Here is a 41,281-nt window from a genome sequence, read left to right on the forward strand (position 1 = left end):
ACATCCAGGAGCTGTCGACGGCGATCCAGTACCGCCTGCCGGTGAAGGTGTTCATCCTCAACAACGAGTACATGGGCATGGTCCGCCAGTGGCAGGAGTTGCTGCACGGATCGCGCTACTCGCAGAGCTACTCGGAGAGCCTGCCGGATTTCGTGAAGCTCGCCGAGGCCTACGGGGCGAAGGGGATGCGCTGCGAGAAGCCCGGCGACCTCGACGCCGCCATCGCGGAGATGATCGACTACGACGGTCCGGTCCTGTTCGATTGCGTGGTCGACAAGACCGAGAACTGCTTCCCGATGATCCCCTCGGGCAAGGCGCACAACGAGATGCTCCTGTCCGATTACCTCGGTGAGACCGGCGTCGAGCTCGGCGACGTCATCTCCGAGGAAGGCAAGATGCTGGTCTGACGTGGATCCGCGGCCCAGCTGTAGCGCCGGGCCGCCGCCACTGCCGTACGACGACGAGGACTCCGCCCCGATGAACGCGATGAACACCCATTACCCCGACCCCGTCCGCGTCGAGCCGGTGAACCGGCACACCCTGGCGGTGATCGTGGACAACGAGCCGGGCGTGCTCGCGCGCATCTCGGGCATGTTCTCGGGTCGGGGCTACAACATCGAGAGCCTGACCGTGTCGGAGACGGAGGAGGCCCGCCACATCTCGCGCATCACCATCGTGACCACGGGCACGAACGCGGTGATCGACCAGATCAAGGCTCAGCTCGACCGTCTCGTCCCGGTGCACCGCGTGGTCGATCTCACCCTCCAGGGCGACGCCTTGGAGCGCGAGATCTGCCTCGTGAAGGTCCGGGGTGAAGGCGAGCACCGCAGCGAGGCCCTGCGCCTCGCCGCCGCCTTCGGCGCCAAGACCCTGGACGCGACGCTCAACTCCTTCGTCTTCGAGCTCACCGGCTCCACCGAGGAGATCGACCGGTTCGTGCGGCTCATGAGCGTCATCGGCCTCGTGGAGATCTGCCGCACCGGCATCGCCGCCATCAGCCGCGGGGCGGAGCCGCTCTAGCCTGGGCGTCAGGGCGAGCATCGCGAAGTCATCCAGGGTGGTGGGACCCTTCATCCTGTGGCGGATCCCAGGATTGCTTCGCGCCACTCGTGATGACGGAGTCCGTTTCTCTGGCGACCTGCTCGAGCCCGAACTGGAAATCGCATGAGCCCCCGCACGCTCTACTACGCACCCGGTGCCTGCTCGCTGGCCGCCCACATCATCCTCGAGGAATCGGGTCTCTCCTATGAGGGGGCCAAGCTCGATCTCGCGAAGGGGGACCAGCGTTCGGCCCAGTACCTCGCCATCAACGACCGCGGTCGGGTGCCGGCCCTGGTCGAGGATGGGTGGGTGCTGACGGAATGCGCCGCGATCATGCGGCACGTGGCCCGGCAGGTGCCGGAGAAGGACCTCTGGCCGACCGACCTGCGCGAGCAGGCCATGGCCGACGAGTGGCTCGGCTGGCTCGCCTGCAATCACCACGTCACCTATGCCCATATCCGCAGGGCCGAGCGCTACACCGACGACGAGGAGGCCCTCGACGGTATCCGCGCCAAGGCGGCCGACACCTATGGCGATCTCTGCACCATGACCGAGGTGCGCCTGTCCCACGGCGGGTGGGCGGTGGGCGAGTGCTTCACCGTGGCGGATGCCTACCTGCTCCTGTTCTGGATCTGGGGGAACGGTCCCACCCTCCGGTTCGACATGGCCGGGCGCTTCCCGGCCTGGACCGCGCACGCACGGCGTGTCGCCGCCCGCCCGGCGGTCCAGGCGGTGCTCGCCCGCGAGGGACTCGGCGTTCCCGCCGCCTGACGGTGGATCACCTCTGTACGGTTTGGCCTTCCGTTCAGGGGCTTGCGCGGCTAAAAGCCCGCGCATCGCACGGCCGCATACCCACGGAGCGCCCGCGCGCGCTCACTCGACAACAGACAAGGAAGAAGCCGCCATGCGGGTCTATTACGATCGCGACGCCGACCTGAACCTGATCAAGGGCAAGAAGGTCGCCATCGTCGGCTACGGCAGCCAGGGCCATGCCCACGCGCTGAACCTGCGCGATTCGGGCGTCAAGGACGTCGTGATCGCGCTCCGCGAGGGTTCCGCCACGGCCAAGAAGGCCGAGGCCGAGGGCTTCAAGGTCCTGTCGGTGGCCGAGGCCGCCAAGTGGGCCGACGTCGTGATGATGCTCACCCCCGACGAGCTGCAGGGCGAGATCTACCGCGATTCGCTCGAGGGCAACATGAAGCAGGGCGCCGCCCTCCTGTTCGCCCACGGCCTCAACGTCCACTTCAACCTGATCGAGCCGCGCAAGGACCTTGACGTCCTGATGGTCGCCCCGAAGGGCCCTGGCCACACCGTGCGCTCCGAGTACCTGCGCGGCGGCGGCGTGCCGACGCTCATCGCCATCGCCCAGGACGCGAGCGGAAACGCGCATGACCTCGGCCTCTCCTATGCCTCGGCCAATGGCGGCGGCCGCGCCGGCATCATCGAGACCACCTTCAAGGAAGAGTGCGAGACTGACCTGTTCGGTGAGCAGGCCGTGCTCTGCGGCGGCCTCTGCGAGCTGATCAAGGCCGGCTTCGAGACCCTGGTCGAGGCGGGCTACGCCCCCGAGATGGCCTATTTCGAGTGCCTGCACGAGGTGAAGCTGATCGTCGACCTCATCTACGAGGGCGGCATCGCCAACATGAACTACTCGATCTCGAACACGGCCGAGTACGGCGAGTACGTCACCGGCCCGCGGATCATCACGCCCGAGACCAAGGCGGAGATGAAGCGCGTGCTGAACGACATTCAGTCCGGCACCTTCACCCGCAACTGGATGCTGGAGAACAAGGTCAACCAGACCTCGTTCAAGGCGACCCGCGCCAAGCTCGCCGCCCACCCGATCGAGGAGGTCGGCACCAAGCTTCGCGGCATGATGCCGTGGATCTCCGAGAAGGCCCTGGTCGACAAGACCAAGAACTGATCGATCCGCGACGGCCGGCATCCCGGCCCGCGCGACATCCGGGCCGGTCTCCCCGCGGGGACCGGCCCTTTTCTTTGCGCTTCGTCTCTGGAAAAAGCGGCCTCAATCACAAAAAGGGAGAGGCGCTTGGATACGATCTACGGTGAGGCGCATCGGGCGCTGCAGGAGGATTTCGGGACGACGCGTCTCGCGGACTTCCTCGACAAGCACCACGTTCATCACGCCATCGACGATCAGGACCGCGCCTTCATTGAAACGCGGGACATGTTCTTCCTCTCGACGGTGGATGCGCAGGGCAACCCGACCGTCTCGTACAAGGGCGGCCCCATCGGCGTGGTGAAGGTGCTCGGCGAGTCCGCGCTCGCCTTCCCGGGCTACGACGGCAACGGCATGTTCCTGTCGATGGGCAACATCACCGGGCAGGGCAAGGTCGGCCTGCTCTTCATCGATTTCGAGACGCCGCACCGCCTGCGCGTTCAGGGCACCGCTCGCTTGCTGAAGGATGACCCGCTCCTCGCGGCCTTTCCCGAGGCGCAGTACATCGTCCGCGTCGAGGTCGAGTCGGTGTGGGTCAACTGCCCGCGCTACATCCATCGCTACACGAAGGTCGAGCAGAGCCGCTACGTCCCGAAGGACGGGGCCGAGACGCCGCTCGCCCAGTGGAAGCGGCTCGATTTCGTCCAGCCCGTCATCGCCGAGGATGATCGGGCGCGGGTCGCCGCGCAGGGGGAGCTCGATCTGGAGAGCTACGGTGCGCTCGTCGCCCGGGGAGAGGCGTAGGGCGGTCCGGCTCCGGCGCCCACCGTCATCGAAGGCCGAGAAGCGATCCCGGGACCCGCCACGTTCGGCGATATCCCTGGGTCGCGATGGCTTCGCCCTGCCCGCACCGACGGTTCGGCGTCAGAGAGCCCGACGCGCCACGATGAACACCCGAGGGAAGGCCAGCAGCCGTCGTCCATCCGCGCGGGGAGGGTAGGCGGCGTCGATGGCCGCCTCGTAGGCCGCGAGGAAGCCGCCGCGCTGGTCGTCGTTCAGCGGATCGAGGAAGGGCCGCAGGCCGGTGGCGCTGACCAATGAGACGATGGCGGCCGCGTCCGCCATCCGATGGTGGAAGGCGGTGCGCCACACGTCCACCTCCTCGGCCAACGCCGCCAGCACGTCGTAATAGCCCGTGGGGTCGAGCATCCGCCCAAGTCGCCCCGCTGCGGCGGGATCGCCGATGGCCGCCGCCCAGGGGCCGGAGCCCGCGACCTCCCTCATCAGGCGATGGCTCGGCTCGGCCAGATTGTCGGGCATCTGCACGGCGAGTACCCCGCCGGGGGCGAGAAGGCCGAAAAGGCGCGGCAGCAGGGTGGCGTGGTCCGGCAGCCATTGCAGCACGGCGTTGGCGTAGATCAGGTCGGGCGCGGTTTCCGGTACCCAGCTTCCGGCGTCGGCCTCCGCGAAGCGGAGATGCGGCAACCGTGCCCGCGCGCTCTCCAGCATCGCCGGGGAGGTGTCGAGCCCGATCACCTCCGCCTGCGGGTAGCGCGCGGCGATGAGCGCGGTGGAATTGCCCGGCCCGCAGCCGAGATCGACGGCGAGGCGCGGCGACTCCAGGGGAACCCGGGCCAGGAGTTCCGCCGCCGGACGCGTGCGTTCGTCCTCGAAGACGGTGTAGAGGGCTGGGTTCCAGTCTGCCGACACGCGATCTCCCCTTGGCTTCAGGGGCAACCGAGCCGGTCGGCAAGGTCGGACAGGTCCGAGGCGGTGTACGTCACCGGCACGCTGGGCGCAGTTTCTCCGCCCGCCGGGCCATGCTCGCGCGGCCGGGCGATGTGCGCGGTCGCGAGCCCGTGGCTCGCGGCGTGGCGGAGATCGTCCGAATGGGCGGCGACCATCATCGTCTCCGAGGCCGGGAAGCCGAAGGCGGCGACCGCGTCCCGGTAGAGGGCTGGCTTCGGCTTGTAGTCGCGGGAATAGCCCGCCCCGAGCACGGCGTCGAAGACGAGGCCGTTGCGGCGGGCGAGGTCCACCATCAGCCGGACCGGCCCGTTCGAGTTCGGCGCGAGCAGGAACCGGTTGCGCAGGCGGGCGAGGGCGGCGGGCACCTCCGGCCATGCGTCGAGCCGGTGCCACGCCAGGACGAGTTCCGCGCGGACGTCGTGCGGAACGTCATCGAGGCCGAACTCCGCCAGAACCCCCGGCAGCGATTCGGCGTGGAGCGTGTCGAGATCGACGTAGGCGCGCGCGCCCGAGCGCACGGTTTCCATCGACGGCTGGTAGCGGCCCCGCCAGGCGGAGGCGAAGGCCCCCGCGTCGAGGCCGGGCGCATAGGGCGCGAGGAGGCGGCTCGCCTCCCTCGCGACGCCGGACCGCCAGTCCATCAGCGTTCCGAAGACGTCGAAGACCAGCGCCCGCACGCCCATCGTGTCATCCCCGCCGCCGCCGCACGAAGCCGACGATATCCTTCGTCGCGTCCAGCGTCTCCTGCGCGATGGCCTCGGCGCGGGTGGCTCCGTCCGCCAGCACCGCCTCGATGTAAGCGGTGTCCGCCGACAGTCGCCGCATCTCCCCGGCGATGGGCGAGAGCTTGGAGACCGCGAGATCGGCGAGCGCGGGCTTGAAGGCGGAGAACTGGGCGCCGCCGAAATCCCGCAGGACGTCCTCGCGGCTCTGGTCGGCCAGCGCCGCGTAGAGACCCACGAGGTTGTCGGCCTCCGGGCGCTCCTTCAGCCCCGTGATCTCGGAGGGAAGCGGCTCCGGGTCGGTCTTCGCCCGCCGGATCTTCTGCGCGATCGTGTCGGCATCGTCGGTGAGATTGATGCGCGAATTGTCCGAGGGATCGGACTTCGACATCTTCTTGGTGCCGTCGCGGAGCGACATCACCCGCGCCGCAGGGCCGCCGATGATCGGCTCGGTCACGGGAAAGAAGCCGCCCTCGTGGCCCTGCGCCGCGATGGAGGCGGCGAAATCGGTGTTGAACTTCTGCGCGATGTCGCGGGTCAGTTCGAGGTGCTGCTTCTGATCCTCGCCCACGGGCACATGGGTCGCCCGGTAGGCCAGGATGTCGGCGGCCATGAGCACGGGGTAATCGTAGAGGCCGATGGAGGCGTTCTCCCGGTCCTTGCCCGCCTTCTCCTTGAACTGGGTCATGCGGTTTAGCCAACCGAGGCGGGCGACACAGTTGAAGATCCAGGCGAGTTCGGCGTGCTGCGGCACCTGGCTCTGGTTGAAGACGATGGAGCGCTTCGGATCGATTCCGGCGGCGAGGAACGCGGCCGTCACCTCGCGGATCTGGCTGCGCAAGGCCTCGGGGTCCTGCCAGACGGTGATGGCGTGGAGATCGACGACGCAGTACAGGCACTGCGCCTCGCGCGCCTGCATCTCCACGAAGCGGCGGATCGCGCCGAGGTAGTTGCCGAGGTGCAGGTTTCCGGTCGGCTGAACGCCGGAGAACACCAATTCCTTGAACGCGGCCATCGGCGCCGATCCTGAGCGAGAGGGGCCGGGGCGTCGCATCCTCACGTCTCGCCTGCCGGGCGGCGGTTGGTTGCACCGCCGCCGCCGGGGGGTCAAGCGGCGTGACGCGACTTCAGGGTTCGCGCACCTCGCCCACGGCGCTGGGACAGAGATCGACGAGCACGCAGCGTCCGCAGGCGGGACGCCGGTGGTGGCAGACCTGCTGGCCGTGCATCATCAGGATTTCGTGGTTGTCGTAGAGGTCCTGCGCCGTCCAGTCGGCCGGCAGCTGGGCGAGCAACACCGCGTGAGCCGGCCCGAGGCCGACACGGGGGCCGATCAGCCCCAGGCGCCGCGCCACGCGGTGGTGATGGCTGTCGACGGGCAGCGCCCGCATCCGCAGCGACGAGAAGGACAGGACGGCCGCACTCGTCTTCGGACCGATTCCGGGGAAGGCTTCGAGCCAGCGCCGCGCCTCCTCAGGCGGGTGGTCGGCCAGGAAGTCAAGGCTGAGGTTCCCACCGGAGCGGGCCTTGATCCCCGACAGCAGGGTGCGGATGCGCGGCGCCTTCATCTCGGGCCACGTCACGCCCTGGATCGCCGCTTGGATCTCGTCGGTCCCGGCCTCCATCACCTCTTCCCAGGTCGGGAAACGGTGGCGCAACGCCTTGAAGGCTTGGCCTGAGGCCGCGTTGCGGGTCCGGTGGGACAGGATCGCCGAGACAAGTTCGGAGAGGGGGTCGCGGTCGCTGAAATAGGCGATCGGGCATTTGAAGACGGTGCAGAGTCGCCCGTGCACCACCAGGGCGAGGCTGTCCCCCTCCCGCTCGCCCACGGGCGGTGGGCCTTCGACCACGGGGGGGTGCATGAGGTTGCGCGCCGCCAACATGCCCCGCAAATCTGACGAAGCTTCGCCGCGTTCCCGGACGGGACCGGCGGCGGCAAAATGTCTCCTGCCGCGCAGGGCGAGGCCGCGCAGGGCATTCCCGGGTCCGCCGTTCATCACTTCACCAGGGCGTAGATGTTCACGTCTAGGGCGTCGTCCGTGCCGTCCTTCAGGTCGGTCACATATTCCTCCATGAAGCGGTCCTGCACCACGATGTCCTTGGCATCGAGATAGGCCGTCAGGGTCTCGTAGGTGCCGTCGATCGACTCGTAGGACCCGTGGTGGGCGAAGCGCAGGGCCTTGCCCGCCGGAGTGGTGCCGAAGCGGAGCCCGTCGGCCGGGGCGGGCGGGGCGGGCGACGGCGCGGCGGCCACGGGGATCATCGCCTCGAACTCGAAACCGTCGTCCTCCGTCTTGGTGAAGACGGAGAGGGGCCGGCCGGCCGGCTTGATTCCGTCCTTGGCGAGGTCCGCCTCGATCTGCGCGAAGGCCTTGCGCAGGGCCGTTACGGCATCTTCCCATTTCGCCTTCCCCGGGAGGATCGCGGCGGGCTTGGCCGGCAGCGTCACCTCGTCCACGTCGCCCGGCTCGCCCGGCTTGTCGGCCAGCGTCGGACGGTCCGGGCTCGCGGCGCCGGCCTGTCCCGCCGGGGGCGGGTTCACCGCCTGCTGCGGGGCCGGTGCCGCGCTCTTGTCGGGGTCGGCGGGAGGATTCGGCGCCGTGGTCGTCGGGAGCGGATTCGTCTGCGCGGGGGAGGGGGCCGTGGAGGTCGGCGGCTGCTGCGCCGCGACCGGCCACGCCAGCGGTCCCGCCAGGATGGCGCCGACGGCGAGGCGGAGACCGAGGGAGCCGAGAGCGCGGCGACGAAGGGCGGTGCGACGGGTCACGACGGTGCTCCGGAGACCCCGGCGACTCGATTGTCCGGGGCCGGCGCGTACCGTAATCGCGTTCCGCGCCCCTCGCGAGGGCGTCCGCGATGACGGCCCGAGGTTGCGGCGAATTGGCAACGCACCGAGCCCCCTCGCGCCGGGCCGCGGGGTTTGCCATAAGCCCCCTTTCCCGAAGCCGACCCCGATCCCACCGGCTCATCCACGAGCGCAACCATGAGTGCACTCGCCCATCGGCGTTTTCTGAAGATGCACGGCGCCGGCAACGCCATCGTCGTGCTCGACCTGCGGGGCAGCGCGATCCGCGTCTCGTCCGAGGAGGCGCGGGCCATCGCGGGCGATCCGGCGTCCAGCTTCGACCAGCTGATGGTCGTGCACGATCCCGCGAGCGCGGGCACCGACGCCTTCATGCGCATCTACAACACGGACGGATCCGAGTCGGGCGCCTGCGGCAACGGCACCCGCTGCGTCGCCTACGCCATGATGGACGATCCGGTGATGGCCCGTCCGGCCGAGGGCGGGCGCCTTCTCTTGGAGACGAAGGCGGGCCGGGTCGGCGTGCGGCGGAACTCCGAGAAGTCCTTCACGGTGGATATGGGCCGCCCCCTCCTGAAGTGGGACGAGATCCCGCTAGCCGAGCCGTTCCCCGACACCCGCCGCATCGAACTGCAGGTCGGCCCCATCGATGCGCCGGTCCTGCACTCGCCCGGCGTCGTGAACATGGGCAATCCCCACGCGGTGTTCTTCGTGTCCGAGGATCCCGACACCTACGACCTCGCCCGGATCGGGCCGCTTCTGGAGAACCACCCGGTCTTTCCCGAGCGCGCGAACATCTCCGTGGCGCAGGTGCGCGGCCGGGAAGCGATCAAGCTCCGCGTCTGGGAGCGGGGCGCGGGCCTGACGTTGGCCTGCGGCACCGCCGCCTGCGCCACCGTGGTGGCCGCCTCGCGCCTGCGCATGATCGGCCGTCAGGCCACGGTGAGCCTGCCCGGCGGAAACCTCATCGTCGAGTGGCGCGCGGACGACCACGTCCTGATGACCGGTCCCGTCGCCCTCGTGGCCGAGGGCACGCTCTCGCCGGACCTGTTCGCCGGGCTCGGCGGATGAGCGTCGAGACCCTGACCTTCGGCTGCCGCCTCAACACCGTCGAGACGGAGGCGATGCGCCGCCTCGCGGCGGTCGACGGGCGGCGGCGGATCGTCGTGAACACCTGCGCGGTGACGGAGGAGGCCGGGCGGCAGGCCCGGAAGGCGATCCGCCGGGCTGCGAGGGCCGAGCCCGGCGCGGAGATCGTCGTCACCGGCTGCGGCGCCGAGGTGGAGACCGAAGCCTATCGCGCCATGCCGGAGGTCTCCCGCCTTCTCGGCAACGCCGAGAAGCTGAGGCCGGCGGCCTGGGCGGGCGAGGGCGAGGGGCCCGGCGCGGTCATGGCGGCCCGCACGGCGGAGGCCCCCTCCGTCGCCGCCATGGAGGGTCACACCCGCACCTTCGTGCCCGTGCAGAACGGCTGCGACCACCGCTGTACCTTCTGCGTCATTCCCTTTGGCCGGGGCAATTCCCGCTCGGTCGAGGCGGGCGCCGTCGTGGAGCAAGTCCGGCGGATCGTGGAGGCTGGCGGGCGCGAAGTGGTCCTGACGGGGGTCGATCTCACCGCCTACGGACGCGATCTCGACGGGAATGCGCGGCTCGGCACCCTCGTCCGCCGCATCCTGCGCGAGGTTCCCGGCCTCGCCCGGCTGCGCCTGTCCTCCATCGATTCGGTCGAAGTGGACGAGGCCCTGTTGGAGGCCATTGCCACCGAGGCGCGGCTGATGCCGCACCTGCACCTCTCCCTCCAGGCGGGCGACGACCTCATCCTCAAGCGGATGAAGCGGCGCCACTCCCGGGAGGATGCGATCCGCTTCTGCGCCCAGGCGCGGGCGGCCCGCCCCGGCTTGGTCTTCGGCGCCGACCTCATCGCCGGGTTTCCCACGGAGACCGAGGCGCAGTTCGCCAACTCCCTCGCCCTGGTCGAGGAATGCGGCCTGACTCATCTCCACGTCTTCCCCTATTCGCCCCGCCCCGGCACTCCGGCGGCGCGGATGCCCGCCGTCGCGCCGGACCGCATTCGCGAGCGCGCCGCACGGCTGCGGCAGGCGGGCGACGAGGCCCGCTCCCGACACCTCGCGGCCCAGGTCGGCAAGCGCGTGCGGGTTCTCGCGGAGCGCGGCGGGGTCGGTCGCGCGGAGGATTTCACGCCGGTGCGGCTGGCCGCCGGGGTCGAGGCGGGATCGATCCTCGACGTGGCGATCGCCGGTCACGACGGATCGCGGCTGCTGGCGGCGTGAGGGTCGATGGTCGGCGCGGCACGGCTTTCAGCGATACGCGGTCATTGCGAGCGCAGCGAAGCAATCCAGAGATGCGCATCGTTTGGAAGCGTCCCGCTGCCCTGGGTTGCTTCGCTGCGCTCGCAATGACGGGTTCGCTCGACGAGGGCCGTTCAGTGTTCGGCCAATCCGGTCTGTCGCAGCGCCTCCGCCATATGACCCGGCACCGGCGCCTCGACCGTGATGGCCTCGCGCTTCGGATAGAGGGGGATCGACAGGGAGCGGGCGTGCAGATGCAGCGCGCTGCCCCGGGGCGCGCCGCCGTAGATCGGATCGCCGAGGATCGGCCAGCCGGATTCGGCGCAGTGCACGCGCAACTGGTGCGTGCGCCCCGTGACCGGCTTCAGGGCGAGCCATGTCAACCCGTCGCCTCGACCGAGCACCTGCCAATGGGTGAGGGAGGGGTCGCCCGCCGGATCGGCCTTCATCCACCACGACCGGGGGTCGGGGGAGCGGCGGGCGAGGGCGAGGTCGATGGAGCCCTCCTCCTCCGCCGGCCCACCGGACACGACCGCCCAGTAGGTCTTGTCGATGGCATTGCCGGAAAACAGCTTTCCGAGCCGGGCGAGGGCCTTGGCATGGCGGCCCAGCGCGAGACATCCCGACGTGTCGCGGTCCAGGCGGTGAGCCGCCTCCGGCCGACGCGGCAGGCCGAAGCGGAGGCCGTCGAGGTGGTCGGTCAGCGTCTCCCCACCGCGGGGGCCCGGATGCACGGGCAATCCCGCCGGCTTGTCGATGACGAGCAGGAGGGCATCGCGGTAGAGCAGGCGCGCGCCTATGTCGTGGAGCGTAGACATCGGTCCCGGCACATGCGCCGGAATCGTCCGGAATGCGAGGGTTTATGACGAGCGAGGACAAGCCGGGCTGGTTCGGCCGCCTGTTCGGGCGGAAGGGCAAGGACGAGGCTCCGGCCGATGCGTCCGAGACGCCGGAGGCCGGAGCCGCCGCCTCTCCCTCCGAGGGCGATCCCGATTACGCCACCGGCTCCGAGGACGTCTCGCACGTGCCCCTGCCGGAGGACGATCCGGCGAGCGAGGTCACGGAGGGGGCCGACCTCCTGCCCATCGAGGGACAGGACGAGCGCCCGCCGGCCGGCACGGCGGGGGATGAGCCTGCCCATGGGGCCGATCCCGCCGACTCGGGTAGCCTCGACCGGGAGCCCGTGGTCGAGCCTCAGCCCGACATCCAGCCGACCGACGCGGCGGCGGCGCTCGCCCACGATGCCGGGGCGGGCCCGCAGCGCGAGCCGGAGGCGAAGGGCTGGTGGAACCGCCTCACCTCCGGGATGAAGCGCACCTCGACAGCCCTCTCCGACCGGGTGACCGGGCTGTTCACCAAGCGCAAGCTCGACGCGACCACCCTGGAGGATCTGGAGGACGCCCTGATCCAGGCCGATTTCGGCCTGGAGACCGCGATGCGGATCTCGGAAGCCGTCGGCAAGGGGCGCTACGAGAAGGGCATCTCGCCCGACGAGGTGCGCGCCATCCTCGCCACGGAGGTGGAGCGGGCGCTGGAGCCGGTGGCGAAGCCCCTCGACCTCGATCCCGCGCGCAAGCCCTTCGTAATCCTCACGGTGGGGGTCAACGGCGCGGGCAAGACGACGACATTGGGCAAGCTCGCCTCCAAGTACCGGGCGGAGGGCCGCTCGGTGATGCTGGCGGCGGGCGACACGTTCCGCGCCGCGGCCATCGACCAGCTCAAGGTCTGGGGTGCGCGCACCGGTACCCCCGTAGTGAGCGGCGCGCAGGGGGCGGATGCGGCGGGCCTCGCCTTCGACGCTCTCAAGCAGGCGCAGGCGGCGGGCACCGACATCCTGCTCATCGACACCGCCGGTCGCCTGCAGAACAAGACCGGCCTGATGGCCGAACTGGAGAAGATCGTCCGCGTCCTGCGCAAGCAGGATGCGGAGGCGCCGCACGCGACGCTGTTGATCCTCGATGCGACCGTGGGGCAGAACGCGCTCTCGCAGGTGGAGCTGTTCTCGCAGGCGGCGCCGATCACCGGCTTGGTCATGACCAAGCTCGACGGCACCGCGCGGGGCGGGATCCTCGTGGCGCTCGCCGCGAAGTTCGGCCTGCCCGTCCACTTCATCGGAGTCGGCGAAGGGGTCGAGGATCTCGAACCCTTCACCGCCCGCGATTTCGCCCGGGCCGTCGCCGGCCTCGAACAGAACTAAGCGCCACGATGCAGATCGAATCCGTTCCCCCGCGCAGGCACCTGCCGCCGCTAGCCAAGCTGGCCCTGGAAATGGGGCCCCTGGTCCTGTTCTTCCTCACAAACGCCTTCGGCGAGCGGTTCGGCCTCATCGACGATCAGGCGACCTACGCGGCGATCGGGCTGTTCGTCGGGGCGACGATCGTCTCCCTGGCGATCCACTTCGCGCTCCTGCGGCGCATCCCGATCATGCCGCTGGTTTCGGGCGTCGTGGTGCTGGTCTTCGGCGGCCTTGCCCTGGCGCTGCGCGACAAGACCTTCTTCGTCATCAAGCCGACGATCGTGAACGGGCTGTTCGGGGTGATCCTCCTCGGCGGGCTGCTGTTCCGCAAGGCGCTGCTCTCGGTCGTGCTCGACAGCGTCTTCGCCCTCACCGAGGAGGGCTGGCGGCAGCTCACGCTGCGGTGGGGCCTCTTCTTCCTGTTCCTCGCCGGGCTCAACGAGGTGATCTGGCGGACGCAGGACTACGAGTTCTGGGTGAAGTTCAAGGTCTTCGGCATCATGCCGATCACCGTCCTGTTCGCCCTGGCGCAGACACCGCTCCTGATGAAGTACGAGAAGAAGCAGCCGGACGCCTGACATCCTCCGTCATCGCGAGCGGAGCGAAGCGATCCAGCGCAGCGGCCCGTCTCCCGCCAAGGCGCATCCCCGGATTGCTTCGCACCGCTCGCATCGGCGGTTGCGCGTCGTCACGGGCGTATCCGGGCGTCAGCGCGCCTCGGCCACCTTCCCCGCCGCGCGGATCCGCGCGAGCACACTCGCAAAGTTCTCCGGCGTCAGGATGCCGACGATCTTGTCGCGGATGATGCCGTCGGGGCCGACGATGAAGGTCTCGGGCACGCCGTAGACACCGAGATCGATGGCGGCGCGGCCATCCGCGTCGGCGCCCACCGCCGCGAAGGGCACGCCATGCCGGTCGAGGAACCTCTTGCCGGCGGCGGGGTCCGGCTCCTTGTAATCGATGCCGACGAGGCGGATGCCGGGCTCGCGGGCGAGCCGCATCAGCATCGGGTGCTCCACTTGGCAGGGCGCGCACCACGAGGCGAAGACGTTGAGAACGGTGATGCCGCCCTTGAAGTCGGCCGGCGCGAGGCCGGGCACCGGCGCCCCGTCCTTGGCGAGTCCCGGCACCGCCGGCAGCGCAAAGGTGGGGACCGGCTTGCCGATCATGGCCGAAGGCAGGGCCGCCGGATCCGCGCCCGAGCGCAGCCGCACGAACATCGCCCCCGCCAGGACGGCGAAGACCAGCACGGGCAAGATCAGCAGCAGGGAGCGGCGGCCGGTGCCCGCATTGGCCTCGGTCTCCGGGCCGTTCACCGCCGCTCCTCCCCGAAACGCTTCAGCGCGCGGGTCTGTGCGGCGCGGTCGCGCAGGGCGTTGGCCACGAGCCCTCCGAGAATCAGCGCCGTGAAAGCATAGGCGGCGACGATGAAGCCGCCGTGGGTCCCGAGATCGAACATCGGTGGCTCACAGCCCTTGGGGCAACGCAACGGGAGAGGGGGCGGGCGTCACGCGGCGCGCCCCGGAATCGAGGCGCTCGGCCTCGCGGATGGTCAGGGTCCGCACCCGCCGACGCATGATCTCGGTGCGCATCGTGAAGAGGTGCAGGGTCGTGCCGCCCAGCGTCGCCGCGCCGATCATCACGAGGAGGGGGTAGAGCATCGACGGATCGATGGTGGAGCCGCCCATCCGCAGGATCGAGGCCGGTTGGTGCAGCGTCGACCACCAGTTCACGGAGAACTTGATGATCGGCAGGTTCACCGCGCCGACCAGGGTCAGGATCGACACCGCCCGCGCCGCGCGGTTCGGATCCTCGATGGTCCGCCACAGGGCGATCAGGCCGCAGTAGATCAGGAACAGCACCAGCATCGAGGTGAGGCGGGCGTCCCACACCCAGTAGGTGCCCCACATCGGCTTGCCCCAGAGCGAGCCGGTCACGAGGCAGATCAGCGTGAAGGCCGCCCCGATCGGCGCGGCGGCGCGCTGCGATACGTCCGCGAGGGGGTGGCGCCAGACCAGGCTGCCGATCGCCGACAGGCTCATGGCGCCGTAGAAGAATACCCCGAGCCATGCGGCGGGAACGTGGATGTACATGATCCGCACCGTCTCGCCCTGCTGGTAGTCGGGCGGGACGACGAGGAACGTCTGGTACAGGCCGACCGCGAGGGTGGCGAGCGACAGGGCGGCGAGCCATGGCCCGAGCCGCCCCGACCAGCGCATGAAGTGGCCGGGGTTGGACAACCGGGTCCAGAGGGAGGGCGTCATGGGCGCGGTCTCGGACATAGCGGACCTGCTCTAGCCCAAGGTGCGGTGCAGCAACAATGCGCGCTGGCCGCGCAACATCAGGACGGGCGCCGACCACGGTGACTGACAAGCGGCCCTCACGAGCGCCGCGAAGCAACCCCGGGACAGCGCGACGCTTCCGAACGGGGCGCGACGCGATCGCTTCGCTGCACGCGCGATGATGGGGACGTGCGCAGCGGAGGAGGGAGGCCCTCAGTCGACGCCCCCGTGCAACGCCTTCGCCTCCGGGGTGAATTGCCCGTCCGGTCCATGCAGCACGAGCGGCGGAAGAAGCGAGAACGGCGCTCGGCTGGCCTTCGTCGCTGAAATCAGCACACGGATCGCCGGATCTCCGGCTCTGGCCAGAACGGGCCGCACCGCGACCGCGCCGAAACGCCGCTCCATCACCCTGAGGCAACCGGGGAGGGCATCCGCCCTGTGAATCATCCCCAGGCGCCCGCCCGGCCTCAGGAGCCCGGCACAGGTACGCATCCATCGCTCCAGGCCCTCCGGCCCGAAGCCGTGCGATGCGGCCCGGTTCGGATCGGGGGAGGGGCGATAGCGGCCCTCCTCGAAGAAGGGTGGGTTCGTCAGCACGACATCGAAGGCGTCCGGTTCGAGGCCCGCCGCGCGCCGCTCCGCCGCAGGAGCGAGGACATCCGCCTCGACGACCCGCGCCGCGATCCGATTGAGGGCGGCGTTCTCGCGGGCGAGGTCCGCGAGGGCGCGGTCGCGCTCCACCATCGTCAGGGCGACGCCCTCGTTCAGGCGTGCGGCGGCAAGGCCGACGACGCCGGGGCCGGAACCCACATCGCAGAGCCGCCCGCCCGGCGGTGGTATGATCAGGCGTGCCAGCAGGATCGCGTCCGTTCCGGCCCGGTGCGCGCCCTTCGGCGGCTGCTTCAGGCGCACGAGCCCGCCGAGGACGGTGTCGTATTCTGGGCTCACGGCCGGCGCAGCTCGTGGGCCAAGCCTGCGTCCCGCAGCAGCCGTCGGGCCTGGGCCTCATGGTCGGAGGGGACGAGGAGGCGGCGGCCGAACGCACCGATGGAGCCTTCGAGCGCGCTCATGTGCTCGTCGGCCACGAGCACGGGTATGCCCGCGCCTTCCAGCACCGAGCGCGCGAAGCCGATCAGTACCACGTCGTTCGCCCGGATCAGTTCGACCACAACCGCCTTCCCCTCCGCCGTTTCGCCCCACCCGCGCCTGCGGCGCATTCGTCGCGTGGAGTGCCGAACCCGCCTATCCCATATCCACGCCGTGTTGCGACGCCGCAGGCACCATGCGATGGGACGGCGCCGACGCGTTCCGCGGGGCGTTGGAAGCCGCGCGGTCCGGCAAGGGAGTCAGAGATCTTGGGTATCGCCGCCACGATCGAGAACCCGACGAAGCCCGAGGATGCCGGGCTGAACGACCTCGTCGCGCTCGTGGCCGACGGGATGAGCCGGGTCAACTCCACCATCCTCTCCCGCACGGGATCGGACGTGGCGATGATCCCCGAGGTGGCCAACCATCTCATCGCCTCCGGCGGCAAGCGCCTGCGGCCGATCCTCACCCTCGCCTGCGCGCAGCTCTGCGGCTACGTGGACGTGGGCGGCCGCGACGGAGACGTGAAGCTCGCCGCCAGCGTCGAGTTCATGCACACCGCGACGCTCCTGCACGACGACGTGGTGGATGAGAGCGACATGCGGCGCGGTCGCGTGGCCGCCCGGATCAAATGGGGCAACGAGGCGAGCGTCCTCGTGGGCGACTTCCTCCTCGGCCAAGCGTTCCGCATGATGGTCGAGGTCGGCTCGCTGAGGGCGCTGGACATCCTGTCCGCCGCCGCGACGGTGATCGCGGAGGGCGAGGTGATGCAGCTCTCCGCCGCCAAGAACCTTGAGACGGACGAGAAGGCCTATCTCGCCGTGATCCGCGGCAAGACCGCCGAACTGTTCGCGGCGGCCTGTGAGGTCGGTCCCGTGATCGCTGGGCGGAGCGAGGCGGAGCAGGCCGCCGCCCGCAGCTACGGGATGAACCTGGGCATCGCCTTCCAGCTCATCGACGATGCCCTCGATTACGGCGGCACCTCGGCGGCCCTCGGCAAGAACGTCGGCGACGACTTCCGCGAGGGCAAGATCACGCTCCCCATCGTTCTGGCCTACCGCCGGGGCAGCGAGGAGGAGCGCGCCTTCTGGCGCCGGACTCTCCAGCACGGGGAGATCGGCGGGGACGACCTCGCCGCCGCCCTGGCCTGCCTCCAGCGGCACGGAGCGCTGGAGGAGACGGTCGCCCGCGCCCGCCACTACGGCGAGCAGGCCACCGCCGCCCTGGCGATCTTCCCCGACGGTCCGGTGAAGTCGGCCCTCCTCGACGCCGTGGAATTCTGCATCGCGCGGGCGCACTGATCCGGCGCCTCCGCCCACCCTGGACGGATAATCGCGCAAGTTGCGTTGTTCACAGGCTCTTCGGTATCGCTGGCTGCCGGATTAACGAAGCGTCAAGGCTCTCCGTGAAGGCTAACAGGTGCTTTCAGCCGAGCGGAAAAGCCCCGTGATCGCCTCCCGCCCCACACTCCGCGCCGCCATCGTCGCCGGCCTCGCCGCCCTGTCGATCCCCGGCACCGCCCTCGCGAGCGACGCCGCCACGACGCACCGCACCTGGACGGATTGCCTGGGCCGCAGCTACGTCACCGGCATCGCCTATACAGGACGCGATCTCGCCGCCGACGCGGCCTTCAGCGCCTGCCGTGGCGAGGAGAACGCCTATCTCGCGGCGCTCAGCGCCTCGCCGCTTCTCGATGGCGACGACATCGCCCAGGCCCGCCCGGAGCTGGTGGCCCGCGCCCGCCATCGGTTGCTCGGCATGGTGAACAGCGGGCCGCGCTCGATCCTGCGCTGAAACTTATCTCCCCCTCGCATCACGCCGTTGCAGCGTCGTTGCGAGGAAAGCGAAACAATCCAAGGCAACGAGACGTCTCAGAAGGAGGCGGCTGCCTGGATCGCTCCAATGCGCTCGCAACGACGGCGGGCGGACAGAGACCCTCACGACTTCAGCCGAGCCTTGATCTTGGCGGTCAGCCCGTCGCGGACCTCGCGATAGGCGTCGAGGCGCTGCTCGCGGGAGGCCTCCTGGAGAAGGGTCGGATCGGGCGTCGGCCAATACTCGACGTCGGCGGCGAGCGTATGGGTCAGGGCGAGGGCCTTGTGGTGGGCTTCCGGCGACAGGGTGATGATCAGGTCGAAGTTCAGGCCTTCCCAATCCTCCAATTGCTCGATGGTGCGGGGGCGGTGCCGCGCCGCCTCGATGCCGATCTCGTCGAGGGCGGCGACCATGAAGGGATCGACCGGCTCACCCTCGCGGACGCCCGCAGACTGCACGTAGATCGATTTGCCGAAGTAGTGCCGCGCGATGGCCTCCGCCGCAGGCGAGCGCACCGCGTTGAAGTTGCACATGAACAGCACGGATTGAACACGCCGCTTGGGCGGTGACCGGTCGGGGGGCAGATCGGCCATGGCGGCTCAAGCGGGGCGCGGTACCGCCACCGTCTCAGCCCTTCCAGTGCAGGGCGAAGATCAGCGTGAACAGCCGCCGGGCCGTGTCGTGGTCGAGATCGACCTTGCCGTCGAGGCGTTGCTTCAGGGTCTCCGAGGCTTCGTTGTGCAGGCCGCGCCGTCCCATGTCGATCGCCTCGATCTGGCTGGGCGAGGCGGTGCGGATAGCGTTGTAGTAGCTCTCGCAGATCATCTCGTAGTCCCGGATGACCCGGCGGAACGGGCTCAGGGACAGGAGATGCGTCATCACCGGCTGGCCGTCGGCCGTGCTGATGGCGAAGGACAGCTTGTTCTCCACGAGCCCGAGCACGAGGCTGTAGGGCCCCTCCCGGTCGGGGACCGAGAAGCTGTTGCCCTCCAGGATATCGTAGAGCGCGATGGCGCGCTCGTGCTCCTGATCGGGATTGCCCCGGGCGATGGACGATTCGTCCAGCGTCACCGAGACGAGGCGGTTCGGCCCCTTATCCGCCCCCCGCTCCTTGTCCGCCATCCCCAAAGCCTCACAGGTTCAGCCGGATCGCCACGGAGCGGGCATGGCCTTCGAGGCCCTCGGACCGGCCGAGCGTTATCGCCGCCGGCCCGAGCGCCCGCAAGCTCTCAGGCGTGCAAGCGAGTACGGTCGTACGCTTCATGAAGTCCAGCACGCCGAGCCCGGACGAGAATCGCGCGGAGCGCGCCGTGGGCAGGACGTGGTTGGGACCGCCGACGTAATCACCGATCGCCTCGGGCGTGTGCGAGCCGAGGAAGATCGCCCCGGCGTTGCGGACCTTCAGCGACAGGGCTTCTGCGTCCTTCGTTTCGATCTCCAGGTGCTCGGGGGCGATTCGGTCCACCAGGGGGATCGCCTCCTCGAAGTCGCGGACGCGGACGATGGCGCCGTAGTCGCGCCAGCTCGCCCGGGCGATCTCGGCGCGGGGGAGGGTGGTCAACGCCCGCTCGACGGCCGCTTCCACCGCCTCGGCCAAATCCCCGCTGTCGGTGATGAGGACGGATTGGGCGGCGGTGTCGTGCTCGGCCTGTGCCAGCAGGTCCGCGGCGATCCAATCCGGGTTGGCCTCGCCGTCGGCCAGGATCAGAACCTCGGAGGGTCCGGCGATCATGTCGATGCCCACCTGCCCGAAGACCCGTCGCTTGGCCGCCGCGACCCAGGCGTTTCCGGGGCCGACGATCTTCGCCACCGGTGCGATCGTGTTCGTGCCGTAAGCCAGGGCCGCCACCGCCTGCGCGCCGCCGATCCGGTAGATCTCGTCCACCCCCGCGAGGTGCGCGGCGGCGAGCACGAGGGGGTTCAGGGCGTTGTCGGGCGTCGGCACCACCATCACGATGCGCGGCACGCCCGCGACCCGGGCTGGCACTGCGTTCATCAGCACCGAGGACGGGTAGCTCGCCGTGCCGCCGGGAACGTAGAGGCCGACCGATTCAAGGGCGGTCCAGCGCCATCCGGCCGTGACGCCCAGCGCATCCGTGGCCTTGTGGTCGCTGGGCTTCTGCGCGCGGTGGAACGCCTCGATGCGCTCGGCGGCGAGCCGCAGCGCTTCGATCGCCTCGGCCGGGCAGGCCGCGACCGCCGCCTCGACCTCGTCGGCGCCGATGCGCAACCGCGCGGCGGTGAAGTCGTCTCCGAGGCGGTCGAAGCGGCGGGTGTAGGCGACGAGGGCGTCGTCCCCCTTGCTGACGACCTCCGCGATGATGGCGCGCACCGCCTCATCGACATCCTCCGAAACCTCGCGTTTGAGCGTGAGAAGGCGCGCGAACGCACTCGCGAAATCCGGGTCCCGGCTATCGAGGCGGACCATGTCTCGTCCTTTCGTATCAGGCGGCGGAATCGGGCGCCGTGTCGTGGCCCGGCCGCGCCGTGGCCTCCCAGACGGGGCCGAGATCCTTCAGTCGGGCCTCGATGCACTCCACCTCGAGGCGGATGGTGGCATTACCCGAAAACAGGATCTCGACATGGCCCGAGGGCGGATCGCCCGGAGTGAAGGTGATGGCGAGGAGGCTCAGCGGGGTCGCGTCCGGCGCCGCCGGGCCGGGCTGGAGCCCCTTGGTGCGCACCGCGCGCACGTGGTCGAAGGTGAGGCCCGCCAAGCGCCGCGCAGGGGGCGTTTTCGGGCCGCTCGACCAGTCGAACCGCCGGAGCGCCAGCACGAAGCGCCGCTGTCCGGCGAGATAATCGACGTCCTCCGGCCGCAGGATCGCGTCCTGGAGGTGCGCGGAGACGATGGTGAGGTCCTCGTCGTCGAAGGCAGCGAGCTTCAGAAGCTCCATCGGTCTGTCCGGCTGGATGTGGGGAAGCCCGGAGACGGGCCGTTGCGCCGTAGGTAGCGGCGGTGCCCACCGGGGGCAACGGCAGGGGAGGGGATCGGACCGCCTCATTCGCCGTTCATGATCGAACCGCAACTATACGTCGAACCGTGGCCGCCGGTACGCGGCCGGAGGACGAGGAAGGACGATGACGGTGAAGCGCATCACGCTGGCGGTTCTGGCCGCCATGGCGCTCGCCCCCGCGCTGGGAACGTCGGCGGGTGCGCAGTACTACCAAGACGATTACGACTACCGGCCGCGCCGCCCCCCGCCGCCGGACTACTACGACGACCGCCCCCGCTACGGCTACGGCCGCCGCTACCGGGACGAGTACGACGACGGTCCCCGGCGCTTCGGCCGCATCTGCGTCACCGCCCGTGGTAACTGCCCCGCGCGGCCCGCACCGTTCAACTCGCCCTGCGGCTGCGACATCCCCGGCTTCGGCCTCAAGCGCGGTGCCATCGGGGGGTGAGCCACGGGATCGGTCCCATGGTGCCCTTAGCTCGCTTCAAAACGCGGCGCTGAAACGTCGTTGCGGGCAGCAGCGAAGCAACCCTGAGCGAGGTTCCGCCGAAAAACCGACGGCTGCTTTGGATTGCTGCTCTGCTCGGAGGTGCGGTGAGACCTTACCGTCGTGGTTAGGCCTCGAAGGTTTTCGCCCCCACCCGCAGCGATGCGTCGCCTACCCCCGCACCCGCTCGATCTGCGCGCCGCACCGGCCCAGCTTCGCCTCCAGGGCCTCGAACCCACGGTCGAGGTGGTAGACGCGGTTGATCTGCGTCTCGCCCTCGGCGGCGAGGCCCGCGATCACGAGGGAGACCGAGGCGCGCAGGTCGGTCGCCATGACCGGGGCGCCGCGCAGGCGCTCGACGCCCTCGACGATGGCCATGTCGCCGTCGAGGCGGATCTTCGCCCCGAGGCGGGCGAGTTCCTGGACGTGCATGAAGCGGTTCTCGAAGATCGTCTCGCGGATGTGCGATTGGCCCTTGGCCAACGTCATCAGCGCCATGAACTGCGCTTGCAGGTCGGTGGGGAAGCCGGGGAACGGGTCCGTCGTGACGTCGACGGCCGCGATGCCGGAGCCGTTGCGGCGGACGCGGATGCCGCCCTCCACTTGGCTGATCTCGGCGCCCGTGGTGGCGAGCACGTCGAGGGCGGCGTGCAGCAGGTCGGCACGGGTGTCCTTCAGGATCACGTCGCCGCCGGTCATGGCCACGGCCATGGCGTAGGTGCCGGTCTCAATCCGGTCGGGCAGCACCGCATGCCGGGCGCCGTGCAGGCGGGCCACGCCTTCGACCTCGATCCGCGGCGTGCCCGCACCCTTGATGCGGGCGCCCATCTTGTTGAGGCACTCGGCGAGATCGACCACCTCCGGCTCCCGGGCCGCGTTCTCGATGACGCTGGTGCCGTAGGCGAGCGCCGCGGCCATGAGCGCCACGTGGGTGCCGCCGACCGTCACCTTCGAGAAATTGATTTCCGCACCGCGCAGACCGTTCTTCGTCTTGGCGATGATGTAGCCGCCGTCGATCTCCGTCTGGGCGCCGAGGCGCTCCAGCGCCATGATCAGCAGGTCCACCGGCCGGGTGCCGATGGCGCAGCCGCCCGGCAGCGAAACCTTGGCCTCCCCGAAACGCGCCAGCAGCGGCGCCACCACCCAGAAGCTCGCCCGCATGGTGGAGACGAGGTCGTAGGGCGCCGTCGTGTCGATGACGTTCGAGGCCGTGAGCCGGATGGTCTGGCCGGTCTCGGAGGTCTGCCCCGGCCGCTTGCCGACCACCATGTGGTCGACGCCGTGGTTGCCCAGGATGCGCAGGAGGGCAGTGATGTCGGCGAGCCGCGGCACGTTGATGAGCTCGAGGGTCTCCCCGGTGAGCAGGCTGGCGATCATCAGCGGGAGGGCCGCGTTCTTGGCGCCTGAGATCGGGATCACGCCGTTGAGCGGCGCGCCGCCGGTGATGTGGATGCGGTCCATCGGGTTGTGTCCTGCGGCTCCCGGCGTCGCGCGGCGGGAGTTCAAATGTGCGGAGGGCGGTGAGGCGCCCAGGCTTGACTGTGGGCTGCTATAGACTGGTTTTGTCGGAATCGGGACCGGATAGGCATCCCGGCGAGAAACGTGGCCGCCGGTGCGACGCTCAGCTGCCCTGCGGTCCTTCGTCCCGCCCGTCCTTGCGCGGGTCACCGTCGGCCCGGCCGCGTTCCTGCGCCTTCCGTTTGCGCAAATTCGCCCTGAGCGCCGCCTTCAGACGCTCGGCACGGGTCTCGGCCTTCTCGTCGGCCATGGGCGGAAATCCCCCTTCTGTGGGCGAGGGTTGCAGGGCGCTGAGGGCGGACCTTCGAGTTGTAGCGGTTCCAGATCCGGCCGGAGGCTGTATACACCGCTCACCTTCGATGCAGCCAACCGGCGGCGACCCCCCACAAAGGACGCTCAATGCCTGCACAACGGAATTCCGGCCTTTCGCTCGCTCCCCTCGCGGAGGCGCGCGCTGGCGCCGGTTACGATCGCTTCTTCCGCAATGCTTTGGAGAGCCTCCACAGCGAGCGACGCTACCGGGTGTTCGCCGACATCGAGCGCATTTCCGGCCGCTTCCCCACCGCGCGGTGGCGCCGCCCGGACGGGGCGGTGAGCGAGATCACCGTGTGGTGCTCGAACGATTACCTCGGCATGGGCCAGCACCCCGAGGTGGTCGGCGCCATGGTCGAGACAGCCGGGCGCTGCGGCGTCGGCGCGGGCGGCACCCGCAACATCGCGGGCAACAATTCCCCGCTGGTCGATCTGGAGCGCGAACTCGCCGACCTGCACGGCAAGGAGGCGGGCCTCGTCTTCACCTCCGGCTACGTCTCGAACCAAGCCGGCATCTCGACCATCGCCAAGCTCATCCCGAATTGCCTGATCCTGTCGGATGCCTTCAACCACAACTCGATGATCGAGGGCGTGCGTCATTCGGGCTGCGAGAAGAAGATCTTTCGCCACAACGACCTCGGCCACTTGGAAGAGTTGCTCCGCGAGGCCGGTGACCGGCCGAAGCTGATCGCCTTCGAGTCTGTCTACTCCATGGACGGCGATGTGGCGCCCATCGGCCGGATCTGCGACCTCGCGGATCGCTACGGCGCGATGACCTACCTCGACGAGGTTCACGCGGTCGGGCTCTACGGCCCGCGCGGGGCGGGCATCGCCGAGCGCGACGGCGTGATGGATCGCGTCGACGTGATCGAGGGGACGCTCGCGAAGGGCTTCGGCTGCGTCGGCGGATACATCACCGCCTCGGCTGCGATCTGCGACGCGGTGCGGAGCTTCGCGGCCGGGTTCATCTTCACCACCGCCCTGCCGCCCGCCGTGGCCGCGGCGGCGACGGCCTCCGTGCGCTACCTGAAGCGCTCCGGGGCCGAGCGCGCCGCGCACCAGCGTCAGGCCGCCGCGACCAAGGTGGCGCTGGAGGCGGCCGGGTTGCCGGTGCTGCCGACGGACACGCACATCGTCCCGGTGATGGTGGGCGATGCCGAACTGTGCAAGGCGGCGGCCGACCACCTGCTGGAGCGGCACGGCATCTACATCCAGCCGATCAACTACCCCACCGTCCCGCGCGGGACCGAGCGGCTGCGCATCACCCCGTCGCCGTTCCACGACGCCGCCCACATCGCCCGCCTCACCGAGGCGCTGGCGGAGACCTGGGCGACACTCGCCCTGCCCAAGGCGGGCACCGTGTTCGTCGAGGCGGCGGAGTAGGAACCCTTCCTCCGCCCCTCGCCGTCACCGCCCCTCGCCTGTAACCACCGCCGCGTAGCCGCGACGCAAGAGACCGAATCGCAATGATCTCCTCGCCCCTGATGACCGTGATGGTCGATGCCGCGCGCAAGGCCGCCCGCAGCCTCCGGCGCGATTTCGGCGAGGTCGAGAACCTTCAGGTGTCCCGCAAGGGCCCCGGCGACTTCGTCTCGGCGGCCGATCGCAAGGCCGAAGAGGTGCTGCGTGACGCCCTGCTGAAGGCCCGCCCCGGCTACTCGATGATCCTCGAGGAGGGCGGCGTGATCGAGGGTACCGACAAGAGCCACACCTGGCATATCGATCCCCTCGACGGCACCTCCAACTTCCTGCACGGCGTGCCCCATTTCGCCGTCTCCATCGGCCTGGAGCGCGAGGGTGTCATCGTCGCGGGCGTGGTGTTCGATCCGATCAAGGACGAATTGTTCATCGCCGAGCGCGGCAAGGGCGCTTACCTGAATAACCGCCGTATCCGCGTTGCCGCGCGGTCCGAGATGGCGGACGCGCTGGTCGGCTACGGCACGCCGTATCTCGGACGGGGCAGCCACCCGCGCCTGCTGCGGGAAATCTCCGCGGTGATGGCCGTCTCCGGCGGCACCCGGCGGATGGGTTCGGCCGCGCTCGATCTCGCCTACGTCGCCTGCGGGCGGCTCGACGCCTACTGGGAGCGCGATCTCCAGACCTATGATTTCGCGGGCGGCGTTGCCCTGGTGCGCGAGGCGGGCGGGTTCGTGACGTCCGCCGACGGCGCGGCCGAGCCCCTGGCGCCCCGCTCCATCGCCTGCGGGAACGAGAGCCTGCACCGCGACCTCCTGGCGATCCTCAAGAAGGCGCAGGCGGCCTGACGTCCCAGAGACCGTGCGGGCCGACCGGCTTGCACGGTCCTTGCGATCCCGTGCGCGGACGTGACAGAGCGTTGGCGTTCCACCGGCTCATCTGATTTAAGCGCCCGGTTTGCCAGGGAAGGCCGTTCGCATGGAAGCTCGCCGCCACGTCGCGTTGAAGGAATCGATTCGGTCGATCCCGGACTATCCGAAGCCCGGCATCATCTTCCGTGACATCACCACGCTTCTCTCCGATCCGCGCTCGTTCCGGCGGGCGGTCGATGCCCTCGTGCATCCCTATGCCGGCGGCGGCATCCAGCAGGTGGCGGGAATCGAGGCGCGGGGCTTCATCCTCGGTGGAGCCATCGCCCATCAGCTGTCCTGCGGCTTCGTGCCGATCCGCAAGAAGGGCAAGCTTCCGCATCACAAGGTGTCGATGGCCTACGCCCTCGAATACGGCACGGACGAGATCGAAATCCACGTTGATGCCGTGAAGCCCGGCGACCGCGTGCTGCTGGTGGACGATCTGATCGCCACCGGAGGGACCGCCACGGCGGCGATCAACCTCCTGCGGAAGATCGGCGCCGAGATCGTGGCGGCCTGCTTCGTCATCGATCTCCCGGATATCGGCGGCGCTCAGCGCCTGCGCGACCTCGGCGTCGAGGTTCGCACGCTGATGGAATTCGACGGGCACTGAACCTGCACGGCAGGGTCGCCAAAACGTTGACTTGTGCCGACCCCTTTGCCATAAGCCGCCCACCCGCGACGGGGCGCCCACTTGGGCGCCCTTCGTGTTTGCAAGACATATAGGACGCGTGAAGGTTGGGAGCGGCGTACGCCGCCCGCGAGCGCGCCTCGACCTTTGAAGGCAAATCGTCATGAAGAGAACCTATCAGCCGAGCAAGCTCGTCCGTAAGCGCCGGCACGGTTTCCGCGCCCGGATGGCCACGGCCGGTGGTCGCAAGGTGCTGGCCCGTCGCCGCGCCCACGGCCGCAAGCGCCTGTCGGCCTGAGGCCGGCGAGGTCTGAACCCGCCGCCGCGCGCCCCGCGCGCGGCGACCACTCGCGGGAACGATAGCCGGGATCGAACGGTCGATGGCGACGATCGAACGGCTCAAGAGACGGCCGGACTTCCTGGCCGCCGCAGCGGGCCGCCGCTTCCATACGGATCGCCTCACGGCGCAGGGCCGCCTCCGTGACGAGGGACCCGGGACCCTGCGCCTCGGCTTCACGGTCACCAAGCGCGTCGGCCGCGCGACCGAGCGCAACCGCATCAAGCGGCGCCTCAGGGCCGCCGTGGCGGAGGTCGCCGCCGGCCTGTCCCCCGACGTCGCCGCCCGTGTCGCCGACATCGTCCTCATCGCCCGTCGCCCCGCCCTCGATGCGGCCTTCTCGACGCTGACCGGCGATCTCGCTCACGCGATCCCCGCCGTCACCCGCCCCGGCCGACAGGGCAGTGGGTCCGGCGAGCGGCCCCACTCGAACCCCTCCCGACGCGGGGGGCGCCCGTCCGCGCCGCCTGCCCCCCCGAACGAGCGCGTTGGTGTCCCCGATGGGCAATGACAAGACGAATATGTTCGTGGCCATCGGCCTGTCGCTGCTGGTGCTGCTGGGATGGCAGTACTTCGTGGCCGGGCCGCGTATCGAGCAGCAGCGGCAGATCGAGGCCCAGAACAAGGCCGCCCAGGCTCAGGCCCAGCCTCCGGGCGTGACGCCGGACGGGGTGCCTTCTCCCTCGCCCAAGGAGGGCGGCCCCGCCGCCCCGGCGCCCGGCACGGCCCCGACGCCGCCCGGTGGGCCGGTCTCCCGCGAGGCCGCCCTGGCGCGCTCGCCGCGCGTGTCCATCGAGACGCCGGCGCTCTCGGGCTCCATCAACCTCAAGGGCGGCCGCATCGACGACGTCGCCCTCAAGAACTACCACGAGACCATCGACCCGAAGAGCCCCGAGATCGTCCTGTTCTCACCGGCCGGGACCGAAACCCCCTACTATGCCGAGTTCGGCTGGGTCGGGAGCGAGGCGGGCAAGCTGCCGAACGGCGAGACGGTGTGGACGGCCGACGGCAAGACGCTGGCGCCGAACATGCCGGTGACCCTCACCTGGGACAACGGCGGCGGCCTGATCTTCAAGCGGATCATCGCCGTCGACGACAAGTACATGTTCACCGTCCGCGATTCGGTGGAGAACAAGGGCGCGAACGCCGTCACGCTCTATCCCTACAGCCTCGTCTCGCGCTGGGGTAAGCCGCACACCCAGGGATACTACGTCCTGCACGAGGGCATGATCGGCTACCTCGGCGACGACGGCCTGCAGGAGTTCACCTACGACAAGCTCGCCAAGGAGGGCGCCTATGGCGGCGCCAACACCAAGGGCCGGGCCTACAACAACGTGACCGGCGGCTTCCTCGGCATCACCGACAAGTACTGGGCCGCCGCGGTGATCCCGGAGCAGACCGCGCCCTATACCGGCGCCTTCACGGACCGGACCGACGGCACGACCAACGTCTATCAGGCGAGCGCGCGCGGCGACGCCGTGAACCTCGCCGCCGGCGCCTCGGCCGCGACCACCCAGCGCCTGTTCGCCGGCGCGAAGGAGGTCAACGTCATCAACGGCTACCAGAAGGAGTTCAACCTCCGTCACTTCGATCTGCTGATCGACTGGGGCTGGTTCTGGTTCATCACCCAGCCGATGTTCAAGGCGCTGGACTTCATCTACCGCCTGTTCGGCAACTTCGGTGTCTCGATCCTGATCGTGACGCTGGGCCTGAAGCTGCTCTTCCTGCCGATCGCGAACCGGTCCTACGTGTCGATGGCCAAGATGAAGGCCGTCCAGCCGGAGATGACCTCCATCCGCGAGCGCTACAAGGACGACAAGGTCAAGCAGCAACAGGCGATGATGGAGCTGTACAAGAAGGAGAAGATCAATCCGGTCGCCGGCTGCTGGCCGGTGTTGATCCAGATCCCGGTCTTCTTCGCGCTGTACAAGGTCCTGTTCATCACCATCGAGATGCGGCACGCGCCGTTCTTCGGCTGGATCCGCGACCTCGCGGCGCCGGATCCGACGAGCATCGTCAACCTGTTCGGCCTGCTGCCGTTCACGCCGCCGGAGTACATCCCGATCCATCTGGGCATCTGGCCGATCATCATGGGCATCACGATGTTCGTGCAGATGAAGATGAACCCCGCGCCGCCGGACCCGGTGCAGGCTCAGATCTTCACCTTCATGCCCATCGTGTTCACCTTCATGCTCGGCTCGTTCCCGGCCGGCCTGGTGATCTACTGGGCTTGGAACAACACCCTGTCGGTGCTTCAGCAATACGTCATCATGCGGCGGAACGGCGTGAAGGTGGAATTGTGGGACAACCTGCGCAAGACGTTCAAGCGCGGTGACAAGACCACGGGCAAGCCCGCCGCGACCAAGAGCTGACGTGACCTCCACCGCCAACACGACCGACGACGCGGCCGACCTCCACGAGGCCGGCCGCCTCCTCTTCGCGGGCAGCGCCGATTTCTACGCCGCCGCCCAGACGCTCGACCGCCTGCCGCCGATGGAGGGGATCGAGATCGCCTTCGCCGGCCGGTCGAACGTCGGCAAGTCGAGCCTCATCAACGCCCTCACCGGCCGGAACACCCTGGCACGCGTCTCCCACACGCCGGGGCGGACGCAGCAGCTCAACTTCTTCAAGGTGGGCGACCGGATGTCCCTCGTGGACATGCCGGGCTACGGTTACGCCGCCGTGGAGAAGGCGAAGGTCGAAGCCTGGACCAGCCTCATCCATTCCTACCTCAAGGGCCGGGCGAATCTCGCCCGCGTCTTCGTGCTGATCGACGCCCGGCACGGCCTGAAGAGCATCGATACCGACGTCCTCGACGGGCTCGACAAGGCGGCCGTGAGCTACCAGGTGGTGCTGACCAAGGGCGACGCCTTGAAGAAGGGGCAGGTGGAATCGCGGCTGGCGGGCATCCAGGCGGCGCTCGCCAAGCGGCCCGCCGCCTATCCCGAGTTGATCCTCACCTCCAGCCGCGACGACCTCGGCGTCGCCGACCTGCGGGCGGCCGTCGCCCGGCTCCTCGCCGAGCGCGGAGCGTGAGCGTGCGCCCGGCCGACCGGATCCTCGCAGCCCTCGCCTGCCTGGCCGGGCTGCTGGGCGTGGCGGCGAGCGCCGCCGCGGCGCATATCGCGGGGGCGGACTCCCTGAAGCTCGCGGCGCAGTTCCTCCTGTTCCACGCTCCGGCGGTGCTGGGCCTGACGGCCCTGTCTGCCTGCGGCTTCCTCTCGCCGATCCTCGCGCGGGTGTCGGCCGCCCTGATCCTGGCCGGGCTCTGCCTGTTCTGCGGCGACCTCGCCCTGCGGGTCCTCGCCGGATCGCCGCTCTTCCCGATGGCCGCCCCGACGGGCGGCTTCGCCCTGATGGGCGGATGGCTGCTCGGCGCAGTGGCCGCCCTGGTGCCCGCCCGGAATTGAGGCTTCGCGGCTGGGCGCGTTCAGGCCCGGATCTGCAGGAAGTCCACCGCCGGCCCTGTCTCCCCCGTGAAGACGCCCGCCGTCAGCGCGCCGCCGTAGACGGCGGCCGTGTCGAGGTTCGTGCGGAAGGTGTGGATGTCGGGGCGGCCATCCTGCTGCGGCGTGTGCCCGTGGACCACGTGACGGCCGAAATCGTGCTCGCCTTCGAGGAACGGCTCGCGAATCCACAACCTGTCGTGGGCGTCTGTCTCCTCTGCCGGGAGGCCGGGGCGCAGCCCGGCATGAACGTACCACCGCGCGGCGTCGCCATGGAGCGTCGGCAGGGCCTCGATCCAGTCGAGCACGTCACGGGGCAGGTCGTTGCCGTCGTTTGCGTTGAAGGACGCGAGCGTCGCGTCGCCGCCGTTCAACAGCCAGAGCTGGGCGGCGTCCTCGGTATGGAGGCTGTCGAGGAGCATCCGCTCGTGATTGCCCATCAGGCAGGTCACGGCTTCCGGCTCCGACCAGTGGAGGCGGCTGACCGTCCGCAGCACCGCGGCACTGTCGGCCCCGCGGTCGATGTAGTCCCCGAGGAACACGAGTTTCCGCTCCCGCCCGTCCGCGTGTCGGGCGATGCGATCGAGCAGGGCTTCCAAGAGGTCGTGACACCCGTGGATGTCGCCGATGGCATAGGTGAGGACCGGTGAGGGCATAGGCCGTTGTCGGCGGGCTGCCCCGTCCTTGCAAGCGGTGCGTGTGGTTCCGGCCCGGGCCGACTACTGGGCCGCTCCCGCCACGGCCCCGGCGCCGCCGCCACTGCCCGAGGCGAGGGCGCGGCGTTTGTCCGCCTGGCCGCTGGTGGGATCGAAATACTTAGCCGCGTCGCCGAGCTGCGCCGAGGGCTCGCATTTCGGTGTGCAGGACAGGGACTCCCGCTCCATGCCCCGCTGAACGGTAATCGTCGCCTCGCGGGACGCTTCCACGCGGATCGTCGTCTCGGCAATGAGCGCGCCGGCGCTGTCGAGGGCGATGAGATTCGTGGAACCGAAGCTTTTGCCGGTGAGGATGAGCACGCCGTTCTTCTGAGGCGTCACCTCCGCGATGAACGGATTGCCGACGACGACTGTTTGCGTGCGCTCCGGCAGCCTGATCAACTTCGCGTTATCGACCATGACGGTCACGACAGGCAAGGCTTCGGCCGACACCACGGCCGGTGCAAGGCAGCAGCCCAGGAGAGCGGCAGCTGTCGACGGAAAGAAGCGGCGCATGGGTGACTGCTCATCAGCGGCGCGCGGCAACGCCAAGAAAATGCAATAAACACCGTAGTGGTAAACGCATCGCTAAAGCATCTTTGAAAATAGCAAAAATGCTCGAAATTCCATTGCTATGCGAGCTTTCTTCTATCATCCGCCGAGGGGGCGCCGCCTCACCGTGGTTCGAGGTTGCGAGACCTGCTTAACTCAATCTCAAGGCGTGTTCTTCAATCTGACCCAGCCGCCGATCGATACGCAACACTTCGTCGGTCATTCTACGAACGCAACCAGGAACTGTCCCATGAAGAGCATCGTCAAGCGCTTTGCCGGCGACGAGTCCGGCGCCACCGCCATCGAATACGGCATGATCGCCGCCCTCATCGCCGTCGTCATCATCGGCACGCTGAAGGTGATCGGCACCCAGCTCAACGCCAAGTTCAGCTCGATCTCCGCTCAGTTGAACTGATCGAGTCCGCTCGACGGCTTCGATCCGCGGCAGCGCAGTTTCCGCCGGGACCCCCAACGGGGACCGGTGGAGACTTGCCCGCCGCCGGACGCGCGAGCCGCCCGGACCCTCTTGCCCCCCTCCTGCGGGCTTCAGCCGTTCCGGCGGCTGCGACAGGCATCCGGATCCGCCTCCGGGTTCGGCCGACACACACGCACGGCGCGAGACGCGCCGGGCGACGCACGCAATGCCCGACGGGCCAGGCTCCGGCCCCTGACGGCGACGGAAGGAGCGGTCCATGACCGGAACAGTCCTCGCCGAGTTCGGTCTCCTGATCCTGTTCCCGTTCCTGATGGCCTATGCGGCCGCCAGCGATCTGCTCACCATGCTGATCCCCAACCGGATTTCGCTGGCGTTGATCCTCGGCTTCGCGCTCCTCGCGATCAGCGGGTTGATGAGCCCCGGCGAGGTCGGCTGGCACGTGGCCGCCGCCGCCGTGGTATTGAGCGTCACCTTCACCCTCTTCGCCCTCAACATCATCGGTGGTGGGGATGCGAAACTCGCCGCGGCCACCGCCCTGTGGCTCGGCTTCGATGGCCTGCTGGACTACCTGCTCGCCGCCTCCGTGCTCGGTGGGATCTTGACGCTGGCGATCCTCGCGGCGCGGTCGCACCCGCTGCCGGGGCGCCTCGCGACGCTGCCGTTCGCCCTCCACTTGCACGACCGCAAGACAGGCATTCCCTACGGCATCGCCCTCGCGGCGTCCGCGCTCCTCGTCCTGCCCGAAACGAGCCTCTGGTCGGCCGTCGCCGCAGGCTGAACGGGGCCTGGCATCCGTTCGGGGATCTGGAGCCGAGCCCGGAGCGCCGCTACACTGCGCCCATGCCCCTCGCATTCCTGCGACGTCCCGATCCCGACCATATTGAGGTTCACCATGACGGAGCGTTGCTCCGCTTGGCCCTGCGCCGCCGCTCCGCCGCGCGGCGGATCACCCTGCGGGTGTCGTCGGCGACCGGCGAGGCGGTGATCACCCTGCCGCCGCGGATGTCCGTGGGAACCGCGCAGAAATTCGCCGCCAGCCACGCCGACTGGATCGCCACGCGACTCGCGCGGGTGCCGGAGAGGATCGCCTTCGCGCCGGGCGCCCTCGTCCCGATCCGCGGCGAGACGCACCGATTGGTGCGGCGCGGGGAGCGGTCCGGTCCCGCCCAGTTCGAGGCGGCCGGAGGCGATCTCGCGCTGTCATTGAGTTGCGGCGAGGAGCACTTCCCCCGGCGGGTGAAGGAGTTCCTGACCAAGGAGGCCCGGGCGGATATCCTCGCCTCCGTCGAGAATTATGCGCCGCGCCTCGGGAAGCGGCCGACCCGCATCACCCTGAGGGACACGACGAGCCGGTGGGGCTCCTGCACCACCAAGGGCGAGCTCAATTTCTCGTGGCGCCTGATCCTCGCGCCGCCCGTGGTGCTCGACTACCTCGTCGCCCACGAGATGGCTCACCTGCGCGAGATGAACCACTCCGCGCGTTTTTGGGCGGTGGCGCACGATCTGTGCCCGCATGTCGACAGCGCGGAAGCGTGGCTTAAGCGCCACGGCACCGGCCTCCACCGCTTCGGCTAGATCGGGAGACGACCCGGTCGGCCCACGCAGCTCCCACCTGGCCGGCGCAGCGACGCCGTCCAAAGCGGCGGGGGGCCGCGGGACGGCATCCCGGACGGCGCCTCAGCCCTTCACGCGCAGCACGCGCTGGGCGGCCAATTCCTCGACGGGCCATGCCGGACGCGGATTGACCTCGCCGGGGTTGAGGGTCCGCGGGGCGACGCTGTCGCAGACCTCGCGCTGGCGCAGGATCACCGGGTTTCCGAACTGGTCCCGGCGCCGCACGATGCCGCCCTCCCGGCAGAAGCCGGCGATCGCGGCGGACCCCTTGCGCCGGCCGTAGGGGTTCACGGCGACCGGGGGGGGCTCGACGATCAGCGTGTCGGAGCGATTAAGCGACCGCTCGACATAGGTCGTCTCGTTCACGGGAAGGCCCTGGGCGAAGGCCGAGGCGAGGGAGCCCGCGAAGCAGGCTGCGGTCAGGAGGGGGAGGCGCATGGGACGGCGAATCCGGTGGAGAAATGGCGAAAGCGTGTCTTTATCTAGGCTGGTTCCGCGCCGATGGGTAGCCGCGCCGGACTGCGGGCAGTCCCTCGCTTGACATGCCGGACCCCCCATGGTCGGAACACCCCCGCTTACCGGGCCGCCGCCGTCAGGGCGCGGCCGCTCCGACAGGGTCAGACGGTGCCGTTCCTCGTGAGGCTCGATCGTTTCCGGCACGCCGCGGCGCTGTCGGGGTTTCTTCTCCTGGCCGCGCTCCTCGGCGCCGGGCCGGCGGCGGCGCAGGGCTCCGTCCGCAAGACCTTCGATGATTGGCAGCTCCGGTGCGAGACGCCGGCGGGCGCCAAGGCCGAACAGTGCGCTCTGGTGCAATACCTCGCCGCCGAGGACAGGCCGAACCTCAGTCTCGTGGTGATCGTCCTGAAGACCGCCGACAATCGCGGCTACCTGTTGCGGGTCGTGGCGCCCCTCGGCGTCCTTCTCCCCTCGGGCCTCGGCCTCAAGATCGACCAGACGGATATCGGGCGCGCCGGCTTCGTACGATGCCTCACCACCGGCTGCGTCGCCGAGGTCGTGATGGACAACGGGCTGATCCAGCAGTTCAAGAACGGTTCGAAGGCGACCTTCATCGTCTTCCAGACGCCCGAGGAAGGCGTCGGAATTCCCCTGTCGATGAAGGGCTTTGCCAACGGTTTCGACAGCCTCAAGTAAAGGCAGCCTTGCCGGATGGGTATCATGGTTGGAAAGCCGATCGGTCTGCTCGGCGCCGTCGTGATCGCGGGCCTCGCGACGTCCTCCGCCTTCGCCCAGGAGGGAAACGTCTTCAGCAACCTCTTCAAGTACGGCGGCACCACCGTTCCGCCCTCGCAGCCGCAGGACACCGAGCCGGCCTATTGCCCGACCGTGGACGTGTTCGAGGGCGGGTCCAACCTGCGCACCGTGGCCGGCGCCAACGTCCGCACGCAGACGACCCTGGGCAAGGTCGCCCGGGAATGCACGAAGCTGCAGGACGGGTCCGTGGCGGTGAAGGTCGGCATCGAGGCGCGGGTCCTGCTCGGCCCGGCCGGCACGCCCGGCCGCTTCGAGGTGCCCGCCTCAGTGCTCATCAAGTCCGACGAGAAGGTGGTGACGAGTCGGAGCGAACGCACGACGGCCGTCGTGGAGCCCGGTGAGGCCCAGGGCTTCGCCCAACTCATCATCGACGGGTTGATCGTTCCGCCCGCCCTGGCGAACAACTACGACATTGAGGTCGGCCTGGGCAGCCGCACCGTCGGGAAGCCTGCCAAGGCCAGGAAGGCCAAATCCCGCAAGCCGAAGCCCACGGAGGCGCAGGCGCCGGAAGGCGCGGGCGATGCCGCCCAATGAGGGTGTGCCGTCCCCGGTGAAGGCGAGGGCCGCGCGCGCGTCCCGCCGCTTCGGCCGCGCCATCCCGTTCCGGCTCGAGGAATCGGGCGATCCGGTCTTCGACCGTCAGCTTCGCCTCGGCACCCCGCTTCCGGGCTGGATCGTTCTCAGCGTCTCGGCCGACCCGCTGGCCAAACCCCAGCGGCCGCTGTTGCGCGTCCTGCGCGGCGCGGACGAGCCTCAGGATGTCGTGCTGCCCGGTCCCGCTCTCGGCCGTAGCCACTGGCTCGGTCTGATCCCGAAGGACGCCACCGGCATCCTCCTGTCCCTGGGCGAGGGCCAGCGCCTCGACCGGGTGGGCCGGCGTCACGCGATCGGGCTTGTCGGCGAATGCCTGATCCGCCGTCCCGGCAACGCCTTCGCGGCGCTCTACGCGGGGGGGAGGGGGCAGACGCGGCGGTTCCGCGACAGTCTTCGGGGCGGCGTCGCCGTCACGCGCATGGCCGGTTTCGAAGCTTGGGCGCGGGAACGCGCGGTGCCTTTCACGGGACGAACCCCGGCCCTGAAGGTCGCCTGCCTCGTCGTGGCTCGGGAAGGGGAGGGGGGTGCCCTCGCGCGGACGCTGACGTCATTGGCAGGGCAGAGCGCCGCCGCCGCAGTGATCGCGGTCACGGGAGACGGTGGACCGGCCGCAGGCACACCGGGCGTTGAGCTTCTAGGCTGGGACGGCGAGGCTCATCCGCGAGCATTGCTGGGCGGGGCCGATGCCCTCTGCTGTCTCCGTGCCGGCGATATTCTGGCAGCCAACGCCCTGGCCCTGCTCTCGGCCGCGTTGGGCATGGCGGACATGGCCTATGCCGACGAGGTCGGACCGGACCGAAAGCCCCGGCTGAAGCCGGAGTGGAGCCCCGATCTCGCCCTCGCCACGGGCTTTCTCGGTCGTCCAACCCTCGTCTCGCGCAGGCTGATCGAGGCGCTGCCGGAGGGAGGGCTCGGGCCTCTGGACCAGGCCGGCGCCGCCCTCGAAGCGGCCGTGGCGGCCCACTGCAAGATCGCCGTGCATATCCCGCGACCGCTGGCGGCGACCGCGGGACCGTGGCCCTGCGCCGCGCGCGCCACGCTCCTGAACGCCCGGTTCGCCGCGAGCGGCCTTCCCGTCACGGCCGTTGCCAGGGAGGGGATCACCGACCTGCGCTGGCCGCTGCCCGCTCCGCCCCCCCTCGTCAGCGTCGTCATCCCGTCGCGGGACGCGCCCGACCTGATCCGCACGGTCTGCCGGGGTGTCCTCACGGAAACGGAGTACCCGTCCCTCGAACTCGTCGTCGTCGACAACGGCTCGACGGATGCGAAGGTGCTTGCCCTCTACGACACGTTGCGGACCGATCCGCGCGTTCGGATCGTCGCTTTCCCACACCCGTTCAATTTCTCCGCGATGGTCAATGCGGGCGTCGCCCAGGCGACCGGGGATGTGGTGGTGCTCCTCAACAACGACATCGCGGTGCGCGAACCCCATTGGCTGACGGAGATGGTGCGTCAGGCGATCCGGCCCGAGGTCGGCGCCGTCGGCGCCAAATTGCTGTTCGGGGACGGCACCTTGCAGCATGCCGGCGTGGTGGTCGGCCTCGCCGGGCGGGCGGGGCACATCCTGCGGCGGCGACCGGCGGCGACGCCGGGCCATCTCGGTCGCCTCACCGTCGCCCACGAGGTGTCGGCGGTGACGGCGGCTTGCATCGCCGTGCAGACCTCGAAGTACCGCGCCGTCGGCGGCTTCGACGCGCGGGCTTTCCCCATCGACTTCAACGACGTGGATTTCTGCCTCAGGTTGCAAGCGCGGGGATGGAAGACGATCTGGACGCCGTGGGCGTCCCTCTTCCACCTCGAATCGGTCAGCCGCGGGCCATCGGTGGGCGCCAAGCGCGCGCGGTTCGAAGCGGAGGCCGCCCGGTTTACGGACCGCTGGCGGGACGTGATCCGCCACGACCCCTACTACCACCCGGCCCTGTCCCTCACGACCTTCGGCGAGGATCTGGAGTGATGCGACCCCCATCCGCTTCCCGGGGAGACGGCGCCTGTCTCGGCGAGGCGGCGCAGCGGACTCCCTCGCTCCTGCGGGCGTGGCGTGTCCTGGCCTGCGAGCCGCGCCAAGCGTGGTCCATCGCCACCGCCTGGATCGGCGGGAAGCGCCTGCGGGCCAGGCAACGGCTCGCCGCCGCCATCGGCATCGATCATCGCCTCGCCTTGCCGCCCCGCGCGATTCCGAACGGCGAGGATGCCATTCCCGCCGATGGGGCAATCCTTGTCGTGGGGGCGGAGCGGCTGGTGCCCGGCGCCGTGGCCCGCCTTCGCCACGCCTTCGCCTCCGACCCTTCCCTCCAGGCGCTCTATGGCGACGGCCTCGTTCAGGACGGCGTCGGCGGTCCGGTCCACCCGCGCCTTCCGCCCGCCTTCGATCCCGATCTGCTTCTGGCGGTCGACTACATCGGGGCTCTCGTCCTGCGGCGCGGCGCGCTGCCCGAACCGGTGCCCACGCACCCGGTGGAAGCGGCGTTACGGGTGCTGGAAACCCACGGCGCCGCTGCGATCGGCCACCTGCCCGGTCTCCTCACGGTTCGGCCGGGGGATTGCGATGCGCCGACGGATGCGGTCGCCGCACGCCTTGCCGCCGTGCGCGCCCATCTCGACCGGACCGGCGCCGCCGACACGACGGTGTGGCCCGGCGCCGACGGGGTGCTCGACGTGGCACATCCCCTGCGCGAGACTCCCCTCGTCACGGTCATCGTCCCGACGCGGGACCGGCTCGACCTGTTGAAGCCTTGCCTGGAGAGCCTCCGCGCCAAGACCGCGTGGCCGTCCCTCGAAATCCTGGTGATCGACAACGGAAGCCGCGAGGAGGCGACGCTCGCCTACCTGCGCGATCTGGAGCGCGGGGGCCGGGGCCGCGTCGTGCCCTATCCCGGGCCCTTCAATTTCGCCGCGATGAACAACGAGGCGGCCAAACAGGCGCGGGGCCGCCTGCTCGTCTTCATGAACAACGATGTCGAGGCGTTCCGGCCGGACTGGCTCGTCGCCATGGCCCGCCACGCCCTCCGGCCCGGGGTGGGCGCGGTGGGCGCGAAACTCCTCGACGGCGAGGGGCGCATCCAGCACGGGGGGATCGTCCTCGGCACCGGCGGCCTCGTGACCCACAGCCACCGCCATTTTCCCGGCGACGCCCCGGGCTACCTCTCGGCACTGCGCGCCGCGCACGGTGTCTCCGCCGTCACCGCCGCCTGCCTGATGGTGGAGGCGTCCAAGTTCCAGGCGGTCGGTGGGTTCGATGCCGAGCGCTTCGCCGTCGACTTCAACGACGTGGACCTGTGCCTGCGGCTCAACGCCGAAGGCCATCGCACGATGGTCGTCCCGGCGGCCATCCTCCATCATCGCGAGGCGGCCAGCCGCCGATGGACGGCGGAGGCATCCGCCCGCCATTCACGGGAGGTCGCCGCACTGAAAGAACGATGGGGGCCGCTGCTCGCGCAGGACCCCCATTATCATCCGCGTTTCGATCCGGGCCTCTCGACCCACGCCCGTCTGTCCCGGACTGAGGCGGCGGACCTCTCCGTCCGCCGGGCCGGCTGAGCGAGCCTACTGGACGAGGCGCGGCCCGCCCATCTGGACCTTCTCGTTCTCGGCCATGATGCCGAGGCGCTTGGCGACCTCGGTGTAGGCTTCGATCAGGCCGCCGAGGTCCTTGCGGAACCGGTCCTTGTCGAGCTTGTCGGAGGACTTGATGTCCCACAGGCGGCACGAGTCCGGGGAAATCTCGTCGGCGACGACGATGCGCATCATGTCGCCTTCCCAGAGGCGGCCCGTCTCCATCTTGAAGTCGACGAGGCGGATGCCGACGCCGAGGAAGAGGCCGGACAGGAAGTCGTTGACGCGGATCGCCAACGCCATGATGTCGTCGATCTCCTGGGGCGTCGCCCAGCCGAAGGCGGTGATGTGCTCCTCGGAGACCATGGGATCGTTGAGCTGGTCGTTCTTGTAGTAGAACTCGATGATGGAGCGCGGCAGCTGCGTGCCTTCCTCCAGTCCGAGCCGGGTCGCGAGAGAGCCAGCGGCGACGTTGCGGACCACGACCTCGAGGGGAATGATCTCCACTTCCCGGATCAGCTGCTCGCGCATGTTCAGCCGCCGGATGAAGTGCGTGGGCACCCCGATATCGTTGAGGTTCTGGAAGACGAATTCCGAGATCCGGTTGTTCAGCACGCCCTTGCCGTCGATGACCTCGTGCTTCTTCGCGTTGAACGCGGTCGCGTCATCCTTGAAATGCTGGATCAAGGTGCCCGGCTCCGGCCCCTCGTAGAGGACCTTCGCCTTGCCCTCGTAAATGCGACGGCGGCGATTCATGGGTGTGTACCGTGGTTTGAGGAAGTCCATGGCCGGGGCTCCTGATGTGCGCGACGAGTGAAGCGGGATCCGCGGCGCGGCGACCGGACGCGTAGTCGGGCAGCCGGACGGCCCCTCGTACAGGCCCGGCTGCCGGGGGGCAAACTACCCGAACCGGACAGGCAGCACAACGCGTTAGCCGTTTCGCGGGGCTTCCTCCGGCCGTGGGGGAGCTCGGCTCCGGCCCTCAGGTTGTCCTGTCGGGAAAGCGGCAGAGATCTCGGATCCGGCAGGCGGGGCAATCGGGTTTGCGCGCCTTGCAGACGTATCGCCCGTGCAGGATCAGCCAGTGGTGGGCGTGGAGCAGGTAGGGCTCGGGCACGATCGCCTCGAGCCTTTCCTGCATCCTGTCGGTGGTTCCCGCCACCGCCAGGGGGATGCGGTTCCCCACGCGGAAGATGTGCGTATCGACGGCGATTCGCGGGACGCCGAAGGCGATGTTCAGGACGACGCTCGCCGTCTTCGCGCCGACGCCGGGAAGGACCTGCAGATCTTCCAGGGTCGAGGGCACGGCGCCTCCGTGCCGCTCCACCAGGATGCGGGAGAGCGCAATGACGTTCTTCGCCTTGGTGTTGAACAAGCCGATGGTGCGGATGAAGTGCCGGACCCGCTCTTCACCCAGGGCCAGCATCGTCTCCGGCGTGTCCGCGAGTGCGAAGAGGTCGGCCGTCGCGAGGTTTACGCTTTTGTCGGTGGCCTGCGCCGAGAGGACCACGGCGACCAGCAGCGTATAGGGATTCGTGTACCGGAGGTCGCTGACGGGCTCCGGCGAAGCCTCCCGGAACCGCCGGAAGATCTCCTCCACGGCGTTGGCATCCACCGGCTGGGGGGCCGCAAGGGCGTGGCCGTCGAGGGCTGCGACCGGTAGGCGCGGCGCGAGCCTCCCGCGGGCTTTGACGGGGGAGGGCGGCTTTCTGGCGGGCATTCGCGCGTTATATCTGTGCGATGGTTAGCGGCAATCCATCCGTGCACCCCTATGGCCTCGATCCCGACAGCCTGGATCGGCCGGTCTTCTCGGCGACCATCCGGCCGCACCAATCGCTGAGCCGCCGCGGCTTTCGCGTGGTGATGACCGGCGTCTGCCTCGTCTCCCTCGTGGTGTCGGTCGAGTCGTGGCGGCGGGGCTTCTGGCCGATCGCCGGATTCTTCGGCCTCGACATGCTCGGCATCTACCTCGCCCTGAAGGCAAGCTTCCGGCGCGGATCCTCCTTCGAGGAGGTGATGATCACGCAGATCGAAATCCTGCTCGCCCGCGTGAGCCACCGGGGGGAGCGGCGCGAGTGGCGGTTCAATCCTCTCTGGACCAAGATCGTTTCGGTGGACGACGAGGAGTTCGGCCTGCAACGCCTGTCCCTGGTCTCGCGCCGCCTCGAGGTGGTGGTTGCCCGGGATGCGGCGCCCGAGCAGCGTGCTGAAATCGCCGATGGTCTGAGCAAGGCACTGGCCGAAGTGAAGAAGGGCCGGTGAGTGCCCCGTCCCGAGGATGGCTCTGAGAGGAGCGCAGAGCCCGTCACGCGCCCGTCACGGCCTTCGGCCATAAAAAACGATACGCTCCGGAAAAAGGCGGTTGACGGGTGGGGTTGGGGTCCGTATACCCCTGTTCATCGGCGCCGGCCGCGGAAGTGGACCGGACGCTGGCTTGTCTGTCTCTGGTGTCGTTTTGGCGGCGATGAGGCGGGCGGCTCTACCGGACAATCGAGTGGGACGTGCCTGGCGGTGGTTTAAGCCTGGTGTGTCAGTTCGTTGGGTTTGGTGGGAGATTGGGGGTTTAGCCTTCGGGTTTGGCTCCTGTGCTGTTTGACATTGTGATTAT

The 41,281-nt window shown here is 69.4% G+C and carries 50 protein-coding genes (1 of these 50 only partly in view); 28 read left to right on the forward strand and 22 right to left on the reverse strand.

All coding sequences use genetic code 11. The features are described 5' to 3' along the window. From MFF06_RS16170 to MFF06_RS16190, 5 genes are all read left to right on the forward strand, one after another. Window positions 1-407, forward strand: the end of a protein-coding gene (locus MFF06_RS16170; protein WP_238205755.1) for an acetolactate synthase 3 large subunit. Its footprint begins 1,369 nt before the window's first position; 407 of the gene's 1,776 nt are visible here — the last part of the coding sequence; its start codon lies beyond the left edge, outside the window; its stop codon occupies window positions 405-407. Between the two features lie 70 nt (window positions 408-477). Next, a complete protein-coding gene (gene ilvN, locus MFF06_RS16175; protein WP_238205758.1) occupies window positions 478-1,020 on the forward strand; it encodes an acetolactate synthase small subunit in 543 nt (180 codons plus the stop codon). Between the two features lie 144 nt (window positions 1,021-1,164). Continuing rightward, window positions 1,165-1,812, forward strand: a complete 648-nt coding sequence (locus tag MFF06_RS16180) for a glutathione S-transferase family protein (RefSeq protein WP_238205759.1) — start codon at window positions 1,165-1,167, stop codon at window positions 1,810-1,812. A 133-nt stretch (window positions 1,813-1,945) separates the two neighbouring features. After that, window positions 1,946-2,965 carry a ketol-acid reductoisomerase gene (gene ilvC, locus MFF06_RS16185; RefSeq protein ID WP_238205761.1) on the forward strand — a complete coding sequence of 340 codons (1,020 nt, stop codon included), beginning with the start codon at window positions 1,946-1,948 and terminating at the stop codon, window positions 2,963-2,965. Window positions 2,966-3,091: 126 nt separating this feature from the next. Next, the gene (locus tag MFF06_RS16190; protein WP_238205763.1) at window positions 3,092-3,745 is read left to right on the forward strand and encodes a pyridoxamine 5'-phosphate oxidase family protein; all 654 of its coding nucleotides are present in this window, start codon (window positions 3,092-3,094) and stop codon (window positions 3,743-3,745) included. A 120-nt stretch (window positions 3,746-3,865) separates the two neighbouring features. Here the strand turns inward: MFF06_RS16190 and tam are convergent, their stop codons facing one another. The 5 genes from tam to MFF06_RS16215 all read right to left on the reverse strand — a co-directional run bounded on the left by tam (window position 3,866) and on the right by MFF06_RS16215 (window position 8,110). Beyond that, window positions 3,866-4,651, reverse strand: coding sequence for a trans-aconitate 2-methyltransferase (gene tam, locus MFF06_RS16195; protein ID WP_238205765.1), 786 nt, complete (start codon window positions 4,649-4,651; stop codon window positions 3,866-3,868). Between the two features lie 17 nt (window positions 4,652-4,668). Next, window positions 4,669-5,373: a haloacid dehalogenase type II gene (locus MFF06_RS16200; protein WP_238205768.1), complete on the reverse strand. Its 705-nt coding sequence runs from the start codon at window positions 5,371-5,373 to the stop codon at window positions 4,669-4,671. A gap of 4 nt (window positions 5,374-5,377) precedes the next feature. Continuing rightward, entirely contained in the window at window positions 5,378-6,427 is a 1,050-nt protein-coding gene (gene trpS, locus MFF06_RS16205; RefSeq protein WP_238205770.1) for a tryptophan--tRNA ligase, read from the reverse strand. 112 nt (window positions 6,428-6,539) lie between these two features. Next, on the reverse strand, window positions 6,540-7,274 hold the full coding sequence (locus tag MFF06_RS16210) for an endonuclease III domain-containing protein (protein WP_238205866.1): 735 nt from the start codon (window positions 7,272-7,274) through the stop codon (window positions 6,540-6,542). A 134-nt stretch (window positions 7,275-7,408) separates the two neighbouring features. Further along, a complete protein-coding gene (locus tag MFF06_RS16215; RefSeq protein ID WP_370876514.1) occupies window positions 7,409-8,110 on the reverse strand; it encodes a GyrI-like domain-containing protein in 702 nt (233 codons plus the stop codon). Window positions 8,111-8,395: 285 nt separating this feature from the next. Here MFF06_RS16215 and dapF point away from each other — a divergent pair, with 285 nt between their 5' ends. Together dapF and mtaB are read left to right on the forward strand one after the other, a co-directional pair. After that, window positions 8,396-9,286, forward strand: coding sequence for a diaminopimelate epimerase (dapF, locus tag MFF06_RS16220; protein WP_238205772.1), 891 nt, complete (start codon window positions 8,396-8,398; stop codon window positions 9,284-9,286). Continuing rightward, window positions 9,283-10,506: a tRNA (N(6)-L-threonylcarbamoyladenosine(37)-C(2))-methylthiotransferase MtaB gene (gene mtaB / locus MFF06_RS16225; RefSeq protein ID WP_238205774.1), complete on the forward strand. Its 1,224-nt coding sequence runs from the start codon at window positions 9,283-9,285 to the stop codon at window positions 10,504-10,506. Before dapF ends, mtaB begins: the two co-directional genes overlap by 4 nt. Window positions 10,507-10,658: 152 nt before the next feature. Here mtaB and MFF06_RS16230 read toward each other — a convergent pair whose 3' ends face one another. Further along, window positions 10,659-11,342, reverse strand: a complete 684-nt coding sequence (locus MFF06_RS16230; RefSeq protein WP_238205776.1) for an RluA family pseudouridine synthase — start codon at window positions 11,340-11,342, stop codon at window positions 10,659-10,661. Window positions 11,343-11,386: 44 nt separating this feature from the next. Here MFF06_RS16230 and ftsY point away from each other — a divergent pair, with 44 nt between their 5' ends. Continuing rightward, complete coding sequence (gene ftsY / locus MFF06_RS16235; protein ID WP_238205778.1) at window positions 11,387-12,721, forward strand: signal recognition particle-docking protein FtsY; 1,335 nt, start codon at window positions 11,387-11,389, stop codon at window positions 12,719-12,721. Window positions 12,722-12,729: 8 nt separating this feature from the next. Further along, window positions 12,730-13,338 carry a septation protein A gene (locus MFF06_RS16240; protein WP_238205780.1) on the forward strand — a complete coding sequence of 203 codons (609 nt, stop codon included), beginning with the start codon at window positions 12,730-12,732 and terminating at the stop codon, window positions 13,336-13,338. Between the two features lie 129 nt (window positions 13,339-13,467). On the opposite strand, the gene MFF06_RS16245 is transcribed toward MFF06_RS16240, so the two are convergent. The 5 genes from MFF06_RS16245 to MFF06_RS16265 all read right to left on the reverse strand — a co-directional run bounded on the left by MFF06_RS16245 (window position 13,468) and on the right by MFF06_RS16265 (window position 16,211). Beyond that, the gene (locus tag MFF06_RS16245; protein WP_238205782.1) at window positions 13,468-14,076 is read right to left on the reverse strand and encodes a DsbE family thiol:disulfide interchange protein; all 609 of its coding nucleotides are present in this window, start codon (window positions 14,074-14,076) and stop codon (window positions 13,468-13,470) included. Further along, complete coding sequence (gene ccmD, locus MFF06_RS16250) at window positions 14,073-14,219, reverse strand: heme exporter protein CcmD (protein ID WP_238205784.1); 147 nt, start codon at window positions 14,217-14,219, stop codon at window positions 14,073-14,075. Before ccmD ends, MFF06_RS16245 begins: the two co-directional genes overlap by 4 nt. 7 nt (window positions 14,220-14,226) lie before the next feature. Then, a complete protein-coding gene (locus MFF06_RS16255; RefSeq protein WP_238205786.1) occupies window positions 14,227-15,024 on the reverse strand; it encodes a heme ABC transporter permease in 798 nt (265 codons plus the stop codon). 231 nt (window positions 15,025-15,255) lie between these two features. Continuing rightward, a complete protein-coding gene (locus MFF06_RS16260) occupies window positions 15,256-15,990 on the reverse strand; it encodes a tRNA1(Val) (adenine(37)-N6)-methyltransferase (RefSeq protein WP_238205788.1) in 735 nt (244 codons plus the stop codon). Continuing rightward, window positions 15,987-16,211, reverse strand: coding sequence for a putative signal transducing protein (locus MFF06_RS16265; protein WP_238205790.1), 225 nt, complete (start codon window positions 16,209-16,211; stop codon window positions 15,987-15,989). The genes MFF06_RS16260 and MFF06_RS16265 overlap by 4 nt, the downstream gene beginning before the upstream one ends. Before the next feature lie 192 nt (window positions 16,212-16,403). On the opposite strand from MFF06_RS16265, the gene MFF06_RS16270 reads away from it, so the two are divergent. Together MFF06_RS16270 and MFF06_RS16275 are read left to right on the forward strand one after the other, a co-directional pair. Next, window positions 16,404-17,429: a polyprenyl synthetase family protein gene (locus MFF06_RS16270; protein ID WP_238205875.1), complete on the forward strand. Its 1,026-nt coding sequence runs from the start codon at window positions 16,404-16,406 to the stop codon at window positions 17,427-17,429. A 145-nt stretch (window positions 17,430-17,574) separates the two neighbouring features. Then, window positions 17,575-17,922: a hypothetical protein gene (locus tag MFF06_RS16275; RefSeq protein WP_238205792.1), complete on the forward strand. Its 348-nt coding sequence runs from the start codon at window positions 17,575-17,577 to the stop codon at window positions 17,920-17,922. 143 nt (window positions 17,923-18,065) lie between these two features. On the opposite strand, the gene MFF06_RS16280 is transcribed toward MFF06_RS16275, so the two are convergent. Genes MFF06_RS16280 through MFF06_RS16295 form a run of 4 tightly spaced genes read right to left on the reverse strand, consistent with a single transcriptional unit; the run spans window position 18,066 to window position 20,840 of the window. Then, window positions 18,066-18,536, reverse strand: a complete 471-nt coding sequence (locus tag MFF06_RS16280) for an arsenate-mycothiol transferase ArsC (RefSeq protein WP_238205793.1) — start codon at window positions 18,534-18,536, stop codon at window positions 18,066-18,068. 34 nt (window positions 18,537-18,570) lie between these two features. After that, a complete protein-coding gene (locus MFF06_RS16285; protein ID WP_238205794.1) occupies window positions 18,571-19,065 on the reverse strand; it encodes a UPF0262 family protein in 495 nt (164 codons plus the stop codon). A 10-nt stretch (window positions 19,066-19,075) separates the two neighbouring features. After that, window positions 19,076-20,371 carry a histidinol dehydrogenase gene (gene hisD / locus MFF06_RS16290; protein WP_238205795.1) on the reverse strand — a complete coding sequence of 432 codons (1,296 nt, stop codon included), beginning with the start codon at window positions 20,369-20,371 and terminating at the stop codon, window positions 19,076-19,078. Window positions 20,372-20,387: 16 nt separating this feature from the next. Next, window positions 20,388-20,840 carry a DUF2948 family protein gene (locus MFF06_RS16295; protein ID WP_238205796.1) on the reverse strand — a complete coding sequence of 151 codons (453 nt, stop codon included), beginning with the start codon at window positions 20,838-20,840 and terminating at the stop codon, window positions 20,388-20,390. A 184-nt stretch (window positions 20,841-21,024) separates the two neighbouring features. On the opposite strand from MFF06_RS16295, the gene MFF06_RS16300 reads away from it, so the two are divergent. Beyond that, window positions 21,025-21,348 (forward strand): hypothetical protein, encoded by a 324-nt coding sequence (locus MFF06_RS16300; protein ID WP_238205797.1) that lies wholly within the window; start codon window positions 21,025-21,027, stop codon window positions 21,346-21,348. A gap of 210 nt (window positions 21,349-21,558) precedes the next feature. On the opposite strand, the gene murA is transcribed toward MFF06_RS16300, so the two are convergent. Both murA and MFF06_RS16310 read right to left on the reverse strand, forming a co-directional pair. Next, window positions 21,559-22,848, reverse strand: a complete 1,290-nt coding sequence (gene murA / locus MFF06_RS16305) for a UDP-N-acetylglucosamine 1-carboxyvinyltransferase (RefSeq protein WP_238205798.1) — start codon at window positions 22,846-22,848, stop codon at window positions 21,559-21,561. Between the two features lie 160 nt (window positions 22,849-23,008). Continuing rightward, window positions 23,009-23,155 carry a hypothetical protein gene (locus tag MFF06_RS16310; RefSeq protein WP_238205801.1) on the reverse strand — a complete coding sequence of 49 codons (147 nt, stop codon included), beginning with the start codon at window positions 23,153-23,155 and terminating at the stop codon, window positions 23,009-23,011. Window positions 23,156-23,304: 149 nt separating this feature from the next. Here MFF06_RS16310 and hemA point away from each other — a divergent pair, with 149 nt between their 5' ends. The 8 genes from hemA (at window position 23,305) to MFF06_RS16350 (ending at window position 29,922) form a co-directional block, all read left to right on the forward strand. Beyond that, the gene (gene hemA / locus MFF06_RS16315; protein ID WP_238205803.1) at window positions 23,305-24,600 is read left to right on the forward strand and encodes a 5-aminolevulinate synthase; all 1,296 of its coding nucleotides are present in this window, start codon (window positions 23,305-23,307) and stop codon (window positions 24,598-24,600) included. An 83-nt stretch (window positions 24,601-24,683) separates the two neighbouring features. Further along, window positions 24,684-25,481, forward strand: coding sequence for an inositol monophosphatase family protein (locus MFF06_RS16320; protein WP_238205805.1), 798 nt, complete (start codon window positions 24,684-24,686; stop codon window positions 25,479-25,481). A 130-nt stretch (window positions 25,482-25,611) separates the two neighbouring features. Next, window positions 25,612-26,157, forward strand: a complete 546-nt coding sequence (locus MFF06_RS16325) for an adenine phosphoribosyltransferase (RefSeq protein WP_238205807.1) — start codon at window positions 25,612-25,614, stop codon at window positions 26,155-26,157. Between the two features lie 181 nt (window positions 26,158-26,338). Further along, entirely contained in the window at window positions 26,339-26,473 is a 135-nt protein-coding gene (rpmH, locus tag MFF06_RS16330) for a 50S ribosomal protein L34 (RefSeq protein ID WP_238205808.1), read from the forward strand. A gap of 82 nt (window positions 26,474-26,555) precedes the next feature. Beyond that, complete coding sequence (gene rnpA / locus MFF06_RS16335; RefSeq protein ID WP_238205810.1) at window positions 26,556-27,023, forward strand: ribonuclease P protein component; 468 nt, start codon at window positions 26,556-26,558, stop codon at window positions 27,021-27,023. After that, complete coding sequence (yidC, locus tag MFF06_RS16340) at window positions 27,013-28,884, forward strand: membrane protein insertase YidC (RefSeq protein ID WP_238205812.1); 1,872 nt, start codon at window positions 27,013-27,015, stop codon at window positions 28,882-28,884. The genes rnpA and yidC overlap by 11 nt, the downstream gene beginning before the upstream one ends. Window position 28,885: 1 nt before the next feature. Further along, window positions 28,886-29,548 (forward strand): ribosome biogenesis GTP-binding protein YihA/YsxC, encoded by a 663-nt coding sequence (gene yihA / locus MFF06_RS16345; protein ID WP_238205814.1) that lies wholly within the window; start codon window positions 28,886-28,888, stop codon window positions 29,546-29,548. Next, window positions 29,545-29,922, forward strand: coding sequence for a DUF423 domain-containing protein (locus MFF06_RS16350; protein WP_370876481.1), 378 nt, complete (start codon window positions 29,545-29,547; stop codon window positions 29,920-29,922). The genes yihA and MFF06_RS16350 overlap by 4 nt, the downstream gene beginning before the upstream one ends. Window positions 29,923-29,942: 20 nt before the next feature. On the opposite strand, the gene MFF06_RS16355 is transcribed toward MFF06_RS16350, so the two are convergent. Continuing rightward, window positions 29,943-30,614: a metallophosphoesterase family protein gene (locus tag MFF06_RS16355; protein ID WP_238205816.1), complete on the reverse strand. Its 672-nt coding sequence runs from the start codon at window positions 30,612-30,614 to the stop codon at window positions 29,943-29,945. A gap of 63 nt (window positions 30,615-30,677) precedes the next feature. After that, window positions 30,678-31,169, reverse strand: coding sequence for a pilus assembly protein N-terminal domain-containing protein (locus tag MFF06_RS16360; RefSeq protein WP_238205818.1), 492 nt, complete (start codon window positions 31,167-31,169; stop codon window positions 30,678-30,680). 286 nt (window positions 31,170-31,455) lie between these two features. Here MFF06_RS16360 and MFF06_RS16365 point away from each other — a divergent pair, with 286 nt between their 5' ends. From MFF06_RS16365 to MFF06_RS16375, 3 genes are all read left to right on the forward strand, one after another. Next, on the forward strand, window positions 31,456-31,620 hold the full coding sequence (locus MFF06_RS16365) for a Flp family type IVb pilin (RefSeq protein ID WP_238205820.1): 165 nt from the start codon (window positions 31,456-31,458) through the stop codon (window positions 31,618-31,620). 277 nt (window positions 31,621-31,897) lie between these two features. Continuing rightward, entirely contained in the window at window positions 31,898-32,419 is a 522-nt protein-coding gene (locus MFF06_RS16370) for an A24 family peptidase (RefSeq protein WP_238205822.1), read from the forward strand. 62 nt (window positions 32,420-32,481) lie between these two features. After that, a complete protein-coding gene (locus MFF06_RS16375; RefSeq protein ID WP_238205824.1) occupies window positions 32,482-33,216 on the forward strand; it encodes a M48 family metallopeptidase in 735 nt (244 codons plus the stop codon). 102 nt (window positions 33,217-33,318) lie between these two features. Here MFF06_RS16375 and MFF06_RS16380 read toward each other — a convergent pair whose 3' ends face one another. After that, entirely contained in the window at window positions 33,319-33,693 is a 375-nt protein-coding gene (locus tag MFF06_RS16380; protein ID WP_238205825.1) for a hypothetical protein, read from the reverse strand. Between the two features lie 198 nt (window positions 33,694-33,891). Here MFF06_RS16380 and MFF06_RS16385 point away from each other — a divergent pair, with 198 nt between their 5' ends. From MFF06_RS16385 to MFF06_RS16400, 4 genes are read left to right on the forward strand one after another with little or no spacing between them, the layout of a single operon-like run. Continuing rightward, window positions 33,892-34,407 carry an invasion associated locus B family protein gene (locus MFF06_RS16385; protein WP_370876480.1) on the forward strand — a complete coding sequence of 172 codons (516 nt, stop codon included), beginning with the start codon at window positions 33,892-33,894 and terminating at the stop codon, window positions 34,405-34,407. A gap of 24 nt (window positions 34,408-34,431) precedes the next feature. Then, complete coding sequence (locus MFF06_RS16390; RefSeq protein ID WP_238205827.1) at window positions 34,432-35,061, forward strand: hypothetical protein; 630 nt, start codon at window positions 34,432-34,434, stop codon at window positions 35,059-35,061. After that, the gene (locus MFF06_RS16395; RefSeq protein WP_238205829.1) at window positions 35,048-37,075 is read left to right on the forward strand and encodes a glycosyltransferase family 2 protein; all 2,028 of its coding nucleotides are present in this window, start codon (window positions 35,048-35,050) and stop codon (window positions 37,073-37,075) included. Before MFF06_RS16390 ends, MFF06_RS16395 begins: the two co-directional genes overlap by 14 nt. Continuing rightward, on the forward strand, window positions 37,075-38,658 hold the full coding sequence (locus MFF06_RS16400) for a glycosyltransferase family 2 protein (RefSeq protein WP_238205831.1): 1,584 nt from the start codon (window positions 37,075-37,077) through the stop codon (window positions 38,656-38,658). Before MFF06_RS16395 ends, MFF06_RS16400 begins: the two co-directional genes overlap by 1 nt. Before the next feature lie 6 nt (window positions 38,659-38,664). Here the strand turns inward: MFF06_RS16400 and purC are convergent, their stop codons facing one another. Next, window positions 38,665-39,459: a phosphoribosylaminoimidazolesuccinocarboxamide synthase gene (gene purC / locus MFF06_RS16405; protein ID WP_238205833.1), complete on the reverse strand. Its 795-nt coding sequence runs from the start codon at window positions 39,457-39,459 to the stop codon at window positions 38,665-38,667. 196 nt (window positions 39,460-39,655) lie between these two features. After that, the gene (nth, locus tag MFF06_RS16410) at window positions 39,656-40,393 is read right to left on the reverse strand and encodes an endonuclease III (RefSeq protein WP_238205835.1); all 738 of its coding nucleotides are present in this window, start codon (window positions 40,391-40,393) and stop codon (window positions 39,656-39,658) included. Window positions 40,394-40,413: 20 nt separating this feature from the next. On the opposite strand from nth, the gene MFF06_RS16415 reads away from it, so the two are divergent. Then, entirely contained in the window at window positions 40,414-40,935 is a 522-nt protein-coding gene (locus MFF06_RS16415) for a DUF2244 domain-containing protein (RefSeq protein WP_238205837.1), read from the forward strand. Window positions 40,936-41,281: the final 346 nt, after the last annotated feature.

Origin of the sequence: Methylobacterium aerolatum, assembly GCF_022179085.1 — a bacterium.
Lineage (GTDB): Bacteria > Pseudomonadota > Alphaproteobacteria > Rhizobiales > Beijerinckiaceae > Methylobacterium > Methylobacterium aerolatum.

Coding starts and splice junctions, on each gene's coding strand:
- ilvN (WP_238205758.1), top strand. CDS start 478: ATGAACGCGATGAACACCCATTACCCCGACCCCGTCCGCGTCGAGCCG.
- MFF06_RS16180 (WP_238205759.1), top strand. CDS start 1,165: ATGAGCCCCCGCACGCTCTACTACGCACCCGGTGCCTGCTCGCTGGCC.
- ilvC (WP_238205761.1), top strand. CDS start 1,946: ATGCGGGTCTATTACGATCGCGACGCCGACCTGAACCTGATCAAGGGC.
- MFF06_RS16200 (WP_238205768.1), bottom strand. CDS start 5,373: ATGGGCGTGCGGGCGCTGGTCTTCGACGTCTTCGGAACGCTGATGGAC.
- trpS (WP_238205770.1), bottom strand. CDS start 6,427: ATGGCCGCGTTCAAGGAATTGGTGTTCTCCGGCGTTCAGCCGACCGGA.
- MFF06_RS16210 (WP_238205866.1), bottom strand. CDS start 7,274: ATGCACCCCCCCGTGGTCGAAGGCCCACCGCCCGTGGGCGAGCGGGAG.
- dapF (WP_238205772.1), top strand. CDS start 8,396: ATGAGTGCACTCGCCCATCGGCGTTTTCTGAAGATGCACGGCGCCGGC.
- mtaB (WP_238205774.1), top strand. CDS start 9,283: ATGAGCGTCGAGACCCTGACCTTCGGCTGCCGCCTCAACACCGTCGAG.
- MFF06_RS16230 (WP_238205776.1), bottom strand. CDS start 11,342: ATGTCTACGCTCCACGACATAGGCGCGCGCCTGCTCTACCGCGATGCC.
- ftsY (WP_238205778.1), top strand. CDS start 11,387: ATGACGAGCGAGGACAAGCCGGGCTGGTTCGGCCGCCTGTTCGGGCGG.
- MFF06_RS16240 (WP_238205780.1), top strand. CDS start 12,730: ATGCAGATCGAATCCGTTCCCCCGCGCAGGCACCTGCCGCCGCTAGCC.
- ccmD (WP_238205784.1), bottom strand. CDS start 14,219: ATGTTCGATCTCGGGACCCACGGCGGCTTCATCGTCGCCGCCTATGCT.
- MFF06_RS16255 (WP_238205786.1), bottom strand. CDS start 15,024: ATGACGCCCTCCCTCTGGACCCGGTTGTCCAACCCCGGCCACTTCATG.
- MFF06_RS16280 (WP_238205793.1), bottom strand. CDS start 18,536: ATGGCCGATCTGCCCCCCGACCGGTCACCGCCCAAGCGGCGTGTTCAA.
- MFF06_RS16285 (WP_238205794.1), bottom strand. CDS start 19,065: ATGGCGGACAAGGAGCGGGGGGCGGATAAGGGGCCGAACCGCCTCGTC.
- hisD (WP_238205795.1), bottom strand. CDS start 20,371: ATGGTCCGCCTCGATAGCCGGGACCCGGATTTCGCGAGTGCGTTCGCG.
- MFF06_RS16295 (WP_238205796.1), bottom strand. CDS start 20,840: ATGGAGCTTCTGAAGCTCGCTGCCTTCGACGACGAGGACCTCACCATC.
- MFF06_RS16300 (WP_238205797.1), top strand. CDS start 21,025: ATGACGGTGAAGCGCATCACGCTGGCGGTTCTGGCCGCCATGGCGCTC.
- murA (WP_238205798.1), bottom strand. CDS start 22,848: ATGGACCGCATCCACATCACCGGCGGCGCGCCGCTCAACGGCGTGATC.
- MFF06_RS16310 (WP_238205801.1), bottom strand. CDS start 23,155: ATGGCCGACGAGAAGGCCGAGACCCGTGCCGAGCGTCTGAAGGCGGCG.
- hemA (WP_238205803.1), top strand. CDS start 23,305: ATGCCTGCACAACGGAATTCCGGCCTTTCGCTCGCTCCCCTCGCGGAG.
- MFF06_RS16320 (WP_238205805.1), top strand. CDS start 24,684: ATGATCTCCTCGCCCCTGATGACCGTGATGGTCGATGCCGCGCGCAAG.
- MFF06_RS16325 (WP_238205807.1), top strand. CDS start 25,612: ATGGAAGCTCGCCGCCACGTCGCGTTGAAGGAATCGATTCGGTCGATC.
- rpmH (WP_238205808.1), top strand. CDS start 26,339: ATGAAGAGAACCTATCAGCCGAGCAAGCTCGTCCGTAAGCGCCGGCAC.
- rnpA (WP_238205810.1), top strand. CDS start 26,556: ATGGCGACGATCGAACGGCTCAAGAGACGGCCGGACTTCCTGGCCGCC.
- yidC (WP_238205812.1), top strand. CDS start 27,013: ATGGGCAATGACAAGACGAATATGTTCGTGGCCATCGGCCTGTCGCTG.
- MFF06_RS16355 (WP_238205816.1), bottom strand. CDS start 30,614: ATGCCCTCACCGGTCCTCACCTATGCCATCGGCGACATCCACGGGTGT.
- MFF06_RS16360 (WP_238205818.1), bottom strand. CDS start 31,169: ATGCGCCGCTTCTTTCCGTCGACAGCTGCCGCTCTCCTGGGCTGCTGC.
- MFF06_RS16365 (WP_238205820.1), top strand. CDS start 31,456: ATGAAGAGCATCGTCAAGCGCTTTGCCGGCGACGAGTCCGGCGCCACC.
- MFF06_RS16370 (WP_238205822.1), top strand. CDS start 31,898: ATGACCGGAACAGTCCTCGCCGAGTTCGGTCTCCTGATCCTGTTCCCG.
- MFF06_RS16375 (WP_238205824.1), top strand. CDS start 32,482: ATGCCCCTCGCATTCCTGCGACGTCCCGATCCCGACCATATTGAGGTT.
- MFF06_RS16380 (WP_238205825.1), bottom strand. CDS start 33,693: ATGCGCCTCCCCCTCCTGACCGCAGCCTGCTTCGCGGGCTCCCTCGCC.
- MFF06_RS16390 (WP_238205827.1), top strand. CDS start 34,432: ATGGTTGGAAAGCCGATCGGTCTGCTCGGCGCCGTCGTGATCGCGGGC.
- MFF06_RS16395 (WP_238205829.1), top strand. CDS start 35,048: ATGCCGCCCAATGAGGGTGTGCCGTCCCCGGTGAAGGCGAGGGCCGCG.
- MFF06_RS16400 (WP_238205831.1), top strand. CDS start 37,075: ATGCGACCCCCATCCGCTTCCCGGGGAGACGGCGCCTGTCTCGGCGAG.
- purC (WP_238205833.1), bottom strand. CDS start 39,459: ATGGACTTCCTCAAACCACGGTACACACCCATGAATCGCCGCCGTCGC.
- nth (WP_238205835.1), bottom strand. CDS start 40,393: ATGCCCGCCAGAAAGCCGCCCTCCCCCGTCAAAGCCCGCGGGAGGCTC.
- MFF06_RS16415 (WP_238205837.1), top strand. CDS start 40,414: ATGGTTAGCGGCAATCCATCCGTGCACCCCTATGGCCTCGATCCCGAC.